A 55422-nucleotide genomic window follows, 5' to 3' on the forward strand; every position below is an offset into this window, starting at 1 on the left:
GATTGCGGTGTGTGAAGACGAAATGAACCGAAAGTTCGACGCTCACAAAACACCGAAAGCTATCACATACCCAATTTGCTGAAGCGAGGCCACATGGTCACGACTCAGTACCCGAATTTCTTGACGACCATAGAGCATTGGAACCACCTGATCCCATCCCGAACTCAGCAGTGAAACGATGCATCGCCGATGGTAGTGTGGGGTTTCCCCATGTGAGAGTAGGTCATCGTCAAGATTAAATTCCAGAACCCCTGTTTGCTAACGCAGACAGGGGTTTTGTTTTGGGCGGTCGAAAATGCGCCGGGAGGTGGCTGAGACCTTTAGCGCTTATGTCCGGCCTTTCTATGCAATGACCCTGCGCATGGCTATCATGCGTGCCTCATTGTGAGGCGATACTTGCATGCTGACGTTGTTAAAACTTCTGAAAGACGGCCGATTTCACTCCGGAGAAGCACTTGGCGCCGCCCTGGGCGTCAGTCGAAGTGCAGTCTGGAAACAACTCCAGCACCTTGAGGCAGAGCTGAACCTGCCGATCCATAAGGTTCGTGGCAAAGGGTATCAATTGGCTTCGCCGCTGGTGTTCTTGAGTGCTGAGGAGATCGCGCTGTTTGCGCCCTCGTTGGCGTGGCCTGTTCATATTTCCGACTCCATTGACTCTACCAATGCCGAAGCACTGCGTCTTGTCGAGACAGGCTCTGCGGCGCCGTTCCTGGTGCTGGCGGAGCAGCAAACAGCAGGAAGAGGCAGGCGTGGCCGAAAGTGGGTCAGCCCCTTCGCGCAAAATGTGTATTACAGCCTTGTACTGCGTATAGAGGGTGGTCTTCGACAGCTTGAAGGTTTGAGTCTTGTTGTCGGCCTGGCTGTCATGCAGGCCCTGCGTGAGTCGGGTATGCGCGGGGCTGCCTTGAAGTGGCCAAACGATGTGCTGGTTGGGCAGAAAAAAATTGCCGGGATATTGCTGGAATTGGTAGGGGACCCTGCTGATATCTGTCACGTTGTCCTAGGAATCGGGATCAATGTGAATATGCAGAGGGCTGACGAGGTTGATCAGCAATGGACCTCGGTGCAGCTTGAGACGGGGGCTCCTGTCAATCGTAATGTCCTGGTGGCCCAACTCGGTTTGCAGTTGCAAAGCTATCTTGATCGTCATAGAGCCGCTGGCTTCGCAGCACTTCAGGCGGAATGGGAGCAGAGTCATGCGTGGCAGGGCAAGGCGGTATCGCTCATTGCAGGTGTCAACCAAGTGGACGGCGTGGTGCTGGGTGTCGATGGGCAAGGTGCTTTGCGTTTAAGCGTCGATGGGGTCGAGAAAATATACAGTGGTGGTGAGTTAAGCCTGAGGTTGCGTGATGATTCTTGAGCTCGACTGTGGGAATAGCTTTATCAAATGGCGTGTGCTCGGCTCAGGTGGGGTAGGTGCTTGCGCAGAGGGCGTTGCGGGTTCGGATGTCGCGTTGATAGAAAGCCTGGTGGCGTTGCCTGGCTTGTCGCTGACGCGCTGCCGGTTGGTGAGCGTTCGTGCCCAGGAAGAAACAAGCAGGCTTGCCGAGGCGCTGGTGGAGGCTTTTGGCGTTGCTGTTTCCTGTGCGGCCTCTGCGCGTGAAATGGCAGGCGTACGTAACGGCTACGAGGATTTCGAGCGTCTTGGGCTTGATCGGTGGCTGGCAATGTTGGGTGGATTCAAATTGGCTTCAGGTGCCTGCCTCGTGCTTGATTTTGGTACGGCGGCGACTGCAGATTTTATTGCAGCAGATGGCGAGCACCTCGGCGGCTTTATTTGTCCTGGTATGCCGCTCATGCGAAACCAGCTGCGTACGCACACGCGCAGGATCCGTTACGACGATGCCGCTGCCGAAAGGGCTCTGGAGCGCCTTTCTCCTGGTCGTACGACCGTAGAGGCGGTCGAGCGCGGCTGCACGCTGATGCTCAGGGGGTTTGTGTTGACTCAGCTTGAGCAGGCCCGTAGCTACTGGGGTGATGACTTCACTGTGTTCCTGACCGGTGGAGATGCCGATCTGGTACGAAATGCCGTGCCCCAGGCCCGACTCGTTCCTGACTTGGTTTTTGTCGGGTTGGCGATGGCGTGTCCTTTATCTTGAGGTGATTATGCGTTGGCTGTTTTTGCTTTTACTCGTCCTCAACGCCTTCTACTACATTTGGCACCAGCAAGAAGCGCCTCTGCGCGCCAAGGATGTCACGCCCTTGAGTCTCTATCGGGGTTCCCAGCAGGATATTCGACTGCTGAGTGAATCGTCGGATGCCGTGGTCCGCAGGGATCGGGCAAAAGCGTCCGATGCGCAAAGCACCTGCTTGTACATCGGCGGCTTTGCGGATCAGCACGAAGCGCAATCTCTCGAGCAGCGTCTCATTAGCCTGGATATAAAGGTCAAGCTTCAGTTGCTGAGTGCGCCCGACGTCTCGGGTTACTGGCTTCGCGTAGCCCCGGAAAGCCGACGCCTGGCAGATGATCTGCCCTTTGAAAACCTTGCTAAGGAATTCAATGAGTTAAAACATAAAATAATGCTGTGCGAAGGCATTGCAACTCTCGAATAGTTTGCATAGAATGGCGCCCGCTTCGCAGTGAAGACCTTTAAGGCCTTCAGTGAGAAGCGAGGTCAACGCAGCTAACCTCATATTTTTAAATGAGAAAATGCTTGACAGAAGGCCGGCGTGATGTAGAATGCCGGCTCGCTTAGGAGGGGTTCCCGAGCGGCCAAAGGGATCAGACTGTAAATCTGACGTCTACGACTTCGAAGGTTCGAATCCTTCCCCCTCCACCATTTTTAGCGTGAGCTGCAAGCTCCGCGGGTATAGTTTAGTGGTAGAACCTCAGCCTTCCAAGCTGATGATGCGGGTTCGATTCCCGCTACCCGCTCCAAGTTTGCAGGTTGTGCACGGTGTTTTGCTCTTGTAGCTCAGTTGGTAGAGCACACCCTTGGTAAGGGTGAGGTCAGCGGTTCAAATCCGCTCAAGAGCTCCATATAACAAGGCAGATATGAAAATATCTGCCTTTGTTTTAACAGCTGCCTCGGCTTGATTGTGTTGTGCTTGGCTTTGTTGCTGGGTGTTTTCAAGTCTCTAGGGGTTGGTTGTTGTAAAGTCTTTTTCAGGCCTGCATAATGGTCGGCCTGATTTTGTTTTAGGTCAGTAGCTCAATTGGCAGAGCGACGGTCTCCAAAACCGTAGGTTGGGGGTTCGATTCCCTCCTGACCTGCCAGATTCACGTGGTGTGTCTGGCTTTCTTTTCACAGGATCTTCATAGATGACTCCTAAGGCTGAAGCTCAAAGCTCTCGTTTCGATCTCGTCAAGTGGCTCGCCGTAGTCGCATTGGTGGTCGTAGGCGTTGTTGGCAATCAGTACTACTCTGCTTCGCCGATCCTGTACCGCGTCCTCGCTTTGCTCGCCCTTGCTGCTGTAGCTGCCTTTGTAGGCCTGCAGACTGCTAAAGGCAAGTCGTTCGCGGTCCTGGTAAAGGAAGCTCGCACCGAAATCCGTAAAGTCGTTTGGCCGACTCGCCAAGAAACCACGCAGACCACGTTGATCGTTGTGGCTGTTGTTCTGGTTATGGCGTTGCTGTTGTGGGGGCTTGATTCCCTGCTCGGCTGGCTTGTTTCCTTGATTGTTGGCTAAGGGTGTCCCGTGGCTAAGCGTTGGTACGTTGTGCATGCTTACTCGGGTTACGAGAAGCATGTTATGCGCTCTTTGCTAGAGCGCGTAAAGCTCGCAGGCATGGAAGATGGCTTCGGCGAAATTCTGGTTCCCACTGAAGAAGTGGTTGAAATGCGGAATGGCCAGAAGCGTAAAAGCGAACGCAAGTTCTTCCCTGGCTACGTGCTGGTTCAGATGGACATGAATGAAGGTACTTGGCACTTGGTCAAGGACACTCCTCGTGTCATGGGTTTTATCGGCGGTACTGCTGATAAGCCTGCTCCGATCACCGACAAAGAGGCAGAAGCAATTCTGCGTCGTGTTGCTGACGGTAGCGACAAGCCCAAGCCGAAGACTTTGTTCGAACCGGGTGAGGTTGTTCGTGTCACAGATGGTCCGTTTGCTGATTTCAACGGCACCGTCGAAGAAGTTAACTACGAAAAGAGCCGGATCCAAGTGGCAGTGCTCATTTTCGGTCGCTCTACTCCGGTAGAGTTGGAGTTCAGCCAGGTCGAGAAGGTCTAGCTGGGCAAGCATCCCAACCCCGCAGCCTTAGGCTGTGGGGTTTTGTCGTCACTGGGATAAACGCGCAAGTAACCGGGGAGCCTTTCGAGGCGTTAGAACCCGTAATTGGAGTGCCTCATGGCCAAGAAGATTACCGCTTACATCAAGCTGCAAGTGAAGGCCGCTCAGGCCAACCCTAGCCCACCCGTCGGTCCAGCTCTGGGTCAGCACGGCGTGAACATCATGGAATTCTGCAAGGCCTTCAACGCCCGTACTCAGGGTCTTGAGCCAGGTCTGCCGACTCCAGTGATCATCACTGTATACAGCGACCGTAGCTTCACTTTCGAAACCAAGTCGACCCCGGCTTCGGTTCTGCTGAAGAAAGCTGCTGGTCTGACTAGCGGTTCCGCTCGTCCTAACACCGTTAAGGTTGGCACCGTGACTCGTGCTCAGCTGGAAGAAATCGCGAAAACCAAAAACGCGGATCTGACTGCAGCTGATATGGATGCAGCCGTGCGTACCATCGCCGGTTCTGCTCGTAGCATGGGCCTTAACGTGGAGGGTGTGTAATGGCTAAGCTGACCAAGCGCCAAAAGGCTATCGCCGGCAAAATCGAAGCAGGCAAGTCCTACAACTTTGTAGACGCTGCTGCCCTGCTGACCGAGCTGTCGACTGTCAAGTTCAGCGAGTCCGTTGACGTTGCTGTAAACCTGGGTGTTGACCCACGTAAATCTGACCAGGTCGTTCGTAGCGCAACTGTGCTGCCACACGGTACCGGTAAGACTGTACGTGTAGCTGTCTTCACCCAAGGCCCGGCAGCTGAAGCTGCTCTGGCCGCCGGCGCTGACCGCGTTGGCATGGACGACCTGGCTGCTGAAATGAAAGGCGGCGACCTGAACTACGACGTAGTTATTGCTTCCCCGGATGCAATGCGCGTTGTAGGTCAGTTGGGTCAGATCCTCGGTCCACGTGGTCTGATGCCTAACCCGAAAGTCGGCACCGTGACTCCAGACGTAGCTACCGCGGTTAAAAACGCCAAGGCTGGTCAGGTTCGTTATCGCACCGACAAAAACGGCATCATTCACACCTCCGTTGGCAAGGTCGGCTTCGACGCCGTCAAGCTGAAGGAAAACGTTGAAGCCCTGATCGCTGATCTGAAGCGTATCAAGCCAGCTTCCTCGAAAGGTATCTACGTCAAGCGCGTTACCCTGAGCACCACTATGGGCCCAGGTCTGGTCATCGACCAAGGCTCGCTGGACGTATAAGACACAGATTGGCGCGAGAGATTGCGCCAATTGAAAAAATTGGGGTCCCTGCCTGGCGGGGGCTATCCAAGACCGTAGGCGGCGCAAGTCTTAAACCACAAGCCTACGCAGATGGTGCTCCCGGTTCCTTACCGAATCAGACACCAAAACGACATCCGGCTTCGGCCAGATGAAACGGTAACAAGCAGGAGTTAAACCCGTGGCAATTAATCTCGAAGACAAGAAGGCCATCGTCGCTGAAGTCAACGAGGCTGCCAAAGCTGCTCTGTCCGCTGTCGTGGCTGATGCCCGTGGTGTGACAGTAGGCGCTATGACCGGACTCCGTAAAGAGGCTCGTGAAGCTGGCGTATACGTACGTGTTGTACGTAACACCCTGCTCAAGCGCGCTGTTGCTGACACTGAATACAGTGTTCTCAACGACGTGTTCACCGGCCCGACTCTGATCGCGTTCTCCAAAGAACATCCAGGCGCTGCTGCCCGTTTGTTCAAAGAATTCGCCAAGAGTCAGGATAAGTTCGAGATCAAGGCAGCTGCGTTCGAGGGCAAGTTCCTCGCAGCTAACCAAATCGACGTACTGGCAACACTGCCGACCCGCGACGAAGCCATTTCGCAGCTGATGAGCGTGATTCAAGGCGCTACCAGCAAGCTGGCTCGTACTCTGGCTGCAGTTCGCGAGCAAAAAGAAGCTGCCGCAGCCTAAGGCTGAGCGACTTCTCTCGCGTATTTTTGTTTATTTCGATGGCCGCGTAGGCCGTCCCCCAATTCAGGAAATACAGCAATGTCTATCTCCCAAGACGATATCCTCAACGCCGTAGCTGAAATGTCGGTTCTGCAGGTTGTTGAGCTGATCAAAGCTTTCGAAGAAAAATTCGGCGTTTCCGCTGCCGCTGCTTCCGCTGGCCCAGCTGCTGCTGCTGCCGTTGTTGAAGAGCAAACCGAATTCAACGTCATGCTGACCGAAGCTGGCGAGAAGAAAGTAAACGTGATCAAGGCAGTACGTGAACTGACCGGTCTGGGCCTGAAAGAAGCCAAGGCTGTAGTTGACGGCGCTCCTGCCCTGGTTCTGGAAGCTGTTGCCAAAGACGCAGCTGACAAAGCCAAAGCAGTACTGGAAGAAGCAGGCGCTAAAGTCGAGCTGAAGTAAGCATCGACCTTGCGTCTCCAGCCCAAGCGTTAAGCTGAAGGCTGATGGCTGGTGGCTCTTGCCACCGGCCTTTTTCCGTTCTTGGCTGTCGACTCGGTCGCCGCCATTAACGCGCTGTAGCCACCCGATGCGGTGGTGCAAACCATGGGGTTTGCAAGATTTTCTGGCTGCTCCCGTCGGAGGGGCCAAACAAGCAGGTGACCAAGCTGGGGAACGCTGATGGCTTACTCATATACTGAGAAAAAACGTATCCGCAAGGACTTTAGCAAGTTGCCGGACGTCATGGATGTCCCGTACCTTCTGGCTATCCAGCTGGATTCGTATCGTGAATTCTTGCAGGCGGGAGCGACCAAAGATCAGTTCCGCGACGTGGGCCTGCATGCGGCCTTCAAATCCGTTTTCCCGATCATCAGCTACTCCGGCAATGCTGCGCTGGAGTACGTCGGTTATCGCCTGGGCGAACCGGCATTTGATGTCAAAGAATGCGTGTTGCGCGGTGTTACGTACGCCGTACCTTTGCGGGTAAAAGTCCGCCTGATCATTTTCGACAAAGAATCGTCGAACAAAGCGATCAAGGACATCAAAGAGCAAGAAGTCTACATGGGCGAAATCCCATTGATGACTGAGAACGGTACCTTCGTTATCAATGGTACCGAGCGTGTTATCGTTTCCCAGCTGCACCGTTCCCCGGGCGTGTTCTTTGACCACGACCGCGGCAAGACGCACAGCTCCGGCAAGCTCCTGTACTCCGCGCGGATCATTCCGTACCGTGGTTCGTGGTTGGATTTCGAGTTCGACCCTAAAGACTGCGTGTTCGTGCGTATCGACCGTCGTCGCAAGCTGCCGGCCTCGGTACTGCTGCGCGCGCTCGGCTATACCACTGAGCAAGTGCTGGACGCCTTCTACACCACCAACGTATTCAGCCTGAAGGATGAAACCCTCAAGCTGGAGCTGATCGCTTCGCGTCTGCGTGGTGAAATTGCCGTCCTGGACATCCAGGATGAAAAAGGCAAGGTCATTGTTGAAGCTGGCCGTCGTATCACTGCGCGCCACATCAACCAGATCGAAAAAGCCGGTATCAAAGAGCTGGAAGTGCCTCTGGACTACGTCCTGGGTCGCACTACCGCCAAGGTCATCGTTCACCCGGCTACAGGCGAAATCCTGGCTGAGTGCAACACCGAGCTGAACACCGAGATCCTGGCCAAAATCGCCAAGGCTCAGGTCGTTCGCATCGAGACCCTGTACACCAACGACATCGACTGCGGTCCGTTCATCTCCGACACTCTGAAGATCGACTCCACCAGCAACCAATTGGAAGCGCTGGTCGAGATCTATCGCATGATGCGTCCTGGCGAGCCACCGACCAAAGACGCTGCCGAGACCCTGTTCAACAACCTGTTCTTCAGCCCTGAGCGCTATGACCTGTCTGCGGTCGGCCGGATGAAGTTCAACCGTCGTATCGGTCGTACCGAGATCGAAGGTTCGGGCGTGTTGTGCAAGGAAGACATCGTCGCGGTACTGAAGACTCTGGTCGACATCCGTAACGGTAAAGGCATCGTCGATGACATCGACCACCTGGGTAACCGTCGTGTTCGCTGCGTAGGCGAAATGGCCGAGAACCAGTTCCGCGTTGGCCTGGTGCGTGTTGAGCGTGCGGTCAAAGAGCGTCTGTCGATGGCTGAAAGCGAAGGCCTGATGCCACAAGACCTGATCAACGCCAAGCCAGTGGCTGCGGCGGTGAAAGAGTTCTTCGGCTCCAGCCAGCTCTCGCAGTTCATGGACCAGAACAACCCGCTCTCCGAGATCACCCACAAGCGCCGTGTTTCGGCACTGGGCCCAGGCGGTCTGACCCGTGAGCGTGCAGGCTTTGAAGTTCGTGACGTACACCCGACGCACTACGGTCGTGTTTGCCCGATCGAAACGCCGGAAGGTCCGAACATCGGTCTGATCAACTCCCTGGCTGCGTATGCGCGCACCAACCAGTACGGCTTCCTCGAGAGCCCGTACCGCGTGGTGAAAGACGCTCTGGTCACCGACGAGATCGTGTTCCTGTCCGCCATCGAAGAAGCTGATCACGTGATCGCCCAGGCCTCGGCCACGATGAACGACAAGAAAGTCCTGGTCGACGAGCTGGTAGCGGTTCGTCACTTGAACGAGTTCACTGTCAAGGCGCCGGAAGACGTCACCTTGATGGACGTTTCGCCGAAGCAGGTAGTTTCGGTTGCAGCGTCGCTGATCCCGTTCCTCGAGCACGACGACGCCAACCGTGCGTTGATGGGTTCCAACATGCAGCGTCAAGCTGTACCGACCCTGCGCGCTGACAAGCCGCTGGTAGGTACCGGCATGGAGCGTAACGTAGCCCGTGACTCCGGCGTTTGCGTCGTGGCTCGTCGTGGCGGCGTGATCGACTCCGTTGATGCCAGCCGTATCGTGGTTCGTGTTGCCGATGACGAAGTTGAAACTGGCGAAGCCGGTGTCGACATCTACAACCTGACCAAATACACCCGCTCGAACCAGAACACGTGCATCAACCAGCGTCCGCTGGTGAGCAAGGGTGATCGCGTTCAGCGTAGCGACATCATGGCCGACGGCCCGTCCACCGACATGGGTGAACTGGCACTGGGCCAGAACATGCGCATCGCGTTCATGGCATGGAACGGCTTCAACTTCGAAGACTCCATCTGCCTGTCCGAGCGTGTTGTTCAAGAAGACCGTTTCACCACGATCCACATTCAGGAACTGACCTGTGTGGCACGTGACACCAAGCTTGGGCCAGAGGAAATCACTGCAGACATCCCGAACGTGGGTGAAGCTGCACTGAACAAGCTGGACGAAGCCGGTATCGTTTACGTAGGTGCTGAAGTCGGCGCAGGCGACATCCTGGTAGGTAAGGTCACTCCGAAAGGCGAGACCCAACTGACTCCGGAAGAAAAACTGCTGCGTGCGATCTTCGGTGAAAAAGCCAGCGACGTTAAAGACACCTCCCTGCGCGTACCTACCGGTACCAAGGGTACTGTCATCGACGTACAGGTCTTCACCCGTGACGGCGTTGAGCGTGATGCTCGTGCACTGTCCATCGAGAAGACCCAGCTCGACGAGATCCGCAAGGATCTGAACGAAGAGTTCCGTATCGTTGAAGGCGCGACCTTCGAACGTCTGCGTTCCGCCCTGGTAGGCCACAAGGCTGAAGGCGGCGCAGGTCTGAAGAAAGGTCAGGACATCACCGACGAAGTTCTCGACGGTCTTGAGCACGGCCAGTGGTTCAAACTGCGCATGGCTGAAGATGCTCTGAACGAGCAGCTCGAGAAGGCCCAGGCCTATATCGTTGATCGTCGCCGTCTGCTGGACGACAAGTTCGAAGACAAGAAGCGCAAACTGCAGCAGGGCGATGACCTGGCTCCAGGCGTGCTGAAAATCGTCAAGGTTTACCTGGCAATCCGTCGTCGCATCCAACCGGGCGACAAGATGGCCGGTCGTCACGGTAACAAAGGTGTGGTCTCCGTGATCATGCCGGTTGAAGACATGCCGCACGATGCCAATGGCACACCGGTCGACGTCGTCCTCAACCCGTTGGGCGTACCTTCGCGTATGAACGTTGGTCAGATCCTTGAAACCCACCTGGGCCTCGCGGCCAAAGGTCTGGGCGAGAAGATCAACCGTATGATCGAAGAGCAGCGCAAGGTCGCAGACCTGCGTAAGTTCCTGCACGAGATCTACAACGAGATCGGCGGTCGCAACGAAGAGCTGGACACCTTCTCCGACCAGGAAATCCTGGATCTGGCGAAGAACCTGCGCGGCGGCGTTCCAATGGCTACCCCGGTGTTCGACGGTGCCAAGGAAAGCGAAATCAAGGCCATGCTGAAACTGGCAGACCTGCCAGAAAGCGGCCAGATGCAGCTGTTCGACGGCCGTACCGGCAACAAGTTCGAGCGCCCGGTTACTGTTGGCTACATGTACATGCTGAAGCTGAACCACTTGGTAGACGACAAGATGCACGCTCGTTCTACCGGTTCGTACAGCCTCGTTACCCAGCAGCCGCTGGGTGGTAAGGCTCAGTTCGGTGGTCAGCGTTTCGGGGAGATGGAGGTCTGGGCACTGGAAGCATACGGTGCTGCTTACACTCTGCAAGAAATGCTCACAGTGAAGTCGGACGATGTGAACGGTCGGACCAAGATGTACAAAAACATCGTGGACGGCGATCACCGTATGGAGCCGGGCATGCCCGAGTCCTTCAACGTGTTGATCAAAGAAATTCGTTCCCTCGGCATCGATATCGATCTGGAAACCGAATAACACGTGACGCGAATCGAGAGCGGGGCCGTTTAGCCCGCTCTCTGCTCCGCCAGGAGGAAAGGCCTTGAAAGACCTACTGAATTTGCTGAAAAACCAGGGTCAAGTCGAAGAGTTCGACGCCATCCGTATTGGATTGGCATCGCCTGAGATGATCCGTTCGTGGTCGTTCGGTGAAGTTAAAAAGCCGGAAACCATCAACTACCGTACGTTCAAACCTGAGCGTGACGGCCTGTTCTGCGCCAAGATCTTTGGCCCGGTAAAGGATTACGAGTGCCTGTGCGGTAAGTACAAGCGCTTGAAGCACCGTGGTGTGATCTGCGAGAAGTGCGGCGTTGAAGTTGCACTGGCCAAGGTTCGTCGTGAGCGCATGGCGCACATCGAGCTGGCTTCGCCGGTTGCCCACATCTGGTTCCTGAAATCGCTGCCGTCCCGTATCGGCTTGCTGATGGACATGACCCTGCGTGATATCGAACGCGTTCTCTACTTCGAGAGCTATGTCGTTATCGATCCAGGCATGACCACCCTTGAAAAAGGTCAGCTGCTGAACGACGAGCAGTACTTCGAAGCGCTGGAAGAATTCGGTGACGATTTCGATGCCCGCATGGGTGCCGAAGCTGTCCGCGAACTGCTGCACGCTATCGACCTGGAGCACGAGATTGGCCGTCTGCGTGAAGAGATTCCGCAAACCAACTCCGAAACCAAGATCAAGAAGCTGTCCAAGCGTCTGAAGTTGATGGAAGCCTTCCAGGGTTCCGGCAACCTGCCAGAGTGGATGGTGCTGACCGTTCTGCCGGTTCTGCCGCCAGATCTGCGTCCGCTGGTACCGTTGGATGGTGGTCGTTTCGCGACTTCCGACCTCAACGACCTGTACCGTCGCGTGATCAACCGTAATAACCGCTTGAAGCGCCTGCTTGACCTGTCCGCTCCGGACATCATCGTGCGCAACGAAAAGCGTATGTTGCAAGAAGCTGTCGATGCCTTGCTCGACAACGGTCGTCGTGGCCGCGCTATCACCGGTTCGAACAAGCGTCCTCTGAAATCCTTGGCTGACATGATCAAGGGTAAGCAAGGTCGTTTCCGTCAGAACTTGCTCGGTAAGCGTGTTGACTACTCCGGTCGTTCGGTAATTACCGTAGGCCCGACCCTGCGTCTGCACCAGTGCGGTCTGCCGAAGAAGATGGCTCTCGAGCTGTTCAAGCCGTTCATTTTCGGCAAGCTGGAAATGCGCGGTCTCGCGACCACCATCAAAGCCGCCAAGAAAATGGTCGAGCGCGAACTGCCAGAGGTTTGGGACGTTCTCGCTGAAGTGATCCGTGAACACCCGGTTCTCCTCAACCGTGCACCGACCCTTCACCGTCTGGGTATCCAGGCGTTTGAACCGGTACTGATCGAAGGTAAGGCTATTCAGCTGCACCCGCTGGTCTGTGCTGCGTACAACGCCGACTTCGACGGCGACCAAATGGCCGTGCACGTACCGCTGACACTGGAAGCCCAGTTGGAAGCGCGCGCGTTGATGATGTCGACCAACAACATTCTGTCGCCAGCCAACGGTGAGCCAATCATCGTTCCGTCGCAGGACGTTGTACTGGGTCTGTACTACATGACCCGTGAAGCGATCAACGCCAAGGGCGAAGGTCGTGTGTTCGCTGACCTGCAGGAAGTTGACCGTGTGTTCCGTGCCGGCGAAGCCGCACTGCACGCCAAGGTCAAGGTGCGGATCAACGAAACCGTCAACGACCGTGACGGCGGCAGCGTGACCAACACCCGTATCGTCGACACCACTGTCGGCCGTGCGCTGTTGTATCAAGTTGTGCCAAAAGGTCTGTCGTACGATGTCGTCAACCTGCCGATGAAGAAAAAGGCGATCTCCAAGCTGATCAACCAGTGCTACCGCGTGGTTGGTTTGAAAGAGACCGTGATCTTCGCTGACCAGTTGATGTACACCGGTTTTGCTTATTCGACCATTTCCGGCGTTTCCATCGGCGTTAACGACTTCGTTATCCCGGATGAAAAAGCCCGCATCATCGGTGCAGCCACCGACGAAGTGAAAGAGATCGAAAGCCAGTACGCCTCCGGCCTGGTAACCCAGGGCGAGAAGTACAACAAGGTGATCGACCTTTGGTCCAAGGCGAACGACGAAGTATCCAAGGCGATGATGGCCAACCTCTCGAAAGAGAAAGTCATCGACCGCCACGGCGTCGAAGTTGACCAGGAATCCTTCAACTCGATGTACATGATGGCCGACTCGGGCGCACGGGGTTCTGCTGCGCAGATCCGTCAGCTCGCCGGTATGCGTGGCCTGATGGCCAAGCCGGACGGTTCCATCATCGAAACGCCGATTACTGCGAACTTCCGTGAAGGTTTGAGCGTACTTCAGTACTTCATCTCCACTCACGGTGCTCGTAAAGGTCTGGCGGATACCGCGTTGAAAACCGCTAACTCCGGTTACCTGACGCGTCGTCTGGTAGACGTTGCACAAGATCTGGTTGTAACCGAGATCGATTGCGGCACCGAGCACGGCCTGCTGATGACTCCGCACATTGAAGGCGGTGACGTTGTAGAGCCGCTGGGTGAGCGCGTATTGGGTCGTGTTATTGCCCGTGACGTATTCAAGCCAGGTACCGAGGAAGTTATTGTTCCTGCCGGCACTCTGGTCGACGAGAAGTGGGTCGAGTTCATCGAACTCAACAGCATCGACGAAGTGATTGTTCGCTCGCCGATCAGCTGCGAAACCCGCTATGGCATTTGCGCCAAGTGCTACGGCCGTGACTTGGCTCGTGGTCACCAGGTGAACATCGGTGAAGCGGTCGGCGTTATCGCTGCCCAGTCCATCGGTGAGCCGGGTACCCAGCTGACCATGCGTACGTTCCACATCGGTGGTGCGGCAAGCCGGACCTCCGCAGCTGACAGCGTTCAGGTGAAGAATGGCGGTACCGTCCGTCTGCACAACCTGAAGCACGTTGAGCGAGTGGATGGCCACCTGGTTGCTGTGTCCCGTTCCGGTGAGCTGGCAATCGCTGATGACTACGGTCGTGAGCGTGAGCGCTACAAGCTGCCGTACGGTGCTGTGATCTCGGTTAAAGAAGGTGACAAGGTCGACGCTGGCGCAATCGTGGCCAAGTGGGATCCGCACACTCACCCAATCGTTACCGAAATGAAAGGTACCGTGACCTACGTGGGCATGGAAGAAGGCATCACGATCAAGCGTCAGACTGACGAATTGACCGGTATGACCAACATTGAAGTACTCGACGCGAAAGATCGTCCAGCTGCCGGTAAAGACATCCGTCCTGCTGTGAAGATGGTCGATGACAACGGCAAGGACTTGTTGCTGCCAGGCACTGACGTAATCGCTCAGTACTTCCTGCCGGCCAACGCCCTGGTCGGTGTAGCGGATGGTGCGAAGATCGCGATCGGTGATGTTATCGCGCGTATCCCGCAAGAAACTTCGAAGACCCGTGACATCACCGGTGGTCTGCCGCGTGTTGCCGACTTGTTCGAAGCTCGTCGTCCGAAAGAAGCGTCGATTCTGGCTGAAGTCAGCGGTACCATCGCGTTCGGTAAAGAGACCAAGGGCAAGCGCCGTCTGGTCATTACCCCGAACGACGGTAGCGATCCGTATGAAGAGCTGATTCCGAAGTGGCGTCACCTGAACGTGTTCGAAGGCGAACAGGTAAACCGCGGCGAAGTTATCTCCGACGGTCCAAGCGATCCACACGACATCCTGCGTCTGCTGGGTGTGAGTGCGCTGGCCAAGTACATCGTTAACGAGATCCAGGACGTTTACCGCCTGCAAGGCGTGAAGATCAACGATAAGCACATCGAGACCATCCTGCGTCAGATGCTGCGTAAAGTTGAAATCGCTGAGTCTGGCGATTCCAGTTTCATCAAGGGCGACCAGATGGAATTGACTCACGTGCTGGTGGAAAACGAGCGCCTGACGAACGAAGAGAAATTCGTTTCCAAGTTCACTCGCGTGCTGCTGGGTATCACCAAGGCGTCGTTGTCCACTGAGTCGTTCATCTCGGCGGCCTCCTTCCAGGAGACCACTCGCGTACTGACCGAAGCAGCGGTAACCGGCAAGCGCGATTACCTGCGCGGTCTGAAAGAAAACGTGGTCGTGGGTCGTCTGATCCCGGCAGGTACCGGTTTGGCTTACCACAGCGAGCGCAAGCGCCGCCGTGATGCTGACAAGCCGCTGCGCGTAAGCGCCAGTGAAGTGGAAGCTGCACTGACCGAAGCGCTGAACTCTAGCGGTAACTGAGTTCTGCGATAAATAAGTCTGGGCCCTGGCAGCCCCCATTCGTCGGATCGAGGCAATTTTGTCGCGGTTCGATGAGAGGGGAGGTCGGGGCCTTGCCTTGACTGGGGACAAGATCCTCTTTAGACTCTTGTACCCCTAAATTTGGCGGGAATTCGTTCCTGCCATTTTGCTTTTCTTGCAAGACAATAGCGTCGCAAGACAACAGTGGAGCTAGTAGATGGCAACTATCAACCAGCTGGTACGTCAGCCGCGTAAGCGTATCGTCGAGAAATCCGACGTACCTGCGCTGCAGAACTGCCCGCAACGTCGTGGCGTATGCACTCGCGTGTATACCACTACGCCGAAAAAACCTAACTCGGCACTGCGTAAAGTATGCCGTGTGCGTCTGACCAACGGTTTCGAGGTTTCCTCGTACATCGGTGGTGAAGGCCACAACCTGCAAGAGCACAGCGTGGTACTGATCCGCGGCGGTCGTGTAAAAGACTTGCCAGGTGTTCGTTACCACACCGTACGCGGCTCCTTGGATACTTCCGGCGTTAAAGGTCGTAACCAGGGTCGTTCGAAGTACGGTACCAAGAAGCCTAAGTAGTAGCGGCTTTTTGTAAAACTGAATCATCTTATTTTCTGAGTCGATAAGAGTAAGGTCGGAGGCGTCCCGAAAGGGCACCGATTCCGAGCGAACCTGAAGACCGTTTGAGGGCTTATCCATGCCAAGAAGACGCGTAGCAGCCAAGCGCGAAGTGCTTGACGATCCAAAATACGGAAGCCAAATTCTGGCCAAGTTCATGAACCACGTGATGGAAAGCGGCAAGAAAGCCGTTGCCGAGCGTATCGTTTATGGCGCGCTGGAAAAGGTTAAAGAACGCAAGAACAGCGACCCCCTGGAAATCTTCGAGAAAGCTCTCGACGCCATCGCTCCGCTGGTCGAAGTGAAGTCGCGCCGTGTAGGCGGTGCTACTTACCAGGTTCCGGTTGAAGTTCGTCCGTCCCGTCGTAACGCTCTGGCAATGCGCTGGTTGGTAGACTTCGCCCGTAAGCGCGGCGAGAAGTCTATGGCTCTGCGTTTGGCTGGCGAACTGTTGGACGCTGCTGAAGGTAAAGGTGCTGCTGTTAAGAAGCGTGAAGACGTGCACCGTATGGCTGAAGCTAACAAAGCTTTCTCGCACTACCGCTTCTAATCTTAGCTTCACTAATTTTGCGAGGGCTTTATGGCTCGTACTACTCCGATTAGCCGCTACCGTAACATCGGTATCGTTGCTCACGTGGATGCTGGTAAAACCACCACCACCGAGCGCGTACTGTTTTACACCGGCAAAAGTCACAAAATGGGCGAGGTGCATGATGGCGCCGCGACCACAGACTGGATGGTTCAGGAGCAGGAGCGTGGTATTACCATTACTTCTGCTGCTATTACCGCCTTCTGGAAAGGTTCCGAGAAGCAGTACAAGGATGAGCACCGCTTCAACGTAATCGATACCCCGGGCCACGTAGACTTCACCATTGAAGTTGAGCGTTCCCTGCGCGTACTCGACGGCGCTGTCGTTGTGTTCTGTGGTACTTCGGGTGTTGAGCCTCAGTCGGAAACCGTATGGCGTCAAGCCAACAAATACGGCGTTCCACGTCTTGTTTACGTAAACAAGATGGACCGTGCTGGTGCCAACTTCCTGCGCGTGATCGGTCAGATCAAGCAGCGTCTGGGTCACACCCCGGTGCCAATCCAATTGGCCATCGGTTCCGAAGACAACTTCCAGGGTCAGATCGATCTGATCAACATGGAAGCTGTTTATTGGAATGACGCTGACAAAGGTATGGTCCCTGTTCGCAAGCCTATCCCTGCAGAACTGCAGGAACTGGCTGACGAATGGCGCAATAACATGGTTGAGGCTGCTGCCGAAGCCAGCGAAGAGCTGATGAACAAGTACCTCGAAGGTGAAGAACTCACCAACGCGGAAATCAAGGCCGCTCTGCGTCAGCGTACTATCGCTGGTGAGATCGTCTTGGCTGTTTGCGGTTCTTCCTTCAAGAACAAGGGTGTTCCCCTGGTTCTCGACGCCGTTATCGACTACCTGCCTGCCCCAACTGACATTCCTGCTATCAAGGGTACCAACCCTGATAACGAGGAAGAAGAGATGGAGCGTCACGCCGATGACAGCGAGCCGTTCTCGGCTCTGGCGTTCAAGATCGCTACTGACCCATTCGTGGGTACTTTGACCTTCGTCCGCGTTTACTCGGGCGTGTTGGCCTCCGGCGACGGCGTGATCAACTCGGTTAAAGGCAAGAAAGAGCGCGTGGGTCGTATGGTGCAAATGCACGCAAACGCCCGTGAAGAGATCAAGGAAGTACGCGCTGGTGACATCGCGGCCCTGATCGGCATGAAGGACGTCACCACTGGTGAGACTTTGTGCGACGCTGCTAAGCCAATCATCCTGGTTCGCATGGACTTCCCGGAGCCGGTTATTTCGGTTGCCGTTGAGCCTAAGACCAAGGATGACCAGGAAAAAATGGGTATCGCTCTGGGCAAACTTGCTCAGGAAGATCCATCTTTCCGCGTCAAGACTGATGAAGAGACTGGTCAAACGATCATCTCCGGCATGGGCGAGTTGCACCTGGACATCCTGGTTGACCGGATGCGCCGTGAGTTCAACGTCGAAGCCAACATCGGTAAGCCTCAGGTTTCCTATCGTGAGCGCATCACGAAGAACTGTGAAATCGAAGGCAAGTTCGTTCGTCAGTCCGGCGGTCGTGGTCAGTTCGGTCACTGCTGGATCCGTTTTGCTCCTGCTGACGAAGGTCAGGAAGGTCTGCAATTCGTGAACGAAGTAGTTGGTGGTGTTGTTCCTAAGGAATACATCCCGGCTATCCAGAAGGGTATCGAAGAGCAGATGAAGAACGGTGTTGTTGCCGGCTATCCGCTGATCGGCCTGAAAGCAACCGTTTTTGACGGTTCTTACCACGACGTCGACTCCAACGAGATGGCGTTTAAGGTGGCTGCTTCCATGGCAACCAAGCAACTGGCCCAGAAGGGCGGTGGTGAGTTGCTTGAGCCAATCATGGCGGTAGAAGTTGTTACACCTGAAGACTATATGGGTGATGTCATGGGCGACCTTAACCGTCGTCGCGGCATGATCTTGGGTATGGAAGACACGGTTTCCGGCAAAGTGATTCGCGCCGAGGTTCCGTTGGGTGAGATGTTCGGTTACGCGACCGACGTTCGCTCCATGTCCCAGGGTCGCGCAAGCTACTCTATGGAATTCAAAAAATACAACACAGCTCCGGCGCACATCGCTGAAACTGTATCCAAAAAACAAGGCTGATTCAGTCCTTTAGGCAAGGAGTTAATTGTCGTGGCTAAAGAAAAATTTGATCGTTCCCTACCGCACGTAAACGTTGGCACCATCGGCCACGTTGACCACGGTAAAACCACTCTGACCGCTGCTCTGACTCGCGTCTGCTCCGAAGTTTTCGGTTCGGCTCGTGTTGACTTCGACAAGATCGACAGCGCACCAGAAGAAAAAGCTCGTGGTATCACCATCAACACCGCGCACGTTGAGTACAACTCGACTATTCGTCACTACGCTCACGTTGACTGCCCAGGTCACGCTGACTACGTGAAGAACATGATCACTGGTGCTGCCCAGATGGACGGCGCGATCCTGGTTTGCTCGGCCGCTGATGGTCCGATGCCACAAACCCGTGAGCACATCCTGCTGTCCCGTCAGGTAGGCGTTCCGTACATCGTGGTTTTCCTGAACAAGGCTGACCTGGTAGACGACGCTGAGCTGCTGGAACTGGTTGAGATGGAAGTGCGCGATCTGCTGAGCACTTACGACTTCCCAGGCGACGACACTCCGATCATCATCGGTTCTGCTCGTATGGCTCTGGAAGGTAACGACGAAAACGAAATGGGCACCACTGCCGTTCGTAAACTGGTTGAAACTCTGGACACCTACATCCCAGAACCAGTTCGTCTGACCGACAAGCCGTTCCTGATGCCAATCGAAGACGTATTCTCGATCTCCGGTCGCGGTACTGTTGTGACTGGTCGTATCGAGCGCGGTATCGTTCGCGTTCAAGATCCACTGGAAATCGTTGGTCTGCGTGACACCACCGTCACCACCTGCACCGGTGTTGAAATGTTCCGCAAACTGCTCGACGAAGGTCGTGCTGGCGAGAACTGCGGCGTTCTGCTGCGTGGTACCAAGCGTGACGACGTTGAGCGTGGCCAGGTTCTGGTTAAGCCGGGTTCGGTTAAGCCGCACACCAAGTTCACCGCAGAAGTTTACGTTCTGAGCAAAGAAGAAGGCGGCCGTCATACTCCGTTCTTCAAAGGCTACCGTCCACAGTTCTACTTCCGTACTACTGACGTGACTGGTAACTGCGAACTGCCAGAAGGCGTTGAAATGGTAATGCCAGGCGATAACATTCAAATGACTGTTACCCTGATCAAAACCATCGCGATGGAAGACGGTCTGCGCTTCGCAATCCGCGAAGGCGGCCGTACCGTTGGTGCTGGCGTTGTAGCTAAAATCATCGAGTAATTATCTCTTCTGAGATAGCTCGATTTTTTGATAAGGCCCCCGCTTAGCGGGGGCCTTTTTTATTGGGTTGACACCTATCTGGGGCGTCTATAGAATTGCGCCTCCTTTTAACGGGCGTATTGCGCTCGCTGGGAATAGCAGCCGGAGTCTGAAATCCAATGCAAAATCAGCAAATCCGTATCAGGTTGAAGGCTTTTGACCATCGCCTGATCGACCAATCCACCCAGGAAATCGTGGAAACCGCGAAGCGTACTGGTGCTCAAGTGCGTGGTCCAATTCCACTGCCTACCCGTAAAGAGCGGTTCACCGTTCTGGTCTCCCCGCACGTCAACAAAGACGCGCGTGACCAGTACGAGATCCGTACTCATAAGCGCGTACTGGACATCGTCCAGCCAACGGATAAAACCGTTGATGCACTTATGAAGCTCGATCTGGCGGCCGGTGTGGAAGTACAGATCAGCCTCGGCTAAGACTTGGGTCTTAGTCGTGTAACGCTCTGAAATGGGCGGCCATAGCGGGTGAAAGCCCCGTACACTCATGAGGTTTACAACATGACTATTGGTGTAGTCGGTCGTAAATGCGGTATGACCCGTATTTTCACCGAAGAAGGTGTCTCCATTCCGGTCACGGTCATTGAGATCGAGCCGAATCGCGTCACCCAGTTCAAAACTGAAGAAACCGATGGCTATCGTGCAGTGCAAGTCACTGTCGGCGAGCGTCGTGCTTCGCGCGTGACTGCTGCTCAAGCAGGTCACTTCGCTAAAGCAAACGTTGCAGCTGGTCGCACTGTTATGGAGTTCCGTCTCGAAGACGGCGACTACCAGGCTGGCGATCTGATCAACGCTGAAATCTTCGCCGCTGGTCAACTGGTTGATGTAACCGGTCAGTCCAAAGGTAAAGGCTTCCAGGGTACGATCAAGCGTTGGAATTTCCGTGGCCAAGACAACACTCACGGTAACTCCGTTTCCCACCGCGTCCCGGGCTCTATTGGCCAGTGCCAGACTCCTGGTCGTGTATTCAAGGGCAAAAAAATGTCCGGTCATATGGGCGCTGAGCGCGTGACCGTGCAGTCCCTCGAAGTAGTGCGCGTCGACGCTGAACGCAATCTGTTGTTGGTCAAGGGTGCTGTTCCTGGCGCTACTGGCGGCAACCTGGTTGTACGTCCAGCGGCCAAGGCTCGCGGTTAAGGGGAAGCTGACATGCAATTAAATGTAAATGACGCTCAAGCGATCGAAGTTTCCGAACTGACATTTGGCGGCGAATTCAACGAGACGCTGGTTCACCAAGCAGTCGTGGCCTACATGGCCGGCGGCCGTCAAGGTAGCAAGCAGCAAAAGACCCGTTCCGACGTACGTGGTGGCGGTAAGCGCCCTTGGCGTCAGAAAGGTACTGGCCGTGCTCGTGCCGGTACTATCCGTAGCCCAATCTGGCGTGGCGGCGGTACCACTTTCGCAGCTCGTCCACAGGATCACTCTCAGAAGCTCAACAAGAAGATGTATCGCGCAGCACTGCGCTCCATCCTTGCTGAGCTCGTGCGTACTGATCGTCTGGTTGTGGTTCAGGACTTCGCTGTTGAAAGCCCGAAAACCAAAGATCTGCTGGGCAAGCTGAACAACATGAGCCTGACCGACGTTTTGATCGTGTCTGAAGCTGTTGATCAGAACCTGTACCTGGCTGCTCGCAACCTGCCACACGTTGATGTACGTGACGTGCAAGGTTCCGATCCAGTTAGTCTGATCGCATACGACAAGGTGTTGATCACCGTGTCGGCCGTGAAGAAATTCGAGGAGCTGCTGGGATGAACCAGGAACGCGTATTTAAAGTTCTGCTTGGCCCGCACGTTTCCGAAAAGGCTACGGTTCTGGCTGACAAGAAAGGCCAGTTCGTTTTCAAGGTTGCAACCGATGCAACCAAGCTGGAAATCAAGAAGGCCGTCGAAAGCCTGTTCAGCGTGAAAGTAGAGCGTGTTACTACCCTGAATGTTCTGGGTAAGAGCAAGCGCACTGCTCGCGGTCTGGGCAAGCGTAATGACTGGAAGAAGGCAGTTATCTCCCTTCAGCCAGGCCAAGATCTCGATTTCAGCAGCAGTGCTGAGTAAGGAAGGGGTGCATCATGGCAATCGTTAAATGCAAACCGACTTCCCCTGGCCGCCGTTTTGTGGTCAAGGTGGTCAACCAGGAGCTGCATAAAGGCGCTCCTCACGCACCGCTGCTCGAGAAGAAATCGAAGTCTGGTGGTCGTAACAACAATGGTCGTATTACCACTCGTCACATCGGTGGTGGCCATAAGCAGCATTATCGTCTGGTCGACTTCCGTCGCAACGACAAAGATGGCATCGCTGCCACTGTCGAGCGTATCGAATACGATCCAAACCGTACTGCTCACATCGCTCTGCTGCTGTACGCAGATGGCGAGCGTCGCTACATCATCGCCCCTAAAGGCGTGAGCGCTGGCGACCAGCTGATCGCAGGTGCCCTGGCACCGATCAAGCCGGGCAACGCTCTGCAACTGCGTAACATTCCAGTTGGTAGCACCGTACACGGCATCGAATTGAAGCCAGGTAAAGGCGCGCAAATCGCTCGTTCCGCTGGTGCTTCGGCTCAGCTGATCGCTCGTGAAGGTGTCTACGTGACCCTGCGTCTGCGTTCTGGTGAGATGCGTAAAGTGCTGGCTGAATGCCGCGCGACCCTGGGTGAAGTCTCGAACTCCGAGCACAGCCTGCGTTCGCTGGGTAAAGCTGGTGCCAAACGCTGGCGTGGCGTTCGCCCAACCGTTCGTGGTGTTGCCATGAACCCGGTTGACCACCCACACGGTGGTGGTGAAGGTCGTACCTCTGGTGGTCGTCATCCGGTATCGCCATGGGGCTTCCCGACTAAGGGCGCGAAGACTCGTGGTAATAAGCGTACCGACAAAATGATCGTCCGTCGTCGCAAGTAAATAGAGGGATACGACAGTGCCACGTTCTCTGAAAAAAGGTCCTTTTATTGATCTTCACCTACTGAAGAAGATCGAAGTGGCGGCGGAAAAGAACGATCGCAAACCAGTTAAGACCTGGTCGCGTCGTTCGATGATCCTGCCACAAATGGTCGGTCTGACCATCGCAGTACACAACGGTCGTCAACACGTCCCAGTTCTCGTTAACGAAGACATGGTCGGCCACAAACTAGGCGAGTTTGCCGGTACCCGCACTTATCGTGGGCACGTGGCAGACAAGAAAGCCAAGCGTTAAGGGGTAAGGAAATGGAAGTAGCCGCTAAGTTGTCGGGCGCTCGAATCTCCGCCCAGAAAGCCCGCTTGGTCGCCGACCAGATCCGCGGGAAGAAGGTGGGCGAAGCGCTCAACCTGTTGGCTTTCAGCAGTAAGAAAGCCGCCGAGATCATGAAGAAAGTGCTGGAGTCGGCCGTAGCCAACGCCGAGCATAACGAAGGCGCAGACGTTGATGACCTGAAGGTCAGCACCGTTTTCGTCAACGAAGGGCGTTCGCTGAAGCGCATCATGCCACGTGCCAAAGGCCGTGCTGATCGCATCGTCAAGCGGTCTTGCCATATCACTGTCAAGGTTGCTGACAAGTAACGGAGTCGAAGAGATGGGTCAGAAAGTACATCCCATTGGCATTCGCCTGGGAATCGTCAAGGAGCACACCTCCGTCTGGTACGCAGACGGTCGGACTTATGCGGACTACTTGTTCGCTGATCTGAAGGTGCGTGAGTATCTCCAAGACAAACTAAAAAGCGCGTCCGTAAGCCGTATCGATATCCATCGTCCGGCCCAAACTGCACGTATCACCATCCACACCGCTCGTCCAGGTATCGTTATCGGGAAGAAAGGTGAAGATGTTGAGAAACTGCGTCAGGACCTGACCAAGCAAATGGGTGTGCCTGTGCACATCAATATCGAAGAGATCCGCAAGCCGGAGCTCGACGGTATGCTGGTTGCGCAGAGCGTAGCTCAGCAGCTGGAGCGTCGCGTAATGTTCCGTCGCGCTATGAAGCGCGCCGTACAGAACGCCATGCGCATTGGTGCCAAAGGCATCAAAATCCAAGTGAGCGGTCGTCTCGGCGGTGCTGAAATCGCACGTACTGAATGGTATCGCGAAGGTCGTGTGCCACTGCACACCCTGCGTGCCGACATCGACTATGCCAACTACGAAGCTCACACCACTTACGGTGTGATCGGTGTAAAGGTTTGGATCTTCAAAGGCGAAGTAATTGGTGGTCGCCAAGAAGAACTGAAACCACAAGCACCAGCGCCTCGTAAAAAAGCTGCTAAGTAAGGGGTACGCCAAATGTTGCAACCTAAGCGTACGAAGTTCCGCAAGCAGATGACAGGCCACAACCGTGGTCTGGCTCAGCGCGGTAGCAAAGTCAGCTTCGGCGAGTTCGCGCTGAAGTCTGTAGCTCGTGGTCGTCTCACCGCTCGTCAGATCGAGTCAGCGCGTCGTGCTCTGACCCGTCACGTAAAACGTGGCGGCAAGATCTGGATCCGTGTATTCCCGGACAAGCCGATCTCCAAAAAACCTCTCGAGGTTCGGATGGGTAAAGGTAAGGGTAACGTGGAATACTGGGTAGCCCAGATTCAGCCAGGCAAAGTCCTGTATGAAATCGAGGGTGTTTCTGAAGAGCTGGCGCGTGAGGCTTTCGCCCTGGCTGCTGCAAAGCTGCCGCTCGCCACCTCCTTTGTTAAACGGACGGTGATGTGATGAAAGCGAATGAACTTCGTGAAAAATCCGCACAGCAGCTGAACGAGCAACTGCTCGGCCTGCTGCGCGACCAGTTCAATCTGCGTATGCAGAAAGCAACTGGCCAGTTGGGGCAGTCTCATCTGCTCTCGCAAGTTAAGCGTGACATCGCTCGCGTGAAGACTGTGCTCAACCAGCAGGCAGGTAAGTGATCATGGCTGAAGCCGAAAAGACTGTCCGTACGCTGACTGGCCGTGTTGTCAGCGACAAGATGGACAAAACCATCACCGTTTTGATCGAGCGTCGCGTTAAGCACCCGATCTACGGTAAATATGTTAAGCGTTCGACTAAGCTGCACGCGCACGACGAAACCAATCAGTGCCACATCGGCGACAAAGTCACTATTCGTGAAACTCGTCCGCTGGCCAAGACCAAGTCTTGGGCACTGGTTGATGTTCTCGAACGCGCTGTGGAAGTCTAAGGACTAGGGGTCGGAGAAATTATATGATTCAGACTCAATCCATGCTCGATGTGGCCGATAACAGCGGCGCTCGCCGTGTTATGTGCATCAAGGTGCTGGGTGGCTCCCATCGTCGTTACGCTGGTATCGGTGACATCATCAAAGTTACCGTGAAGGAAGCAATTCCTCGCGGTAAGGTGAAAAAAGGCCAAGTGATGACTGCTGTTGTAGTCCGCACTCGTCACGGCGTACGCCGTGCAGATGGCTCCATTATCCGCTTTGATGGCAACGCTGCTGTTCTTCTGAACAACAAGCAAGAGCCGATCGGCACCCGTATCTTTGGGCCAGTGACCCGTGAACTTCGTACTGAGAAGTTCATGAAGATCGTCTCGCTCGCCCCAGAAGTGCTGTAAGGAGATCCGACATGCAAAAGATTCGTCGTGACGACGAGATCATCGTGATCGCCGGCAAAGACAAAGGTAAGCGCGGTAAGGTGCTGAAGGTTCTCGCTGACGACCGTCTGGTCGTTGGTGGTCTGAACCTGGTCAAGCGTCATACCAAGCCTAACCCGATGTCGGGCGTACAGGGCGGTATCGTCGAGAAAGAAGCGCCACTGCACGCTTCTAACGTCGCCATCTTCAACGGCGAAACCAACAAGGCTGATCGTGTTGGTTTCAAAGTAGAAGACGGTAAGAAAATTCGTGTCTTCAAGTCGACCCAAAAAGCGGTTGATGCTTGAACACTGCTAGGTAGATAAGACCATGGCACGACTACAAGAGATTTACCGGAAGGAAATCGCCCCCAAGCTTAAGGAAGAACTTAAGCTCGGGAACGTGATGGAAGTTCCGCGCGTTACCAAAATCACCCTGAACATGGGTCTGGGCGAAGCGATCGGCGACAAAAAAGTCATCGAGCACGCTGTTGCTGACCTGGAAAAGATCACCGGTCAAAAGGTCGTTGTGACTTACGCTCGGAAATCCATCGCTGGCTTTAAAGTCCGTGAAGGTTGGCCGATCGGCGTCAAAGTGACCCTGCGCCGTGAGCGTATGTACGAATTCCTGGATCGTCTGCTGTCGATCTCCCTGCCTCGGGTTCGCGACTTCCGCGGCCTGAATGCCAAGTCCTTCGATGGTCGTGGTAACTACAGCATGGGCGTGAAAGAGCAGATCATCTTCCCGGAAATCGACTACGACAAGATCGATGCTCTCCGCGGTCTGGACATCACCCTGACCACCACTGCCAAGAACGATGATGAAGGCCGCGCTCTGCTGCGTGCATTCAAATTCCCGTTCCGCAACTGATTGGAGTAGGACCATGGCCAAGATGAGCATGAAAAACCGCGAGCTGAAGCGTCAGCTCACGGTTGCCAAGTACGCCAAGAAGCGTGCAGCACTGAAAGCGATCATCGTTGATCTGAACGCAAGTCCAGAAGCGCGTTGGGAAGCTACAGTTGCTCTGCAGAAGCAGCCACGTGACGCAAGCGCTTCGCGCATGCGTAACCGCTGCCGCCTGACCGGTCGTCCACACGGCGTTTACCGCAAGTTCGGCCTCGGCCGTAACAAACTGCGTGAAGCGGCAATGCGTGGTGACGTACCAGGTCTGGTTAAAGCCAGCTGGTAAGTACGTTCAGCGTCCAGGTGGGAGGTATCGCAAGATACTGACCACCGGTGACCTTGAATCTGGAACAAGCCCCTTTTGGGGCTTGTTTCATTTCCGGAGTGTGTCTAGAATACCCGGCTCGCCTGAGCCCGTGTTTTCTATGCTCGGAGATTCTCGGCGACATATGTAGCCGCAAGGCTAATTTTTTTGTATTAGGAGCGTCTAGCCCATGAGTATGCAGGACCCGTTAGCGGACATGCTAACTCGTATCCGTAATGCCCAGATGGCTGAAAAGTCCGTCGTAAGCATGCCATCTTCCAAGTTGAAGGTAGCTGTTGCCAAAGTCCTGAAAGACGAAGGCTACATTGCGGGTTATCAGATCAGCAGCGAAACCAAGCCACTGCTGTCCATCGAGCTGAAGTACTTCGAAGGCCGTTCGGTCATCGAGGAAGTGAAGCGCGTTAGCCGTCCAGGCCTGCGTCAGTACAAGTCCGCTGAGGATCTGCCGAAAGTTCGTGGCGGTCTTGGCGTGTCTATCGTCTCCACCAACAAAGGTGTGATGACGGATCGTGCTGCGCGCGCTGCCGGTGTCGGCGGCGAAGTTCTTTGCACTGTGTTCTAAGGGGGGATAAGCATGTCTCGCGTCGCTAAGAACCCCGTTAAGCTGCCAGCCGGTGTCGAAGTCAAATTCGCAGGCCAACAGCTTTCGGTGAAGGGTGCCAAGGGTACTCTTGAACTGAACATCCATTCGTCCGTTGAGATCGTTGAAGAAGCTGGTGAGCTGCGTTTCGCTGCTCGCAATGGCGATCAACAAACTCGCGCAATGGCCGGTACCACGCGTGCGTTGGTAAACAACATGGTCCAAGGCGTAAGCCAAGGCTTCGAGCGTAAGCTCCAGCTGGTCGGTGTTGGTTACAAAGCGCAAGCAAAAGGCACGGTTTTGAACCTGGCCCTTGGCTTCTCGCACCCAGTGGATTACGAACTGCCGGAAGGCATCACCGCTGAGACTCCTAGCCAGACCGATATCCTGATCAAGGGCATCGATAAGCAGCTGGTAGGTCAAGTGGCTGCTGAGATCCGCGACTTCCGTCCACCAGAGCCGTACAAAGGCAAAGGTGTGCGCTACGCGGACGAAGTCGTCCGTCGTAAAGAAGCCAAGAAGAAGTAGGGCATAGCAAATGACCGACAAAAAAGTTACTCGACTGCGTCGCGCTCGCAAAGCACGCCTGAAAATGCACGAACTCGAAGTCGTGCGTCTCTGCGTGTTCCGCTCGTCGCAGCACATCTACGCCCAGGTCATCTCGGCCGACGGCAACAAAGTCCTGGCAAGCGCCTCGACTTTGGATAAAGAACTGCGTGATGGTGCCACTGGCAACATCGACGCGGCCACAAAGGTTGGCCAGCTGGTCGCTACGCGTGCTAAGGCCGCTGGCGTCTCGCAAGTGGCTTTCGACCGCTCTGGCTTCAAGTACCACGGCCGCGTTAAAGCGCTGGCTGATGCTGCTCGTGAAGCTGGGCTGGAGTTCTAAGTTATGTCAAATAACGACCAAAAGCGCGACGAAGGCTACATTGAGAAGCTGGTTCAAGTTAACCGCGTAGCCAAAACCGTTAAAGGCGGCCGTATCTTCACTTTCACCGCGTTGACCGTGGTGGGTGATGGTAAAGGGCGCGTTGGCTTCGGCCGTGGCAAGTCGCGTGAAGTGCCTGCTGCGATCCAGAAGGCAATGGAAGCTGCTCGTCGCAACATGATCCAAGTTGATCTGAACGGCACCACGCTGCAGTACGCAATGAAGTCCGCTCATGGCGCTTCGAAGGTGTACATGCAGCCTGCTTCTGAAGGTACCGGTATCATCGCTGGCGGCGCTATGCGTGCTGTCCTCGAAGTTGCTGGCGTTCAGAACGTTCTGGCCAAGTGCTACGGCTCGACTAACCCGGTAAACGTGGTTCACGCCACTTTCAAAGGTTTGAAAGCTATGCAATCCCCTGAATCCATTGCCGCCAAGCGTGGCAAAAGCGTCCAGGAGATCTTCTGATCATGGCTACCGTTAAAGTAACGCTGATCAAAAGCATGACCGGCCGCATCCCTAACCACAAACTGTGCGTTAAAGGTCTGGGTCTGCGTCGCATCGGTCACACTGTAGAAGTCCAGGATACTCCCGAGAATCGCGGGATGATCAACAAGGCTTACTACATGCTGCGTGTAGAGGGTTAATCGATGAAACTCAATGATCTGAGTCCAGCGCCGGGTTCCCGTCGCGAAAAGCATCGTCCGGGCCGTGGTATCGGTAGCGGTTTGGGTAAGACTGGTGGCCGTGGCCACAAAGGTCAAACCTCCCGCTCCGGTGGCACCATTGCTCCAGGCTTTGAAGGCGGTCAACAGCCGCTGCATCGTCGCCTGCCTAAGTTCGGTTTCGTTTCCCTGAAAGCCATGGACCGCGCAGAAGTGCGTCTGTCCGAGCTGGCCAAAGTGGAAGGCGACATCGTTACTGTGCAGACCCTGAAAGATGCCAACGTGATCAACGTCAACGTACAGCGTGTGAAAATCATGCTGTCCGGTGAAGTGACTCGCGCTGTCACTATCGGCAAGGGAATCGGCGCCACCAAAGGTGCGCGTTCGGCTATCGAAGCAGCTGGCGGCAAGTTCGAGGAATAAATGGCTAAGCAAGGTGCTCTCTCAGCGCTCGGCAAAGGCGGTATGTCTGAACTTTGGGCTCGTCTGCGTTTTCTGTTCCTGGCGATTATCGTCTACCGAATAGGCGCACACATCCCGGTTCCAGGTATCAACCCGGACCGACTCGCAGACCTGTTTCGACAGAATGAGGGGACCATTCTTAGCTTGTTCAACATGTTTTCCGGCGGCGCGCTGGAACGGATGAGCATCTTTGCACTGGGGATCATGCCGTACATTTCGGCATCGATCATCATGCAGCTGATGACCGCCGTCAGCCCGCAGCTGGAGCAGTTGAAGAAGGAAGGTGAAGCTGGCCGTCGCAAGATTAGCCAGTACACCCGCTACGGCACTGTCATCCTCGCCCTGGTTCAAGCTATCGGCATGTCCGTTGGCCTGGCAGGGCAGGGTGTTGCGTTCACTGGTGACTTTGGCTTCCATTTCGTCGCGGTATCCACTTTTGTGGCTGGTGCGATGTTCATGATGTGGCTGGGTGAGCAGATTACTGAGCGTGGTGTTGGCAACGGTATCTCGATGTTGATTTTCGCAGGTATCGTCGCCGGTCTTCCGAGAGCAATCGGGCAGTCTTTCGAGTCTGCGCGTCAGGGTGATATCAATATTTTCGCCCTGGTTGCCATCGGTTTGCTGGCAGTAGCGATTATCGGTTTTGTGGTGTTCATTGAGCGTGGCCAGCGTCGTATTGCTGTTCACTACGCCAAGCGTCAGCAGGGCCGTAAGGTCTTTGCTGCGCAGACCAGCCACTTGCCGCTGAAAGTGAATATGGCCGGTGTTATTCCGGCAATTTTCGCGAGCAGCATTTTGCTGTTTCCGGCTTCGTTGGGTACCTGGTTTGGTCAGTCTGAAAATATGGGCTGGCTGCAGGACCTCTCTCAGTCGATCGCTCCTGGTCAGCCGTTGAATATTCTGCTGTTTAGTGCAGGGATTATTTTCTTCTGCTTCTTCTATACGGCGTTGATGTTCAATCCGAAAGACGTAGCGGAAAACCTGAAGAAGTCCGGTGCCTTTATTCCGGGTATTCGTCCAGGTGAGCAGTCTGCACGCTACATTGATGGCGTTCTGACTCGTTTGACCCTGTTCGGTGCTCTATATATGACGGCCGTGTGCTTGTTGCCCCAGTTCCTGGTGGTTGCAGCAAACGTTCCGTTCTACCTTGGCGGGACCTCGTTGCTGATCGTGGTCGTGGTTGTGATGGACTTCATGTCCCAAGTACAATCGCACCTCGTTTCGCACCAGTACGAATCCCTGATGAAGAAAGCCAACCTGAAGGGCTACGGCAGCGGCATGTTGCGCTGAGTACCCCATAAGGTTCGAGGAGTTGGTGATGAAAGTTCGTGCATCGGTGAAAAAGCTGTGCCGTAACTGCAAGATTATTCGCCGCGAAGGTGTTGTTCGAGTAATTTGCAGCGCGGAACCGCGTCACAAACAGCGCCAAGGCTGAGTGTGATCCGCTTGAAGCCCGGCAGCTAGTGCGCTGCCGGGTTGATTATTTGTTATTACAGCGATATTATCTCGCGCCCTATTTCTTGGCTTCCGGGGCGTAGGTAGCTGTCAATTGGAGTCCCACTGAATGGCCCGTATTGCAGGCGTTAACATTCCAGATAACAAGCACACTGTTATCTCGCTGACCTACATCTATGGTGTTGGTCGCACTACTGCGCAGAAAATTTGCGCAGTTGCTGGGGTAAACCCAGCCGCTAAGATCAAGGATCTGAGCGACGAGCAGATTGAACAGCTGCGTGGCGAAGTGGCGAAGTTCACCACTGAAGGTGACCTGCGTCGCGAAATCAACATGAAAATCAAGCGTTTGATGGACCTCGGTTGCTATCGCGGTCTGCGTCATCGTCGTGGTCTTCCAGTACGCGGTCAGCGTACCAAGACTAACGCGCGTACCCGTAAAGGTCCGCGTAAGCCGATCCGCAAGTAATCGCCCCAGCGAATCGACAGGAAAATTATCATGGCAAAACCTGCTGCTCGTCCTCGTAAAAAAGTTAAAAAGACAGTGGTTGATGGCATCGCCCACATCCATGCTTCTTTTAACAACACCATCGTGACCATCACCGACCGTCAAGGTAACGCGCTTTCTTGGGCTACCTCCGGTGGTTCGGGTTTCCGCGGTTCCCGCAAGTCCACCCCGTTTGCTGCTCAAGTAGCTGCTGAACGTGCTGGTCAAGCTGCGCTGGAATACGGCCTGAAAAACCTCGACGTTAACGTCAAAGGTCCAGGTCCAGGTCGTGAGTCTGCTGTCCGTGCTTTGAACGGCTGTGGCTATAAGATCGCCAGCATCACCGACGTGACGCCAATCCCGCACAACGGGTGCCGTCCGCCGAAGAAGCGCCGCGTGTAATCCAGGAGATTGTAAAGAATGGCTCGTTACATTGGTCCAAAATGCAAACTCGCTCGTCGCGAAGGCACCGATCTCTTCCTGAAGAGCGGCGTGCGCGCGATCGAATCGAAGTGCAACATTGAAGCAGCACCTGGTATCCACGGCCAACGCCGCGGTCGCCAGTCCGATTACGGCACCCAACTGCGTGAAAAGCAGAAGGTCCGTCGTATCTACGGCGTTCTCGAGCGTCAGTTCAGCGGCTACTACAAAGAAGCTGCTGGCAAGAAAGGTGCAACCGGTGAAAACCTGCTGCAACTGCTCGAATGCCGTCTGGACAACGTTGTATACCGTATGGGCTTTGGTTCGACTCGTGCCGAATCCCGTCAGCTGGTATCGCACAAGTCGATCAGCGTTAACGGTCAGACCGTAAACGTTCCGTCCTACCAGGTTCGTGCTGGTGACGTGGTCGCAGTTCGCGAGAAAGCAAAAAACCAACTTCGCATTGTCCAAGCTCTCGATCTGTGTGCCCAACGTGGCCGCGTAGAATGGGTAGAAGTAGACACTGAGAAGAAGTCGGGCGTTTTCAAGAACGTTCCTGCTCGCAGTGATCTGTCCGCCGACATCAACGAAAGCCTGATTGTCGAGCTCTACTCCAAGTAAGGGCTAGAAAATAGGTGCATCCATGCAGATTTCGGTAAATGAGTTCCTGACACCCCGCCACATTGATGTGCAGGTTGTCAGTCCAACCCGCGCCAAGATCACTCTCGAGCCTCTCGAGCGTGGTTTTGGCCACACCCTGGGCAACGCGCTGCGCCGCATCCTGTTGTCCTCAATGCCCGGCTGTGCAGTAGTCGAGGCCGAGATTGACGGTGTGCTCCACGAGTACAGCGCCATCGAAGGTGTACAGGAAGACGTAATTGAAATCCTGTTGAACCTTAAAGGTCTGGCTATCAAGCTGCACGGCCGTGACGAAGTTACGCTGACCTTGTCGAAGAAGGGTTCGGGGGTGGTTACCGCTGCCGATATTCAGCTGGATCATGATGTCGAGATCGTTAACCCCGATCACGTAATCGCTAACCTGGCGTCTAACGGCGCCCTGAACATGAAGCTCACCGTAGCTCGTGGTCGTGGTTATGAACCGGCCGACTCGCGTCAGAGCGATGAAGACGAAAGCCGCAGCATTGGTCGCTTGCAGCTTGACTCTTCGTTCAGCCCGGTTCGCCGTATCGCATACGTGGTGGAAAACGCCCGTGTCGAGCAGCGTACTAACCTGGACAAGCTGGTTATTGATCTGGAAACCAACGGTACTCTGGATCCTGAAGAGGCTATCCGCCGCGCTGCAACCATTCTGCAACAGCAGTTGGCTGCGTTCGTCGACCTCAAAGGTGACAGCGAACCAGTGGTAATCGAGCAGGAAGACGAGATCGATCCGATCCTGCTTCGCCCGGTTGACGATCTGGAACTGACTGTACGTTCGGCTAACTGCCTTAAGGCGGAAAACATTTACTACATCGGCGACCTGATTCAGCGTACCGAAGTAGAACTGTTGAAGACTCCGAACCTGGGCAAGAAATCCTTGACTGAAATCAAGGACGTTCTGGCCTCCCGCGGTCTGTCCCTCGGCATGCGCCTCGACAACTGGCCGCCTGCAAGTCTTAAGAAGGACGACAAGGCGACTGCCTGATCGTCGTAATCACCGAACGTGAGTTTGGTAAGGAATGAACCATGCGTCATCGTAAAAGTGGTCGTCACCTGAGCCGTACCAGCTCGCACCGCAAGGCCATGTTCCAAAACATGGCGGTGTCGCTGTTCGAGCACGAGCTGATCAAAACTACACTGCCGAAAGCTAAAGAACTGCGTCGCGTTGCTGAGCCGCTGATTACTTTGGCCAAGACAGACAGCCTGGCTAACCGCCGTCTGGCTTTCGACCGTACTCGTTCGAAAGCTATCGTTGGTAAGCTCTTCAACGACCTGGGCAAGCGTTACGCTACCCGTGAGGGTGGCTACCTGCGCATCCTCAAGTGCGGTTTCCGCGCTGGCGACAACGCGCCTATGGCGTACGTCGAGTTGGTTGATCGTGCTACTGCTGGCGAAGCTGTAAGCGCCGAGTAAGTCGACAAGCTGTAACGAAGAACCGGGCCTAGTGCCCGGTTTTTTGTGCCCGTAATAAAAGCGCCACGTGTACAAGCTTTCGTCAGGTCAAGATTGGCACTATGAATGAAGGGATTGTCGGTAGTTTTTCTCTATTGATGTCTGCAATTTAATGAATTTGTAGACGTCATGTTGATGATCGATACTTCCTCCAAGCCGATAGCCGGCAGTTCCAAGTCCGACCTGAGGAAAATTGAGCATGAGCCAGAACAAAATCCTTACTACTGCCAGTGGCGCGCCCGTTGCGGATAACCAGAATTCCCGTTCCGCCGGCCCTCGTGGCCCGCTGCTTCTTGACGACTTTCACCTGATCGAGAAGCTTGCCCATTTCAACCGTGAGAACATCCCTGAGCGTCGCGTACACGCCAAAGGCTCGGGTGCTTACGGTACATTCACCGTGACAAAAGACATTACTCAATACACCAGCGCCAAACTGTTCGAGTCTATTGGCAAGCAAACCCCAACCTTCCTGCGGTTTTCCACGGTAGGCGGCGAGCGTGGTTCGGCTGACACCGAGCGCGATCCGCGTGGTTTCGCCCTGAAGTTCTACACCGAAGAAGGCAACTGGGACATCGTGGGTAACAACACGCCGGTATTCTTCATTCGCGATCCATTGAAGTTCCCTGACTTCATCCACACGCAGAAGCGTCTGCCGCAAAGCAACTTGAAAAGCGCGCAGATGATGTGGGACTTCTGGTCGCACTCCCCTGAGGCGCTGCACCAGGTCACCATCCTGTTTTCGGACCGTGGCATCCCCGATGGCTACCGTCACATGCACGGCTTCGGCAGCCATACCTACAGCCTGATCAACGCCAAGGGCGAGCGTCACTGGGTGAAGTGGCACTACAAGACCAAGCAAGGCATCAAGAACCTGGCGCCTGCCGAGGCTGCACGCCTGGCCGGGACCGATCCTGATTACGCCCAGCGCGACTTGTTCGGTGCAATCGAGCGCGGTGATTTCCCGAAATGGCGCGTCTGCATCCAGATCATGACTGAAGCCCAGGCAAACGCTCACTATGAGAACCCTTTCGACGTGACCAAGACCTGGTCGCAGAAGGAGTTTCCGCTGATCGAAGTGGGTGAGCTGGAGCTCAATCGCAATCCGCAGAACTATTTCGCCGAAGTGGAACAAGCTGCGTTCGGTCCGAGCAACATGGTGCCAGGTGTTGGCTTGTCGCCAGACCGCATGCTGCAGGGGCGTGTGTTCGCGTACGCAGATGCCCACCGCTACCGCGTCGGCACGAATCACCAGCAACTGCCGGTGAATGCCCCGCGTAGCCCGGTAAATAGCTACCAGCGTGACGGCTCGATGGCATTCGGCAGCAACGGTGGTGCGGCGCCCAACTATGAGCCCAACAGCTACAGTGACGCACCGAAGCAAGCGCCGCAGTACGCTGAGCCTGCCCTGGCGCTGAGCGGTGCCGCGGATCGCTACGATCACCGCGAAGACACCGATTACTACAGCCATGCAGGTGCGCTGTTCCGCCTGATGAATGATGAGCAGAAAGCATTGCTCACCAGTAACATCGCCGGTGCAATGTCCGGGGTTTCCAGCGATGTGGTTCAGCGTCAATTGCAGCACTTCTACAAGGCAGACCCTGCTTATGGAGAAGCAATCGCAAAGGCACTGGGTGTATCGCTTAACTAACTCTAAACGATAAGCAGAACCGCCCTCATTTGGGCGGTTTTTGCGTTATTTCAGCTACTTTTCTCCGGAAATCTTCACTTTTCTGCCGTTGATCCCGTGACCTATAGGTCAGCATGGTTCAAACTACAGGCTTTCAAGCAGGGAGATGTAGGGCGATGCAAGGTCACCCCGACGTAATCGATTACCTCAACACGTTGCTGACGGGCGAACTGGCAGCTCGTGACCAATATTTCATCCACTCGCGTATGTACGAAGACTGGGGCTTTACCGAGCTCTACGAGCGTATCAACCACGAAATGGAAGAAGAGGCACAGCACGCCGACGCTCTGATGCGACGTATCCTGATGCTCGAAGGCACGCCACGTATGCGGCCCGACGATCTGGATGTGGGCACCACGGTGCCTGACATGCTCGCTGCCGATCTTCGCCTCGAGTACAAGGTCCGTGCCGCCCTCTGCAAAGGCATCGAGCTTTGCGAGCAGCACAACGACTACGTCACCCGGGAAATCCTGCGGGTGCAGTTGAACGATACCGAAGAAGATCACACCTACTGGCTGGAAAAACAGCTGGGCCTGATCAAGCTGATCGGCCTGGAGAACTACCTGCAATCGCAGTTCTGATTTCCGGCTACAAAAAAGCCCCTGTCATCTTGAAGTGACAGGGGCTTTTTATTGGGCCCGGGAAGGTCAGGCCTGATCGCGCGCCAGCAGCGGTTTCAAGTAGTAACCGGTGTGGGACTGTGGCATCTCGGAGACCTGCTCCGGCGTCCCCACTGCAATGATCTGGCCGCCCTTGGAGCCGCCTTCCGGTCCCAGGTCTACCAGCCAGTCGGCGGTCTTGATCACATCCAGGTTGTGCTCGATCACTACCACGGTGTTGCCGTGGTCCCGCAGGCGGTGCAGCACGTCCAGCAGTTGCTGGATATCCGCGAAGTGCAGGCCGGTGGTTGGCTCATCGAGGATATACAAGGTCTTGCCTGTATCGCGTTTGGACAGCTCGCGCGACAACTTCACCCGCTGCGCTTCACCGCCGGACAGGGTGGTCGCCGATTGCCCCAGCTTGATATACGACAGGCCCACATCCATCAGTGTCTGCAGCTTGCGCGCCAACGCCGGGACGGCGTCGAAGAACACCCGGGCTTCCTCGATGGTCATCTCGAGGGTTTCGTGGATGCTCTTGCCCTTGTATTTGATCTCCAGGGTTTCGCGGTTATAGCGCTTGCTCTTGCACACATCGCATGGCACGTAGATGTCCGGCAGGAAGTGCATCTCGACCTTGATCAAGCCATCGCCCTGGCAGGCCTCGCAGCGGCCACCCTTGACGTTGAACGAGAACCGGCCCGGCCCGTAGCCCCGCGAGCGGGACTCCGGTACACCGGCGAACAGCTCGCGAATCGGCGTGAACAGCCCTGTATAGGTTGCCGGATTGGAGCGCGGTGTACGGCCAATCGGGCTCTGGTCGATATCGACCACCTTGTCCAGGTGTTCCAGGCCCTTGATGCTGTCGTGCGCCGCAGCTTCCAGCGTAGTTGCGCCATTCAGGGCGGTGGCACTCAGCGGGAACAGCGTGTTGTTGATCAGCGTCGACTTGCCCGAGCCGGACACGCCGGTCACGCAGGTCAGCAGGCCCAAGGGGATTTCCAGGTCCACGTTGCGCAGGTTGTTGCCACGCGCTCCCTTGAGGTGCAGCGCGAGCTTCTTGTTGCGCGGAGTGCGCTTGGCCGGCACTTCAATCTTCACGCGGCCAGACAAGTATTTGCCGGTCAGCGAGTCCGGGTGGGCCATGACTTCGGCAGGTGTGCCTTCAGCGACGATATGTCCGCCATGCACACCCGCACCCGGGCCAATGTCGACGACATAATCCGCCAGGCGGATCGCGTCTTCATCGTGCTCGACCACGATCACCGTGTTGCCGATATCCCGCAGGTGCTTCAGCGTACCCAGGAGGCGATCGTTGTCGCGCTGATGCAGGCCAATCGACGGTTCATCAAGGATATACAGCACGCCCACGAGGCCTGCACCGATCTGGCTGGCCAGTCGAATCCGCTGGGCCTCACCGCCGGACAAGGTATCGGCGCTGCGATCCAGCGACAGGTAGTCCAGGCCCACGTTAACCAGGAACTGCAGGCGCTCGCGGATTTCCTTGAGGATCTTGTCGGCAATTTCCCCGCGGCGTCCGGTCAGCTTCAGTACGCCAAAGTATTCACAGGCATCGCCGATTGGCAGGTTGGTCACCGCCGGCAGGGTCTTCTCGCCGACCCAAACATGCCGGGCCTCACGGCGCAGGCGCGTGCCACGGCAATCCGGGCACGGCTGGGTGCTGAGGAATTTCGCCAGCTCCTCGCGCACGCTTGCCGACTCGGTCTCGCGGTAACGGCGTTCCAGGTTCGGCACGATGCCTTCGAACGGGTGCGAGCGCTTGACGATGTCGCCACGGTCGTTCAGGTACTTGAAGTCGACGTTCTGCGAACCACTGCCGTTGAGAATGACCTTCTGCTGGTCGACCGGCAGTTGGTTGAAGGGCACTTCAAGACTGAACTTATAGTGGGAGGCCAACGACCCGAGCATCTGGAAGTAATAGACGTTGCGCCTGTCCCAGCCGCGTATCGCCCCTTCCGCCAGTGTCAGTTCGCCATTCACCAGGCGCTTGATGTCGAAGAATTGCTTCACGCCCAGGCCATCACAGGTCGGGCAGGCGCCGGCCGGGTTGTTGAAGGAAAACAGCTTGGGTTCCAGCTCGCTGATGGCGTGGCCACAGATCGGGCAGGCGAAGCGCGCGGAGAAGATGATCTCTTCGCCTGGCTCGTCGTCCATCGGCGCGACCAGGGCGATGCCATCGGCCAGCTTCAGCGCGGTCTCGAACGACTCCGCCAAACGCTGCTGCAGGTCGGCGCGCACTTTGAAGCGGTCGACCACCACATCGATCGAGTGCTTCTTCTGCTTGTCGAGCTTGGGCGCTTCGTCCAGCTCATAGAGCTTGCCATTGATGCGCGCGCGTACAAAACCTTGCGCACGCAGCTCTTCGAAGACCGAAAGGTGTTCACCCTTGCGCTCGCGGATCACCGGTGCCAGCAGCATCAGCTTCGCGCCTTCCGGCTGCGCCAGCACCAGGTCGACCATCTGGCTGACGGTCTGGGCCTCCAGCGGAATGTCGTGGTCCGGGCAGCGTGGAATACCTACTCGCGCGTAGAGCAGGCGCAGGTAGTCGTAGATTTCGGTAATGGTGCCCACAGTGGAGCGTGGGTTATGGGAGGTCGACTTCTGTTCTATGGAGATCGCCGGCGACAGGCCTTCAATGGTGTCGACGTCTGGTTTTTCCATCATCGACAGGAACTGGCGGGCGTAGGCCGACAGCGACTCCACATAGCGGCGCTGGCCTTCGGCATACAGCGTGTCGAACGCCAGGGACGATTTGCCGGAGCCGGACAGGCCGGTGATGACGATCAGTTTGTCCCGGGGCAGGGTCAGGTCGATGTTCTTCAGGTTGTGGGTTCTAGCCCCACGAATCAGGATCTTGTCCAAGATGGCCTCGCACGGCGGTGCGTAAATAATGCCGGAGTATACGGCTAAAGACTGGATGAATATACACTGTCAAAAGTCCGCTTGCAGCCTTGCATGAAAGCTGCGCGGCAAACCGCCGCATATACCCTCTCAATCGATGGGACTGGTAGAATCGCCGCCGGTTCACACGAGGTTTTTCCATGCACGATCCCCACAGCGAACGCATGAGTAGCGGCGAGACCCGAGCAGCAAGCGGTCTGGCCCTGGTGTTCGCCTTCCGTATGCTTGGCATGTTCATGGTGTTGCCGGTGCTGGCGACCTATGGGATGGACCTCGCAGGCGCGACCCCCGCATTGATCGGCCTGGCGATTGGCGCCTATGGCCTGACCCAGGCAATTTTCCAGATTCCTTTCGGGATCATTTCCGACCGCATCGGCCGTCGCCCGGTGATTTACCTGGGGCTGATCGTGTTCGCCCTCGGCAGTGTGCTCGCGGCCCAGTCCGATTCGATCTGGGGCGTGATCGCCGGACGAATCCTGCAAGGCGCCGGGGCAATTTCCGCCGCTGTCATGGCGCTGTTGTCGGACCTGACCCGCGAGCAACACCGCACCAAGGCCATGGCCATGATCGGCATGACCATCGGTCTGTCCTTCGCCGTGGCGATGGTGGTCGGCCCCTTGCTGACGCGTGCCTTCGGTTTGCACGGGCTGTTCCTGGCCACTGGCGGCATGGCGTTGTTCGGTATCGTGATCGTGGCCTTTATGGTGCCGCGCTCGACCGGCACCCTGCAGCACCGTGAATCGGGTGTCGCACGCAAGGCGTTATTACCGACGCTCAAGCACCCGGACCTGTTGCGCCTGGATTTAGGTATCTTCGTATTGCACGCGATGCTGATGTGCAGCTTCGTCGCCTTGCCTCTCGCACTGGTGGAAAAAGCCGGTCTGCCCAAGGAGCAGCACTGGTGGGTCTACCTGACAGCGCTGCTGGTTTCGTTCTTCGCCATGATCCCGTTCATCATCTACGGCGAGAAGAAACGCAAAATGAAACGAGTTTTGCTCGGCGCCGTCACGACGCTGATGCTCACTGAGCTATTCTTCTGGCAGTTCGGCGACAGCCTGCGGGCCCTGGTAATCGGCACGGTGGTGTTCTTCACCGCGTTCAACCTGCTGGAGGCCTCGCTGCCGTCGCTGATCAGTAAAGTTTCACCGGCCGGGGGCAAGGGCACTGCGATGGGGGTGTATTCCACCAGCCAGTTCCTGGGTTCCGCACTGGGCGGCATCATGGGCGGCTGGATGTTCCAGCATGGCGGTTTGTCGGTTGTGTTCCTCGGATGCGCCGGGCTGGCTGCACTTTGGCTGGCCTTTGCTGTTACCATGCGCGAACCTCCCTACGTCACAAGTCTGCGTTTGCCGCTGTCGCCAGAGGCGATCCGTGAAAGCGGTCTGGTAGAGCGCCTGAAGGCCGTCGTAGGGGTAACAGATGCAGTCGTGGTCGCTGAAGAGGCGGCCATTTACATCAAACTGGACACCGAATTATTGGATCGCGCGACGCTCGAGCAACTGGTCAACCCAGTGCCGACAGCGCGCCCAGCCTAGGAGAACGTTATGGCCCGTGGGGTTAACAAAGTCATATTGGTCGGTACATGCGGCCAGGATCCCGAAGTTCGCTACTTGCCTAACGGTAACGCCGTGACCAACCTGAGTCTGGCGACCAGCGAACAGTGGACCGACAAGCAGACCGGCCAGAAGGTCGAGAAAACCGAATGGCACCGTGTATCGATGTTCGGCAAGGTCGCCGAGATCGCCGGTGAGTACCTGCGCAAAGGTTCGCAGGTCTACATCGAAGGCAAGCTGCAGACCCGCGAGTGGGAAAAAGACGGCATCAAGCGTTACACCACCGAAATCGTGGTCGACATGCAAGGCACCATGCAACTGCTGGGCGGCCGTCCACAGGGCGACCAACAGGGCCAGGGCGGCATGTCCAACTCGGCACCGCGTCCACAACAGTCGCGTCCGCAGCCAAGCCAGCAGCCACAGCGTGAGTCGCGTCCAGCGCCACAACAGGCCGCGCCGCAGCCTGCGCCGGATTTCGACAGCTTTGACGATGATATCCCGTTCTAAGGTTTAAGCACCGCAACGAGCAAAACCCCCGACGGCGCAAGCCTCGGGGGTTTTTTATTGCCGTTTGTCAGGCGTCTGTCGAGGCCGCTCGCACCACCATTTCCTTGAAGCGTTGCAGCACTGCCGAGCCATCACCCACCCGCGTCGCCAGATGCAAGGGCGCCACCAGGCTGCGGCACTCGCTCAACTCCCGGTAGACGATGCCATCCCCGCGCAGGCGCTGCATCGACGCCGGCACAATCGACACCCCAAGGCCCGCAGCCACCAGGCTCAACGTGGCGGTCATGCGCGGGGCTTCCTGGACCACCTGCGGACTGAACCCCGCTTCACGGCAGGCCACCAGGATTGCGTCATACAACCCCAGTCCGACACGCCGTCGATAGAGCACGAAAGACTCGGTGGCCAGCGCAGACAAGGGCAGGGGGATGTCAAAGTCGATCGCCAACGGATGATCGGTCGGCAGCGCCAGCAACATCGGCTCCACCAGGATGGGCTCGTCCTGCAATGATTGCGTGCCACTGAGCGGTGAGCGGATAAACGCCGCGTCGAGTTTTTCATGCGCCAGCGCGTCCAGCAGTTCGCCGGTTCCGGCTTCCTCCAGTACGACCGAGACTCCCACGAAGGTTTCCCGAAACAGCCGCAGCACACTCGGCACAAACGGGTGCAGGGCCGCTGAGCTGGTAAAGCCGATGGCCAGGCGCCCGCGTTCTCCCCGAGCGGCGCGACGCACGACATCGGCGACACCGTCGACGCGCGCCAGCACCTCGCGTGCTTCATCCAGCAGGGCCAACCCGGCCGGGGTCGGCCGCACGCCGCGTGGCAGGCGTTCCATCAGCATCACGTCCAATTCGGCTTCAAGGCTTTGCAGCAAGCGCGTCAACGGTGGCTGCTGCATGCCCAGGCGTTGCGCAGCGCGGGTGATGTAGCCTTCTTCGGCAATGGCAACGAAGGCTTTGAGTTGGCGAAGCTCCAGCATAGGAATACTTTTGAGGTATGGGAGGTAGCCAATCCTGGCATTTGTTCTCATGGCTCACAAGAATTAGGCTGTAGCCAACCTCAAAAAGAAGGAAAGCCGTGATGACCTGGTCAGCCAAGCAGTACACGATGTTCGAACAGCAGCGCACTCGTCCTGTCCGTGACCTGGTCGCGGCCATTCCGAATACTGAGGTGCGCAACGCCGTTGACCTGGGCTGCGGCCCCGGCAATTCCACTGAAGTACTCGCCGAGCGCTTCCCGCAGGCGCATGTCACGGGCATGGACAGCTCCGATGACATGCTGGTCGACGCCCGCAAACGGCTGCCGGCGTTAAGCTTCGAACTGGCGGATATCGGTGCCTGGCGCCCTGCACAGGCTTTCGATGTGATCTTGGCCAATGCCTCCCTGCAATGGCTGCCGGACCACGCCACACTCTACCCGCATCTGGTCAACCAACTGACGCCCGGCGGCACGCTGGCCGTGCAGACGCCGGACAACCTCGACGAACCCGCCCACCGGCTGGCCCGCGAGGTGGCTGCCGACGGCCCATGGGCGGCCAGGATCGGTGCGGTCAAACACAATGAGCGGCACAGCGCGAACTACTATTACGAGTTGCTGAGCAAACACAGCACCGTGGACGTGTGGCGCACCACGTACCTGCATCCACTGGCCGACCATGCGGCTGTGGTGGAGTGGTTCAAGGCCTCGGCGTTGCGGCCGTTTCTGGCGCCGTTGACCGACGAAGAAAAGGCCGCCTTCCTACGTGAATATCAGGCGCGAATTACCCAGGCTTACCCAGCCCTGGACGATGGCACCGTGTTGCTGCCATTTCCGCGCCTGTTCATCATCGCCACGCGCTGAGGCACTCCACGCGAGTGGCGGTTACGCGGCCGCCGCTTGTGCCTGCAAATACTCCTGTGCCGACACCACGCCGGCATAACCAAACGCCAACGATGCCATGTAGGTGTCATGCACGTGCGCCGCCGGGATCACCTTGCCATTGAATTCCAGGTCCCGCGTGGCGCAGGCGTCATGGATCAGTGTGACCTTGTAGCCCAGGTCCGCCGCCGCTCGCACCACCGCATCAATGCACATATGGCTCATGCTGCCGACCACCACCAACTCCGTGATGCTGCGTTGTTCCAGCAGTGCGCGCAGGTTGGTCTCGCGAAACGCATTGACGAAATGCTTGAGCACCACCGGCTCGCTGCCCTCATTCAGCACCTTGGGGTTCAAATAAGCGCCCTCGGAGCCCGGGGTGAAGAAGGGCGCGTCATCCGAGGTAAATTCATGGCGCACATGAATCACCGCATCGCCCGCCCGGCGAAAGGCCTGGAGCACCTGCGCGGCCTTGTCTGCCGCGGCTTCCACGCCGTCGAGCGGCCACTTGCCCTGGGGGAAGTAGTCGTTCTGGATATCGATTAGGATGAGCGCTTGCTTGGCCATAGGTGTTGCCTCGTGATGGGTTGATGGGGCCAGTATGTTAGCTGGCGCCGGCGCGCGGGATTGGCTGCACCGACAATAACAGGGGGAAAACTGACAATGGCGGTTGTGGAGCTGGGCGTGTTGATCTACCACGGTGCACAGTTGGCGGCTGTCCACGGCCTGACCGATTTGTTCGGGGTGGCCAACCGGATTGCTGCCGAGCATCAATCCGCGCAACTGCCGTTGCTGCGGGTCAGCCACTGGCAGGTGGATGCCCATGGCACGCCTGCGCGGGTATTCGACACTCACCCCGGCCCTGAGCAACCGATGATGGCCCTGCTGGTGCCGCCTTCAATCGGTGAGTTCAGCGAAGAACAGGCACCGCCCGCGCTGCTCGAGTGGATTCGCCAGCAACATGCGGTGGGCACAGTGCTCGGTGGTGTGTGCATCGGCTCAATCATGCTGGCGCGCAGCGGCCTGTTGGACGGGCGCAGCGCCACCACCCATTGGTCCTCCGCCAGTGCCTTCGCCACACGGTATCCGGCGGTGCGCCTGGAGGCCGATAAACCTATCGTCGATGACGGCGACCTGATCACCACTGCCGGGCTGATGGCCTGGTCCGAACTGGGCCTGCGCCTGGTCGATCGCCTGATGGGCCCGAGCATCGCCGCCGGTACCGCGCGCTTCCTGGTGATCGAACACAGTGACAGCGCCAGCCAATGCGGCAGCAACTTTGCGCCGATCCTGGGGCACGGCGACAGCGCGATCCTCAAGGTGCAGCATTGGCTGCAAGCCAGTGGCGCAGTGGACGTGTCGGTGGCGGCGATGGCGCAGGAGGCGGGCCTGGAAGAACGCACCTTCCTGCGGCGGTTTCGCGCCGCCACCGGCTTGAAACCCACCGAATACTGCCAGCACCTGCGTGTCGGCAAAGCGCGGCAGATGCTCGAGTTCACCAACGGCACCATCGACCATATCGCCTGGACCGTGGGCTACCAGGACCCCAGTGCATTTCGAGCCATCTTCAAGAAGATCACTGGTCTGGCCCCCAGCGATTATCGCAACCGTTTCGGCGTGTGAATCGTGCAGAACGCCGCAGCATCAAGGCGGCGTCGTGCAGAATCAAACAGGCCAACTGCCATCGCTTTTTCGACAACCGGTTGATTTCACTCGCATCCTCTTTGAAAGCACCTTGGCCTGATCCCTGCAACCTTCCCACTACACACATGGCGGGAAGGCCAAGGGGGACGCATGACCCCGAAGAATCGCAAGAAACTCGTAGTTGCCCACTCCACGCGGGAGGGTGCGCCACAGCATGAGGTGGAAACCAATCGTGCGCTGGCGCGCTGGCTGGCGCAGATCCTCGGGCTGAAGTTCGGCGGCAGCTATGACCCCGACCAGCACGCCGACCGAGCCCTCTACCTGTTGCCCACGCAGACCCTGGTCGGCGCGGCCCAGGCCCGCGCGCTGAACGTCAACGGCCCCGAAGACCTTTGGGGCGGCTATGTGGATCACGACTTCATCTGCACCAAAGCCATCAGCCATGGCGTTTTGGGCCCGGATGCGGTGACCCCACCCGGCTGGTCGCCATTGTTCTGCGAGCGGGTACGCGACGTCGTGCTCGACGGCCTCAGCGTATTTGCCCTGCAGGATGCACGCGAAGCCGCGACACGCTTGCTCTACAGCGGCCCGATTCGCTTGAAACCGGTGCATGCCTGCGCCGGGCGTGGCCAGGAAGTGATCCGCAGTCTCGACGCGTTCGATGTGGTGCTGGCGCGACCGAACGCCGCGCAACTGTTTGAGAGCGGCGTGGTGCTGGAGCAGGACTTGCACGACGTCATCACCCACAGCGTGGGCCAGAGCTTTATTGGCGAGCACGTGCTCAGTTATTGCGGCGAGCAGTTCCTGACACAAGACGCACACGGCGAAGAGGTGTACGGCGGTTCCGATTTAATCGTGGTCCCGGGCGACTACGAAAAGCTGCTCGCCCTCGCGCTGCCGGACGACGTGCGCCAAGCCATCGAACAAGCACAAGTTTTCGACGCGGCCGCCGATGAGGCCTACCCTGGCTTCTATGCCTCGCGGCGCAACTACGACATCGCCCAGGGCCTGGACAGTGACGGCCAGCGCCGCAGTGGCGTGCTCGAACAATCCTGGCGCATGGGCGGGGCCAGCAGCGCGGAAGTCGCGGCGTTGCAAAGCTTCATCAACCACCCCGGCCTGCGCGCGATCCGGGTGTCCTCGGTGGAAACCTACGTGGAGCAGGCGCTGCCCGCCGATGCCATCGAGGTGTACCGCGGCCCGGCGGAAAACAGCGAGTTTCTTCTCAAGTACGTGACGGTTAAATCTTATGACGGCTAGAAGCGAAAGCATTGCGATCGATATCGACGACGAACAGATGAGCGCCACCTTCCTGAGCCCCAAATCCAAAGTCCCGGGCGTGTTGTTTGTGCACGGCTGGGGCGGTAGCCAGGAGCGCGACCTGGAGCGTGCCAAAGGCATCGCCGGCCTCGGCTGCGTGTGCCTGACCTTCGACCTGCGGGGGCATGCCGGCACCGGTATCCCGTTGTCGCGCGTTACCCGCGAAGACAACCTGCGCGACCTGCTGGCAGCCTACGACCGGCTGCTCTCGCACCCGGCCATCGACACCTCGGCAGTGGCGGTGGTGGGCACCAGCTACGGCGGTTACCTGGCGGCAATTCTGACCTCGTTGCGCCCGGTGCGCTGGCTGGCGCTGCGTGTGCCAGCGCTGTATCGCGATCAGGAATGGCTCAAGCCCAAGCGCGATTTGGACAAGGCCGACCTGATGGATTACCGCAGCACGCTGGTTCACGCTGAGACCAATCGCGCGCTGCATGCCTGCGCGCAATTCACCGGGGATGTGCTGATCGTCGAATCGGAAACCGACGACCATGTGCCCCATGCGACCATCATGAGCTACCGCGCGGCCTGCCAGCAGACGCACTCGCTGACTCACCGCATCATCGATGGCGCGGATCACTCCCTTAGCGATCCAGTGTCCCAGCAGGCCTACACCTCGATCCTGGTGGACTGGATTACCGAGATGGTGGTGGGCGAGCGGTTGAGCATTATCCAGTCTCAATAGGGGGGCTTTGGATCGCTATCGGCGGCAAGCCGATACCTACAGGGGGACGCATCGCAAATGTAGGCGCTGGCTTGCCAGCGATAGCGATCCTCTCGGCAACATCTCTCTCAAGCCGGTGTTTTCTTCACCCGCAACGCCTTGGCCTTCGCCTCGACACCGACGTACATCACCAGAGCGATCAGCAGCGGCAGAATAAAGTAGATCGCGCGGTAGGCAATCAGCCCGGCAAGCAAACTGCCGCGCGAGGCTTCATGTTGCAGCAGGGCAATAAACACCGCCTCCAGCACGCCCAGCCCGGCGGGGATATGCGTGATCACGCCGGCAATCGCGCTGATCAGTAACACGCCGAGCACGAGCGGGTAATCCAGTTTCGCCGGCAGCAAGGTGAAAATCACCGCTGCCATCAACGACCAGTTCAACGCCCCCAGCGCCAATTGCAGGCATGCCATGCGTAGCGACGGCAGGTTGATCTCGATCCCGCGAATCGACCAGGCGCGCTTTTTCGAAAACTGGCAGGCCGCCAGATACCCCAGGCTGGCCAGGACCAGCAACACACCAATGCCCTGCAATGCACCGCTGCTGACTTTCCACCCTGGCGGCATCGTCACCAGGCCGCTGCTGAACACCACCCCGGCCAGGGCCATATAGCCAAACCAATTGGTGGCCAGGCTCAGGCCGAGGATCTTGGCGATGTTGCCAGTGCTCACCCCCAGCCGCGAATACAGCCGATAACGCATCGCGATGCCGCCGACCCAGGCGCTCAGGTTGAGGTTGAACGCATAGCTGATGATGCCCACTGGCAGGATCTGTTTCCAGCGCAGGGGCTGACGGATGTAGGTGCGGCCGATCAGGTCGAAGCAGGCGTAGACGACAAAGCTGCACGCTGTCAGCCCACCCGCGATGATCAGCGTGCGCACCTTGAAATTGCCGAGGGTCTCGAACACCTCGCTCCAGTCGATGCGCCGAGCGAGCAGGGTGAACAGCACGATCAACAACAGGAAGAACGCGACAGTCAGCGGTTTCTTCCAGCGCGCGAATCGAGAACCGCTGGCTTCAGACGTCATGGGGCGAACGCTCGAAAGGTTTCAGGCGGGGCTTGTGCGCCGGCAACCAGCCCGTCAGCGCGGGGAAGTGGCGCATCACATGGAACACCAGGAAACCCACGGTCAGCCGCCACAGCCACAGGCGCGGCTTGCGGTTTTCCGGCATGGTCCGGCAATGCGTGTCAGCGAGTACTTCCAGGCGCTCGTAGAGCTGCTGGTTGAAGGCGCGGTCACGAATCAGCACATTGGCTTCCAGGTTCAACGACAGGCTCAGCGGGTCGAGGTTGCTCGAACCGACGGTGCTCCATTCGTCATCCACCAGCGCGACCTTGCCGTGCAGCGGCCGCTGGCAATACTCGTGAATCACCACACCGTCCTTGAGCAGGTAGTCGTAGAGCATGCGCGCAGCCAGTTTGGCCAGCAGCACGTCAGGCTGGCCCTGCATGATCAGTTGCACGTGCACGCCACGGCGCGCGGCGTTACGAATCTCGCGCAGCAGGCGGTAGCCGGGGAAGAAATACGCGTTGGCGATCACCACACGTTTCTGCGCCTTGCTCAGGGCGTGGATATACGCCTCTTCGATGTCGTCGCGATGCTGGACGTTGTCGCGATAGATCAGGCGCACCAGGCCTTTGCCTTTCTCGGTGGCCCACAGCGAAGGGCGTTGCTGGCGCCGGCGCCAACCGCGGCGTGTACGGACCTGTCGACCGCTTTGCGCGAGGGCGAAATGATGCAGGTCGGCCACCGCCGGGCCCGTCACCTGCACCGCGTAATCCTGCTTGGCCTCGGGGCCGAAATCGCCCAGATGGTCGGCGGAAAAATTGATCCCGCCGATAAACGCCACGGTCGCATCCACCACCACAATCTTGCGGTGCAGGCGGCGAAACCAGTTGGTGCGGATGCCCAGTGTCTTGGACGCCGGGTCAAACATCTGCACCGTCACTCCTGCCTCCGCCAGCTCACCGAGAAACCCCGGGCTCAGCTCGCCGCAGCCAAAACCATCCAGGCTTACGACCACCTTGACCCCGCGTTGCGCCGCCTCGATGAGGATGCCCTGCAGCTCGTGGCCGACCTTGTCTTCGAAGAGGATAAAGGTCTCCAGCAGGATCTCCCGATGCGCTTCACGCATCGCTTCGAAGACCCGAGGGAAATACGCCTCGCCGTTCTCCAGCAACTCGACCCGGTTGTCGCTCTGCCAGCCGTAATCCAGGTCGCGGGCCTTGGCTTCATCCGGCGGCTGATCGGTAGCGATGTGTTCCACGGCAACGTTCATAGCTCAATCTCCACCGACAGGGGCGCGTGGTCTGACAAATGTGACCAGGGGCGGGCAGTGAGCACTCGCGGGTTATGCACCTTCACGTTGCGCACATAAATGCGGTCCAGCGGCAGCAATGGCAGGCGCGCCGGGAAGGTGCGTGCGGGTTTGCCGTGGGTTTCGATGAACACTTCCTTCAGGCCGCTCTGGCTGAGGTCGGCACGCTGGCGCCAGTCGTTGAAATCGCCGGCAACCACCAACGGTGCATCGTCCGGAATCTCGCGGATGCGCTGCTCCAGCAAGCGCAATTGCTGCTGGCGATGCACCTCGCGCAGGCCCAGGTGAATACAGATGGCGTGCACCTCTTGGCCGGTGCCCGGCAGGCGCAGCACGCAATGCAACAGGCCACGGTTTTCATGCCCGCTTTGCGAAATGTCGAGGTTGTCGTAGCGCACGATCTGGAATTTCGACAGCAGCGCGTTGCCGTGGTCGCCATGCGGGTAGACCGCGTTGCGCCCGTAGGCGAACTGCGGCCAGATGCTGTCGGCGAGGAACTCGTACTGCGGCATGTTCGGCCAGTCGCTATAGCGCTGGGGATGGCGCTCGTGGGTGCCATGGATTTCCTGCAGGAACACCATGTCGGCACCGATACTGCGCACCGCTTCACGCAACTCGGGCAGGATGAAACGCCGATTCAGCGCAGTGAAGCCCTTGTGAATATTCACCGTCAACACGGTAAAACGCGTTATCGCGGTGGTGGGGGCGATGGGTACCCATTCCGGCTGTGTCATGGCAACACCCCGGGTTCAGGCAACTTGCCGGGTTCGGTGAGGAGGTGCTTATCCAGCCCGAAACGCCCGAGCAACTGACGGGCATCGAAGGGCGCCCGCACCTTGATGTCGTTGTCGAAAAAACAGAAGACCTCGCGCTGCTTGCGCGCGGCGGGCTTGCGCTGCGGGTCGACCAGGTGCGCATCCGCCGGCTGCTTGCCGTGTGCCCAGCGCTCGATGCGATTACCCCAGCGCTCGAGGGCTTCATCGGTGTAGCCGCTGGCGTACAGCTGCTTGTCGCCATGCAAACGCAGGTAGAGGAAATTGGCGGTGACGTCTTCGAGGTACGGCCACTTGCCGGCGGTGTCCGCCACCACCAGGGCCACGCCGTACCGAGCCAGCATCTGCACAAACTCAGGCACCGCAAAACTCTTGTGCCGGATCTCCACCGCATGACGCAGGGCGCGCTTGCCATGAGCCTGCAGGCTCGCCTTGCCGTTCAGGCGTGCCTCATGCTGGCGGGCGAGGGTCGCGGCTTGCACCGTGTCAGTGGGCAAGTCGGCGAGGAAGGCTTCGAACAGCGCTGGGTCGAAGGTGAAGCTGGGCGGAAATTGCCAAAGGATGGGGCCGAGTTTTTCCTGCAGCTCCAGTACCCCGGAGGCGAAGAAATTCGCCATTGGCTTGTGCACCTCACGCAGGCGCAGGATATGCGTGATATAGCGCGGTGCCTTGACGCTGAACATGAAGTCTTCAGGGGTGTCGGCGTACCACTCGGCGTAGCGCTTGGGGGTTTGCAGCGCGTAGAACGAGCCATTGATTTCAATGCTGTTGACGGCACGTGACGCAAACTGCAACTCGCGTTTCTGGGTCAGCCCCTCGGGGTAGAAATCCCCGCGCCAGGGCGTGTAGCGCCAGCCGGAAATGCCGATATGAATCGCCGCCATGGTGACTCCCGTGAATGGTGGGTCGAGTGACCTCCGTTCTGGAATGACTGCGCTATTTGCGCGAAAGTTTCCACGGTCCTACAGACGGCACCCGCTAAAACTGTGGGAGCGGGCTTGCTCGCGAAGGCAATCTGTCAGCAATGAATTCATCGACTGACCCACCGCCATCGCCGGCAAGCCAGCTCCCACATGGGGTTGAGGCGTGGCCGAATCAGTGCCCGGAAAAAACTGTGGGATTGAAGGTGTTGCCGGATCAGCGCCCGGTAAAAAACTGTGGGAGCGGGCTTGCTCGCGAAGGCAATCTGTCAGCAATCAATTCATCGACTGACCCACCGCCATCGCCGGCAAGCCAGCTCCCACATGGGGTTGAGGCGTGGCCGGATCAGTGCCCGGAAAAAACTGTGGGAGCGGGCTTGCTCGCGAAGGCAATCTGTCAGCAATCAATTCATCGACTGACCCACCGCCATCGCTGGAAAGCCAGCTCCCACATAGGATTGAAGGTGCTACCGGATCAGTGCCCGACCACACTGCGTGTCGAACTCTCGGGATACACCGGACCAAGGCGGTCCAGCCGGCCACTCCACGCGGTCAGCGCCAGGGCCACCAGCACCACCAGCCCGCCAATCCACGCCGTGTGGATCAGGCCCATATGGGCCACGATCAATCCACCCGCCCAGGCACCACCGGCGATTCCCAGGTTGAACGCGGCGATATTCAGCCCCGACGCCACGTCCACCGCATTCGGCGTGTGATGTTCGGCCTGGCGCACCACATACACCTGCAGGCCGGGCACGTTGCCGAAGGCGACCGCGCCCCACACCAGCACGGTGGCCAGGGCCAGCCAAGGATTGCTGGCGGTCATCGTCAGGACAAACAGCACGGCCGCGAGCAGGGCAAAGATGATTTTCAACGCGCTGATCGGGCCGCGTTTATCCGCCAGCTTGCCGCCCCAGATGTTCCCGGCCGCGACCGAGATGCCATACACCAGCAGCACCAGGCTGACCGTGCCGGCGCTGAAGCCGGAGATGTCCTGAAGGATCGGCGCCAGGAAGGTAAACGCGATGAACGAGCCGCCGTAGCCGACGGCTGTCATTGCGTACACCAGCAGCAAACGCGGTTGCTTGAGCACTTGCAGTTGTTGCAGCAGCGACGCGGGTTTGCTGTGGGCGATGTGCTTGGGCACGTAGATCAGGCTGCCGATAAACGCGATCACACCCAGGGCGGACACGGCGAGGAAGGTTTCGCGCCAGCCGAAGTGCTGGCCGATAAAGGTGCCCAGCGGCACACCCGTGACCAGGGCGACGGTGAGGCCGGTAAACATGATGGCAATTGCGCTGGCGGCCTTTTCCTTGGGCACCAGGCTGGTGGCGATGGTCGAGCCGATCGAGAAAAACACCCCGTGGGCCAGGCCGGTAACGATCCGCGCCAGCACCAGCGATTCATAACTCGGCGCCTGCCATGCCAGCAAGTTGCCAAGGGTGAACAGCACCATCAGCGACAGCAGCAGGAGTTTGCGCGGCACCTTGCCGGTGAGCGCGGTCAGCACCGGCGCGCCGATGGCCACGCCGAGGGCGTAGAGGCTGACCAACAGGCCGGCGGACGGCAGGTCGACACCCAGGTCGGCGCCGATGGTGGGTAACAGGCCAACGATGACGAACTCGGTCGTCCCGATGGCGAAGGCGCTGAGGGTCAGCGCGAGCAAGGCAATGGGCATGGCTGCAACTCCGGTGGGTTTCATTCAGGAGCGCAGTGTCTGGTTTTGGCCTGTGCGGAAAAAGCCAGGGATCGGCATTTGATATTTGCCTGCAGGTCAAAGATCTCGGAACAGGGGAACGATCAGGGTTCAAACCCGTCAGTTCCTTACACACCCTGTTGAAGGAGGCCCGGCGTTTTGCTGAATCTCAAGACTGCATTACTGCTCGGCGCGTTGCTGTTTTGTGCCAGCGGCGCACTGCAAGCCGCGGCCACCGCGCCTGAACCCGAAGCGCCGGCCAAGCCGGAATTGCTCGTCGAAGGCGGCCTGCTCGGTGCCATCAGCTCCAGCATCGATGACGTGCAGGAGAAGCTCGACCTCAATCAGAACCTGATCGATGAATGGCGTTTGCGTGCCGACCGCGCCGCGGATGAAGTCGGCCGGCTGGTCGATCAGACGGCCGAGCGCTCGCCGTGGAGCGTCGCCGGGGATTTCCTGTTGCTGTCGGGGGTGTGGATAGGCGCCTTCGCGGTGTTGACGTTGCTTGCGCGCTTCAGCGTACGGCGCCTGAGCCAGCGCACGTTCATTCAGCAGCGCAAGCGATTGCAGGCGGTGCTCGGGTATGTGCTGCCCTACACGATCCCCGCGCTGATCTGCCTGCCGCTGACCCTCTACGTCAGCCATTTTTTACCCACCTCTATCGGCCGCGCGCTGGCGCTGTGTTTTGCCTACGCCACCAGCAGCGGCATCTTCTCGACCTCGATGCTGCTGTGCGTCATCGTGATGTTCAACGTAGGGCACAAGCGCCCGGCGGTGCAGATCATTCGCGATTACTGCCCCAAGCCGCTGTTCCTGATCGGCTTCCTCGCCGCCCTCAGTGATGCGCTAACCAGTCCGCAGATCGCCCGTCAGCTCGGTGGCAATATCACCAGCAGCATCGCGGTGTTTACCGGCCTGTTTGCCGCGGTGATCTTCGGCGTGCTGGTGGTGCGCCTGCGCCGTCCGGTGGCGCACCTGATCCGCAACCGCCCCTTGGCCCAGCGCCTGAAACACCCGGCGCTGCAACAGTCGCTGCGGGTGTTTTCGGGGCTGTGGTACTGGCCGATCCTGTTGATGGTGCTGGTCTCGGCAATCAACCTGATCGGCGCCGGCGACGACAACCAGAAGGCCCTGCGTTGCGCGCTGTTCACCACCATCCTGTTGATCGGCACGGTGTTCCTCAGCACCGTGCTGCAACACCTGTTCAAGTCGCGCAGCCAGGTGGCGATCCAGCGCAGCAGTGCCTACAAGGAGCGCTTCCTCAGCCTGCTGCACGCGATCCTGCGCATCGCCATGGCGATCGCCTTTATCGAAATCCTCGGGCGTATCTGGGGCGTCTCGCTGTTCGAATTCGCCCAGCGCAATTCGGTGGGCCGCGCCATCAGCGACTCGCTCAGCAGCATCGGCCTGATCCTGCTGGTGACGTGGCTGTTCTGGGTGGTGCTCGACACCGCGATCCAGGAAGCGCTGAAGCCACCGGTGAACAAACGCTCCAGCCGTCAGCCCAGCACGCGGGTCAAGACCATCCTGCCGCTGCTGCGCAATGCGGTGAAAATCATCCTGGTGGTGATCTGCGCGATCACCACCATGGCCAACCTGGGCATCAACGTCGCGCCGCTGCTGGCGGGTGCCGGTGTGGTCGGCCTGGCGATTGGTTTCGGCTCCCAGCAATTGGTGCAGGACGTGATCACCGGCCTGTTCATCATCATCGAAGACACACTGTCCATCGGCGACTGGGTGGTGCTCGACTCCGGCCATGCGGGCACCGTCGAAGGCCTGACCATCCGCACCCTGCGCCTGCGCGACGGCAAGGGCTTCGTGCACTCGGTGCCGTTCGGGCAGATCAAGGCGGTCACCAACCAGTCACGCCAGTTTGCTTATGCGTTCTTCTCGGTGCAGTTCACTTACGACACCGATGTGGATAAGGCCGTGGAGCTGATCCGCGAAGCCGGGCAGTCGATCCGCGACGACGTGTTCCTCAAGTACAACCTGCAAGGGCCGCTGGAGGTGTTTGGCGTCGACAAGATGGACCTCAATGGCGTGGTACTCACCGCGCAATTCCGCACCGTGTCGGGTGGGCAATATGCAGTCAGTCGCGCGTTCAACCAGCGCCTGAAAAAGCTTGTGGATAACTGTGATGAGGTGCACTTCGCGCAGACTTATCCACAGCAGGTGCTGCTGCCCAAGCGCACAGCCCCAGTGGATGAGCCGGATGACGAAGTGCCGGCGTCGGTGGTGCTGACGGAGCAGCCGCGTACCCAGTGATTGATGTCGCCCGGGCTGGCCTCATCGCGGGCAGGCCCGGCGCCCACATTGTCGACCGTGTGAACTCGTTCAAATGTGGGCGCTGGCTTGCCTGCGATGGCGTCAGACCAGGCATCCCTAATGCCTGATCAACTTCTCCTGCACCGCCTGCGGGTCCACCTCCAGCAACACCTGCTGCTTGCCCGCGACCATCACCGCCGCCGGCAACCCATCGCGGTACACAATCCGATTGCCGCTGACCGCCGGCACTTTGCTGCCGGGCAACAACGTGCCTACCAGGTTCAGCGGATCGGCCCCGCACACGGCAATCAGACTCCCATCATGCGGGCGCCGTCGCACCTCACGCAGCAGCGGGATTGCTTCCGGCAACGCAAACTGTTCCCCCGCCAAGCCACTGACAAAGCGCCCGCCGCGAATCTCCCCGCGCGCTTCCAGCCGATGGAACGTGCGCAGCAATTCGCGCCAGCTCGGTAACCAATCCGCCTCGCGCTCCAGCAGCCGCCAGAACACCACGCCGTAGCGGCGCAGCAAGGTCATCGCCACATGCTCCAAGGTCTCTGCCGAGTGCGCGCCGGCGGCGGTCGCCGGGCGCCGGATCAGCGCCCAGCGCCCGGCATCGTCCATGCCGCCGACAAACGCCCCACGCCCGCGCCGGCTGCTGCGCGCCTGGCGTTTGCTCGCCGGCGTGGTCAACGCCCGCAGCCCGGCAAAACTGTCGGCATTCACCAGGCCGGCACCGACCAGTTCCTGCAAGGCGCCTTCCAGTTCGCTGCGCAGCAGGTGGGCTTCGTGCACCAACTCATCAAAAAACAGCGCGCCATGTTCGCGCAGGGCCAGGTGGACTTTCTGCGCCTTGGGCGACAGCGTCGTGCTGTCGGTGGGTTCGGTCAGCCCGCTCCACAGCGGCACCTGGCTGCGCGGCAACAGCACCACCGGCGTGCTGCGCAGGGCGATGGCGCTGGCCTTGTTGCTCAAGCGCGTCCACACCAGCTTGCCGCTGCGGCACAACTCATCGAGCCAGGTCGAGGAATAATCCTTGAGCCGCGCGCTGAGCAAATCAGTGTCCCAGGCGGACGTGGCAGCGG

General features: G+C 57.8%; 61 protein-coding genes, 4 tRNA genes and 1 rRNA gene (1 of these 66 only partly in view). 57 read left to right on the forward strand and 9 right to left on the reverse strand.

Features of this window, described 5'->3' with window-relative positions; translation table 11 throughout:
• Positions 1–119: 119 nt before the first annotated feature.
• The 50 genes from rrf to bfr all read left to right on the forward strand — a co-directional run bounded on the left by rrf (position 120) and on the right by bfr (position 35825).
• A 5S ribosomal RNA gene (gene rrf / locus BBG20_RS29800) occupies positions 120–235 on the forward strand.
• A gap of 165 nt (positions 236–400) precedes the next feature.
• Positions 401–1360, forward strand: a complete 960-nt coding sequence (birA, locus tag BBG20_RS29805) for a bifunctional biotin--[acetyl-CoA-carboxylase] ligase/biotin operon repressor BirA (RefSeq protein ID WP_065909919.1) — start codon at positions 401–403, stop codon at positions 1358–1360.
• A complete protein-coding gene (locus BBG20_RS29810; RefSeq protein WP_065909920.1) occupies positions 1350–2099 on the forward strand; it encodes a pantothenate kinase in 750 nt (249 codons plus the stop codon). Before birA ends, BBG20_RS29810 begins: the two co-directional genes overlap by 11 nt.
• 7 nt (positions 2100–2106) lie before the next feature.
• Positions 2107–2553 carry a hypothetical protein gene (locus BBG20_RS29815; protein ID WP_065909921.1) on the forward strand — a complete coding sequence of 149 codons (447 nt, stop codon included), beginning with the start codon at positions 2107–2109 and terminating at the stop codon, positions 2551–2553.
• A 142-nt stretch (positions 2554–2695) separates the two neighbouring features.
• Positions 2696–2780: transfer RNA gene (locus BBG20_RS29820), tRNA-Tyr, on the forward strand.
• 24 nt (positions 2781–2804) lie between these two features.
• Positions 2805–2878 (forward strand) — tRNA-Gly (locus BBG20_RS29825).
• A gap of 26 nt (positions 2879–2904) precedes the next feature.
• Positions 2905–2980 (forward strand) — tRNA-Thr (locus BBG20_RS29830).
• 161 nt (positions 2981–3141) lie between these two features.
• Positions 3142–3217: transfer RNA gene (locus tag BBG20_RS29835), tRNA-Trp, on the forward strand.
• 45 nt (positions 3218–3262) lie between these two features.
• Positions 3263–3631, forward strand: a complete 369-nt coding sequence (gene secE, locus BBG20_RS29840; RefSeq protein WP_003194658.1) for a preprotein translocase subunit SecE — start codon at positions 3263–3265, stop codon at positions 3629–3631.
• A gap of 9 nt (positions 3632–3640) precedes the next feature.
• Complete coding sequence (gene nusG / locus BBG20_RS29845) at positions 3641–4174, forward strand: transcription termination/antitermination protein NusG (RefSeq protein ID WP_003176436.1); 534 nt, start codon at positions 3641–3643, stop codon at positions 4172–4174.
• A 117-nt stretch (positions 4175–4291) separates the two neighbouring features.
• Positions 4292–4723 (forward strand): 50S ribosomal protein L11, encoded by a 432-nt coding sequence (rplK, locus tag BBG20_RS29850; protein WP_003176435.1) that lies wholly within the window; start codon positions 4292–4294, stop codon positions 4721–4723.
• Complete coding sequence (gene rplA, locus BBG20_RS29855; RefSeq protein ID WP_003176434.1) at positions 4723–5418, forward strand: 50S ribosomal protein L1; 696 nt, start codon at positions 4723–4725, stop codon at positions 5416–5418. Before rplK ends, rplA begins: the two co-directional genes overlap by 1 nt.
• Before the next feature lie 199 nt (positions 5419–5617).
• Positions 5618–6118 carry a 50S ribosomal protein L10 gene (rplJ, locus tag BBG20_RS29860; RefSeq protein WP_016969477.1) on the forward strand — a complete coding sequence of 167 codons (501 nt, stop codon included), beginning with the start codon at positions 5618–5620 and terminating at the stop codon, positions 6116–6118.
• Positions 6119–6196: 78 nt separating this feature from the next.
• A complete protein-coding gene (gene rplL, locus BBG20_RS29865; RefSeq protein WP_016969476.1) occupies positions 6197–6562 on the forward strand; it encodes a 50S ribosomal protein L7/L12 in 366 nt (121 codons plus the stop codon).
• 219 nt (positions 6563–6781) lie between these two features.
• The gene (gene rpoB, locus BBG20_RS29870) at positions 6782–10855 is read left to right on the forward strand and encodes a DNA-directed RNA polymerase subunit beta (RefSeq protein ID WP_025857208.1); all 4074 of its coding nucleotides are present in this window, start codon (positions 6782–6784) and stop codon (positions 10853–10855) included.
• A gap of 64 nt (positions 10856–10919) precedes the next feature.
• Positions 10920–15119 (forward strand): DNA-directed RNA polymerase subunit beta', encoded by a 4200-nt coding sequence (gene rpoC / locus BBG20_RS29875; protein WP_065909923.1) that lies wholly within the window; start codon positions 10920–10922, stop codon positions 15117–15119.
• A 217-nt stretch (positions 15120–15336) separates the two neighbouring features.
• Complete coding sequence (rpsL, locus tag BBG20_RS29880) at positions 15337–15708, forward strand: 30S ribosomal protein S12 (RefSeq protein ID WP_002555494.1); 372 nt, start codon at positions 15337–15339, stop codon at positions 15706–15708.
• A 118-nt stretch (positions 15709–15826) separates the two neighbouring features.
• Positions 15827–16297, forward strand: a complete 471-nt coding sequence (gene rpsG, locus BBG20_RS29885) for a 30S ribosomal protein S7 (RefSeq protein WP_002555493.1) — start codon at positions 15827–15829, stop codon at positions 16295–16297.
• A 30-nt stretch (positions 16298–16327) separates the two neighbouring features.
• Positions 16328–18433, forward strand: coding sequence for an elongation factor G (gene fusA, locus BBG20_RS29890; protein ID WP_065909927.1), 2106 nt, complete (start codon positions 16328–16330; stop codon positions 18431–18433).
• Positions 18434–18463: 30 nt separating this feature from the next.
• Positions 18464–19657 (forward strand): elongation factor Tu, encoded by a 1194-nt coding sequence (gene tuf, locus BBG20_RS29895; RefSeq protein ID WP_025857206.1) that lies wholly within the window; start codon positions 18464–18466, stop codon positions 19655–19657.
• A 158-nt stretch (positions 19658–19815) separates the two neighbouring features.
• Complete coding sequence (gene rpsJ, locus BBG20_RS32180) at positions 19816–20127, forward strand: 30S ribosomal protein S10 (protein ID WP_003186070.1); 312 nt, start codon at positions 19816–19818, stop codon at positions 20125–20127.
• Between the two features lie 81 nt (positions 20128–20208).
• Entirely contained in the window at positions 20209–20844 is a 636-nt protein-coding gene (rplC, locus tag BBG20_RS29900) for a 50S ribosomal protein L3 (protein WP_003194649.1), read from the forward strand.
• A gap of 12 nt (positions 20845–20856) precedes the next feature.
• Complete coding sequence (rplD, locus tag BBG20_RS29905) at positions 20857–21459, forward strand: 50S ribosomal protein L4 (protein ID WP_003176424.1); 603 nt, start codon at positions 20857–20859, stop codon at positions 21457–21459.
• Entirely contained in the window at positions 21456–21755 is a 300-nt protein-coding gene (gene rplW, locus BBG20_RS29910; RefSeq protein ID WP_002555488.1) for a 50S ribosomal protein L23, read from the forward strand. The genes rplD and rplW overlap by 4 nt, the downstream gene beginning before the upstream one ends.
• A 14-nt stretch (positions 21756–21769) precedes the next feature.
• Positions 21770–22594, forward strand: coding sequence for a 50S ribosomal protein L2 (rplB, locus tag BBG20_RS29915; protein WP_003186055.1), 825 nt, complete (start codon positions 21770–21772; stop codon positions 22592–22594).
• Between the two features lie 16 nt (positions 22595–22610).
• Complete coding sequence (rpsS, locus tag BBG20_RS32185) at positions 22611–22886, forward strand: 30S ribosomal protein S19 (protein ID WP_002555486.1); 276 nt, start codon at positions 22611–22613, stop codon at positions 22884–22886.
• An 11-nt stretch (positions 22887–22897) separates the two neighbouring features.
• Complete coding sequence (rplV, locus tag BBG20_RS29920; RefSeq protein WP_003103908.1) at positions 22898–23230, forward strand: 50S ribosomal protein L22; 333 nt, start codon at positions 22898–22900, stop codon at positions 23228–23230.
• Positions 23231–23243: 13 nt separating this feature from the next.
• Positions 23244–23930 (forward strand): 30S ribosomal protein S3, encoded by a 687-nt coding sequence (gene rpsC / locus BBG20_RS29925; RefSeq protein ID WP_003176422.1) that lies wholly within the window; start codon positions 23244–23246, stop codon positions 23928–23930.
• Positions 23931–23942: 12 nt separating this feature from the next.
• Positions 23943–24356 (forward strand): 50S ribosomal protein L16, encoded by a 414-nt coding sequence (gene rplP / locus BBG20_RS29930; protein ID WP_003176421.1) that lies wholly within the window; start codon positions 23943–23945, stop codon positions 24354–24356.
• Entirely contained in the window at positions 24356–24547 is a 192-nt protein-coding gene (rpmC, locus tag BBG20_RS29935) for a 50S ribosomal protein L29 (protein ID WP_002555481.1), read from the forward strand. The genes rplP and rpmC overlap by 1 nt, the downstream gene beginning before the upstream one ends.
• A gap of 2 nt (positions 24548–24549) precedes the next feature.
• Positions 24550–24816: a 30S ribosomal protein S17 gene (rpsQ, locus tag BBG20_RS29940; RefSeq protein WP_003176419.1), complete on the forward strand. Its 267-nt coding sequence runs from the start codon at positions 24550–24552 to the stop codon at positions 24814–24816.
• A 23-nt stretch (positions 24817–24839) separates the two neighbouring features.
• Complete coding sequence (rplN, locus tag BBG20_RS29945; RefSeq protein WP_002555479.1) at positions 24840–25208, forward strand: 50S ribosomal protein L14; 369 nt, start codon at positions 24840–24842, stop codon at positions 25206–25208.
• Positions 25209–25219: 11 nt separating this feature from the next.
• Positions 25220–25534 (forward strand): 50S ribosomal protein L24, encoded by a 315-nt coding sequence (gene rplX / locus BBG20_RS29950; RefSeq protein WP_007896770.1) that lies wholly within the window; start codon positions 25220–25222, stop codon positions 25532–25534.
• A 22-nt stretch (positions 25535–25556) separates the two neighbouring features.
• Positions 25557–26096: a 50S ribosomal protein L5 gene (rplE, locus tag BBG20_RS29955; protein WP_003194642.1), complete on the forward strand. Its 540-nt coding sequence runs from the start codon at positions 25557–25559 to the stop codon at positions 26094–26096.
• Positions 26097–26109: 13 nt separating this feature from the next.
• Complete coding sequence (gene rpsN, locus BBG20_RS29960; protein ID WP_003176414.1) at positions 26110–26415, forward strand: 30S ribosomal protein S14; 306 nt, start codon at positions 26110–26112, stop codon at positions 26413–26415.
• 208 nt (positions 26416–26623) lie between these two features.
• On the forward strand, positions 26624–27016 hold the full coding sequence (gene rpsH / locus BBG20_RS29965; RefSeq protein WP_010566853.1) for a 30S ribosomal protein S8: 393 nt from the start codon (positions 26624–26626) through the stop codon (positions 27014–27016).
• A 12-nt stretch (positions 27017–27028) separates the two neighbouring features.
• Positions 27029–27562, forward strand: a complete 534-nt coding sequence (gene rplF / locus BBG20_RS29970) for a 50S ribosomal protein L6 (RefSeq protein WP_003176412.1) — start codon at positions 27029–27031, stop codon at positions 27560–27562.
• A 10-nt stretch (positions 27563–27572) separates the two neighbouring features.
• The gene (rplR, locus tag BBG20_RS29975) at positions 27573–27923 is read left to right on the forward strand and encodes a 50S ribosomal protein L18 (RefSeq protein WP_003186037.1); all 351 of its coding nucleotides are present in this window, start codon (positions 27573–27575) and stop codon (positions 27921–27923) included.
• Positions 27924–27926: 3 nt separating this feature from the next.
• On the forward strand, positions 27927–28427 hold the full coding sequence (gene rpsE, locus BBG20_RS29980; RefSeq protein ID WP_010566852.1) for a 30S ribosomal protein S5: 501 nt from the start codon (positions 27927–27929) through the stop codon (positions 28425–28427).
• Between the two features lie 2 nt (positions 28428–28429).
• Positions 28430–28606 carry a 50S ribosomal protein L30 gene (gene rpmD / locus BBG20_RS29985; RefSeq protein ID WP_003176408.1) on the forward strand — a complete coding sequence of 59 codons (177 nt, stop codon included), beginning with the start codon at positions 28430–28432 and terminating at the stop codon, positions 28604–28606.
• Between the two features lie 3 nt (positions 28607–28609).
• A complete protein-coding gene (gene rplO, locus BBG20_RS29990; protein WP_003176407.1) occupies positions 28610–29047 on the forward strand; it encodes a 50S ribosomal protein L15 in 438 nt (145 codons plus the stop codon).
• Positions 29048–30376, forward strand: coding sequence for a preprotein translocase subunit SecY (gene secY, locus BBG20_RS29995; protein ID WP_003176406.1), 1329 nt, complete (start codon positions 29048–29050; stop codon positions 30374–30376).
• 28 nt (positions 30377–30404) lie between these two features.
• Positions 30405–30521, forward strand: a complete 117-nt coding sequence (gene rpmJ, locus BBG20_RS32190) for a 50S ribosomal protein L36 (protein ID WP_002555468.1) — start codon at positions 30405–30407, stop codon at positions 30519–30521.
• A 129-nt stretch (positions 30522–30650) separates the two neighbouring features.
• The gene (gene rpsM / locus BBG20_RS30000) at positions 30651–31007 is read left to right on the forward strand and encodes a 30S ribosomal protein S13 (RefSeq protein WP_003194635.1); all 357 of its coding nucleotides are present in this window, start codon (positions 30651–30653) and stop codon (positions 31005–31007) included.
• Positions 31008–31037: 30 nt separating this feature from the next.
• Positions 31038–31427: a 30S ribosomal protein S11 gene (gene rpsK / locus BBG20_RS30005; RefSeq protein WP_002555466.1), complete on the forward strand. Its 390-nt coding sequence runs from the start codon at positions 31038–31040 to the stop codon at positions 31425–31427.
• Positions 31428–31445: 18 nt separating this feature from the next.
• Positions 31446–32066, forward strand: coding sequence for a 30S ribosomal protein S4 (gene rpsD / locus BBG20_RS30010; RefSeq protein ID WP_003176404.1), 621 nt, complete (start codon positions 31446–31448; stop codon positions 32064–32066).
• 22 nt (positions 32067–32088) lie between these two features.
• On the forward strand, positions 32089–33090 hold the full coding sequence (locus BBG20_RS30015) for a DNA-directed RNA polymerase subunit alpha (RefSeq protein WP_003176403.1): 1002 nt from the start codon (positions 32089–32091) through the stop codon (positions 33088–33090).
• A gap of 41 nt (positions 33091–33131) precedes the next feature.
• Complete coding sequence (gene rplQ / locus BBG20_RS30020; protein WP_003176402.1) at positions 33132–33518, forward strand: 50S ribosomal protein L17; 387 nt, start codon at positions 33132–33134, stop codon at positions 33516–33518.
• A 238-nt stretch (positions 33519–33756) separates the two neighbouring features.
• Positions 33757–35205 carry a catalase gene (locus BBG20_RS30025; protein ID WP_065909929.1) on the forward strand — a complete coding sequence of 483 codons (1449 nt, stop codon included), beginning with the start codon at positions 33757–33759 and terminating at the stop codon, positions 35203–35205.
• 155 nt (positions 35206–35360) lie between these two features.
• Complete coding sequence (gene bfr, locus BBG20_RS30030; protein WP_003176400.1) at positions 35361–35825, forward strand: bacterioferritin; 465 nt, start codon at positions 35361–35363, stop codon at positions 35823–35825.
• Positions 35826–35891: 66 nt separating this feature from the next.
• On the opposite strand, the gene uvrA is transcribed toward bfr, so the two are convergent.
• Positions 35892–38726 (reverse strand): excinuclease ABC subunit UvrA, encoded by a 2835-nt coding sequence (gene uvrA / locus BBG20_RS30035; protein ID WP_065909932.1) that lies wholly within the window; start codon positions 38724–38726, stop codon positions 35892–35894.
• A gap of 179 nt (positions 38727–38905) precedes the next feature.
• On the opposite strand from uvrA, the gene BBG20_RS30040 reads away from it, so the two are divergent.
• Positions 38906–40300 carry an MFS transporter gene (locus tag BBG20_RS30040; RefSeq protein WP_065909934.1) on the forward strand — a complete coding sequence of 465 codons (1395 nt, stop codon included), beginning with the start codon at positions 38906–38908 and terminating at the stop codon, positions 40298–40300.
• Positions 40301–40309: 9 nt separating this feature from the next.
• A complete protein-coding gene (locus BBG20_RS30045) occupies positions 40310–40825 on the forward strand; it encodes a single-stranded DNA-binding protein (RefSeq protein WP_003232445.1) in 516 nt (171 codons plus the stop codon).
• A 67-nt stretch (positions 40826–40892) separates the two neighbouring features.
• Here the strand turns inward: BBG20_RS30045 and BBG20_RS30050 are convergent, their stop codons facing one another.
• Positions 40893–41801 carry a LysR family transcriptional regulator gene (locus BBG20_RS30050; RefSeq protein ID WP_065909936.1) on the reverse strand — a complete coding sequence of 303 codons (909 nt, stop codon included), beginning with the start codon at positions 41799–41801 and terminating at the stop codon, positions 40893–40895.
• 101 nt (positions 41802–41902) lie between these two features.
• Between BBG20_RS30050 and tam the strand changes: the two genes are divergently transcribed.
• The gene (tam, locus tag BBG20_RS30055; RefSeq protein WP_065909938.1) at positions 41903–42661 is read left to right on the forward strand and encodes a trans-aconitate 2-methyltransferase; all 759 of its coding nucleotides are present in this window, start codon (positions 41903–41905) and stop codon (positions 42659–42661) included.
• A gap of 21 nt (positions 42662–42682) precedes the next feature.
• Here tam and BBG20_RS30060 read toward each other — a convergent pair whose 3' ends face one another.
• Positions 42683–43246 (reverse strand): cysteine hydrolase family protein, encoded by a 564-nt coding sequence (locus tag BBG20_RS30060; RefSeq protein WP_065909940.1) that lies wholly within the window; start codon positions 43244–43246, stop codon positions 42683–42685.
• A 96-nt stretch (positions 43247–43342) separates the two neighbouring features.
• On the opposite strand from BBG20_RS30060, the gene BBG20_RS30065 reads away from it, so the two are divergent.
• The 3 genes from BBG20_RS30065 (at position 43343) to BBG20_RS30075 (ending at position 46328) form a co-directional block, all read left to right on the forward strand.
• Positions 43343–44302: a GlxA family transcriptional regulator gene (locus BBG20_RS30065; RefSeq protein WP_065909942.1), complete on the forward strand. Its 960-nt coding sequence runs from the start codon at positions 43343–43345 to the stop codon at positions 44300–44302.
• A gap of 171 nt (positions 44303–44473) precedes the next feature.
• Complete coding sequence (locus BBG20_RS30070) at positions 44474–45583, forward strand: DUF3182 family protein (protein ID WP_065909943.1); 1110 nt, start codon at positions 44474–44476, stop codon at positions 45581–45583.
• A complete protein-coding gene (locus tag BBG20_RS30075; RefSeq protein ID WP_016969461.1) occupies positions 45573–46328 on the forward strand; it encodes an alpha/beta hydrolase family protein in 756 nt (251 codons plus the stop codon). Before BBG20_RS30070 ends, BBG20_RS30075 begins: the two co-directional genes overlap by 11 nt.
• Positions 46329–46435: 107 nt before the next feature.
• Here the strand turns inward: BBG20_RS30075 and BBG20_RS30080 are convergent, their stop codons facing one another.
• The 5 genes from BBG20_RS30080 to BBG20_RS30100 form a co-directional block, all read right to left on the reverse strand.
• Positions 46436–47392, reverse strand: a complete 957-nt coding sequence (locus BBG20_RS30080; protein WP_065909945.1) for a lysylphosphatidylglycerol synthase domain-containing protein — start codon at positions 47390–47392, stop codon at positions 46436–46438.
• Positions 47382–48644 carry a cardiolipin synthase ClsB gene (gene clsB, locus BBG20_RS30085; protein ID WP_065909947.1) on the reverse strand — a complete coding sequence of 421 codons (1263 nt, stop codon included), beginning with the start codon at positions 48642–48644 and terminating at the stop codon, positions 47382–47384. Before clsB ends, BBG20_RS30080 begins: the two co-directional genes overlap by 11 nt.
• Positions 48641–49417 carry an endonuclease/exonuclease/phosphatase family protein gene (locus BBG20_RS30090; protein WP_065909948.1) on the reverse strand — a complete coding sequence of 259 codons (777 nt, stop codon included), beginning with the start codon at positions 49415–49417 and terminating at the stop codon, positions 48641–48643. Before BBG20_RS30090 ends, clsB begins: the two co-directional genes overlap by 4 nt.
• Positions 49414–50340, reverse strand: a complete 927-nt coding sequence (locus BBG20_RS30095; protein ID WP_065909949.1) for a DUF72 domain-containing protein — start codon at positions 50338–50340, stop codon at positions 49414–49416. The genes BBG20_RS30090 and BBG20_RS30095 overlap by 4 nt, the downstream gene beginning before the upstream one ends.
• A 511-nt stretch (positions 50341–50851) precedes the next feature.
• Complete coding sequence (locus BBG20_RS30100; RefSeq protein ID WP_065909950.1) at positions 50852–52054, reverse strand: MFS transporter; 1203 nt, start codon at positions 52052–52054, stop codon at positions 50852–50854.
• 177 nt (positions 52055–52231) lie between these two features.
• Between BBG20_RS30100 and BBG20_RS30105 the strand changes: the two genes are divergently transcribed.
• Positions 52232–54337, forward strand: a complete 2106-nt coding sequence (locus tag BBG20_RS30105) for a mechanosensitive ion channel family protein (protein ID WP_065909951.1) — start codon at positions 52232–52234, stop codon at positions 54335–54337.
• A 117-nt stretch (positions 54338–54454) separates the two neighbouring features.
• Here BBG20_RS30105 and BBG20_RS30110 read toward each other — a convergent pair whose 3' ends face one another.
• Positions 54455–55422, reverse strand: partial view of a DEAD/DEAH box helicase gene (locus BBG20_RS30110; RefSeq protein ID WP_065909953.1) — the end only. It continues 3280 nt past the right edge of the window; the window shows 968 of its 4248 coding nt (coding positions 3281–4248); its start codon lies beyond the right edge, outside the window; the stop codon is at positions 54455–54457.

The sequence above is a fragment of the Pseudomonas aylmerensis genome (genome assembly GCF_001702265.1).
GTDB lineage: Bacteria > Pseudomonadota > Gammaproteobacteria > Pseudomonadales > Pseudomonadaceae > Aquipseudomonas > Aquipseudomonas aylmerensis.

Excerpts from the sequence above, each read along its gene's own strand:
- rpoB (WP_025857208.1), top strand. The coding sequence starts at position 6,782 with ATGGCTTACTCATATACTGAGAAAAAACGTATCCGCAAGGACTTTAGC.
- secY (WP_003176406.1), top strand. The coding sequence starts at position 29,048 with ATGGCTAAGCAAGGTGCTCTCTCAGCGCTCGGCAAAGGCGGTATGTCT.
- BBG20_RS30060 (WP_065909940.1), bottom strand. The coding sequence starts at position 43,246 with ATGGCCAAGCAAGCGCTCATCCTAATCGATATCCAGAACGACTACTTC.
- rpmD (WP_003176408.1), top strand. The coding sequence starts at position 28,430 with ATGGCTACCGTTAAAGTAACGCTGATCAAAAGCATGACCGGCCGCATC.
- BBG20_RS30015 (WP_003176403.1), top strand. The coding sequence starts at position 32,089 with ATGCAGATTTCGGTAAATGAGTTCCTGACACCCCGCCACATTGATGTG.
- rplD (WP_003176424.1), top strand. The coding sequence starts at position 20,857 with ATGCAATTAAATGTAAATGACGCTCAAGCGATCGAAGTTTCCGAACTG.
- rplV (WP_003103908.1), top strand. The coding sequence starts at position 22,898 with ATGGAAGTAGCCGCTAAGTTGTCGGGCGCTCGAATCTCCGCCCAGAAA.
- BBG20_RS30025 (WP_065909929.1), top strand. The coding sequence starts at position 33,757 with ATGAGCCAGAACAAAATCCTTACTACTGCCAGTGGCGCGCCCGTTGCG.
- rplK (WP_003176435.1), top strand. The coding sequence starts at position 4,292 with ATGGCCAAGAAGATTACCGCTTACATCAAGCTGCAAGTGAAGGCCGCT.
- BBG20_RS30090 (WP_065909948.1), bottom strand. The coding sequence starts at position 49,417 with ATGACACAGCCGGAATGGGTACCCATCGCCCCCACCACCGCGATAACG.
- tam (WP_065909938.1), top strand. The coding sequence starts at position 41,903 with ATGACCTGGTCAGCCAAGCAGTACACGATGTTCGAACAGCAGCGCACT.
- rplC (WP_003194649.1), top strand. The coding sequence starts at position 20,209 with ATGACTATTGGTGTAGTCGGTCGTAAATGCGGTATGACCCGTATTTTC.
- BBG20_RS30050 (WP_065909936.1), bottom strand. The coding sequence starts at position 41,801 with ATGCTGGAGCTTCGCCAACTCAAAGCCTTCGTTGCCATTGCCGAAGAA.
- rpsD (WP_003176404.1), top strand. The coding sequence starts at position 31,446 with ATGGCTCGTTACATTGGTCCAAAATGCAAACTCGCTCGTCGCGAAGGC.
- rpsE (WP_010566852.1), top strand. The coding sequence starts at position 27,927 with ATGTCAAATAACGACCAAAAGCGCGACGAAGGCTACATTGAGAAGCTG.
- rpsQ (WP_003176419.1), top strand. The coding sequence starts at position 24,550 with ATGGCTGAAGCCGAAAAGACTGTCCGTACGCTGACTGGCCGTGTTGTC.
- BBG20_RS30065 (WP_065909942.1), top strand. The coding sequence starts at position 43,343 with ATGGCGGTTGTGGAGCTGGGCGTGTTGATCTACCACGGTGCACAGTTG.
- BBG20_RS29810 (WP_065909920.1), top strand. The coding sequence starts at position 1,350 with ATGATTCTTGAGCTCGACTGTGGGAATAGCTTTATCAAATGGCGTGTG.
- rpsN (WP_003176414.1), top strand. The coding sequence starts at position 26,110 with ATGGCCAAGATGAGCATGAAAAACCGCGAGCTGAAGCGTCAGCTCACG.
- BBG20_RS30080 (WP_065909945.1), bottom strand. The coding sequence starts at position 47,392 with ATGACGTCTGAAGCCAGCGGTTCTCGATTCGCGCGCTGGAAGAAACCG.
- rpmJ (WP_002555468.1), top strand. The coding sequence starts at position 30,405 with ATGAAAGTTCGTGCATCGGTGAAAAAGCTGTGCCGTAACTGCAAGATT.
- secE (WP_003194658.1), top strand. The coding sequence starts at position 3,263 with ATGACTCCTAAGGCTGAAGCTCAAAGCTCTCGTTTCGATCTCGTCAAG.
- rplX (WP_007896770.1), top strand. The coding sequence starts at position 25,220 with ATGCAAAAGATTCGTCGTGACGACGAGATCATCGTGATCGCCGGCAAA.
- rplF (WP_003176412.1), top strand. The coding sequence starts at position 27,029 with ATGTCTCGCGTCGCTAAGAACCCCGTTAAGCTGCCAGCCGGTGTCGAA.
- birA (WP_065909919.1), top strand. The coding sequence starts at position 401 with ATGCTGACGTTGTTAAAACTTCTGAAAGACGGCCGATTTCACTCCGGA.
- rplA (WP_003176434.1), top strand. The coding sequence starts at position 4,723 with ATGGCTAAGCTGACCAAGCGCCAAAAGGCTATCGCCGGCAAAATCGAA.
- rplN (WP_002555479.1), top strand. The coding sequence starts at position 24,840 with ATGATTCAGACTCAATCCATGCTCGATGTGGCCGATAACAGCGGCGCT.
- rpsK (WP_002555466.1), top strand. The coding sequence starts at position 31,038 with ATGGCAAAACCTGCTGCTCGTCCTCGTAAAAAAGTTAAAAAGACAGTG.
- rpsJ (WP_003186070.1), top strand. The coding sequence starts at position 19,816 with ATGCAAAATCAGCAAATCCGTATCAGGTTGAAGGCTTTTGACCATCGC.
- rplW (WP_002555488.1), top strand. The coding sequence starts at position 21,456 with ATGAACCAGGAACGCGTATTTAAAGTTCTGCTTGGCCCGCACGTTTCC.
- BBG20_RS30100 (WP_065909950.1), bottom strand. The coding sequence starts at position 52,054 with ATGCCCATTGCCTTGCTCGCGCTGACCCTCAGCGCCTTCGCCATCGGG.
- BBG20_RS30070 (WP_065909943.1), top strand. The coding sequence starts at position 44,474 with ATGACCCCGAAGAATCGCAAGAAACTCGTAGTTGCCCACTCCACGCGG.
- rplR (WP_003186037.1), top strand. The coding sequence starts at position 27,573 with ATGACCGACAAAAAAGTTACTCGACTGCGTCGCGCTCGCAAAGCACGC.
- BBG20_RS30040 (WP_065909934.1), top strand. The coding sequence starts at position 38,906 with ATGCACGATCCCCACAGCGAACGCATGAGTAGCGGCGAGACCCGAGCA.
- rpsM (WP_003194635.1), top strand. The coding sequence starts at position 30,651 with ATGGCCCGTATTGCAGGCGTTAACATTCCAGATAACAAGCACACTGTT.
- rpsG (WP_002555493.1), top strand. The coding sequence starts at position 15,827 with ATGCCAAGAAGACGCGTAGCAGCCAAGCGCGAAGTGCTTGACGATCCA.
- rplP (WP_003176421.1), top strand. The coding sequence starts at position 23,943 with ATGTTGCAACCTAAGCGTACGAAGTTCCGCAAGCAGATGACAGGCCAC.
- rplL (WP_016969476.1), top strand. The coding sequence starts at position 6,197 with ATGTCTATCTCCCAAGACGATATCCTCAACGCCGTAGCTGAAATGTCG.
- BBG20_RS30075 (WP_016969461.1), top strand. The coding sequence starts at position 45,573 with ATGACGGCTAGAAGCGAAAGCATTGCGATCGATATCGACGACGAACAG.
- fusA (WP_065909927.1), top strand. The coding sequence starts at position 16,328 with ATGGCTCGTACTACTCCGATTAGCCGCTACCGTAACATCGGTATCGTT.
- rpsC (WP_003176422.1), top strand. The coding sequence starts at position 23,244 with ATGGGTCAGAAAGTACATCCCATTGGCATTCGCCTGGGAATCGTCAAG.
- rplQ (WP_003176402.1), top strand. The coding sequence starts at position 33,132 with ATGCGTCATCGTAAAAGTGGTCGTCACCTGAGCCGTACCAGCTCGCAC.
- rpsH (WP_010566853.1), top strand. The coding sequence starts at position 26,624 with ATGAGTATGCAGGACCCGTTAGCGGACATGCTAACTCGTATCCGTAAT.
- bfr (WP_003176400.1), top strand. The coding sequence starts at position 35,361 with ATGCAAGGTCACCCCGACGTAATCGATTACCTCAACACGTTGCTGACG.
- rplE (WP_003194642.1), top strand. The coding sequence starts at position 25,557 with ATGGCACGACTACAAGAGATTTACCGGAAGGAAATCGCCCCCAAGCTT.
- rplB (WP_003186055.1), top strand. The coding sequence starts at position 21,770 with ATGGCAATCGTTAAATGCAAACCGACTTCCCCTGGCCGCCGTTTTGTG.
- rpmC (WP_002555481.1), top strand. The coding sequence starts at position 24,356 with ATGAAAGCGAATGAACTTCGTGAAAAATCCGCACAGCAGCTGAACGAG.
- rpsL (WP_002555494.1), top strand. The coding sequence starts at position 15,337 with ATGGCAACTATCAACCAGCTGGTACGTCAGCCGCGTAAGCGTATCGTC.
- BBG20_RS29815 (WP_065909921.1), top strand. The coding sequence starts at position 2,107 with ATGCGTTGGCTGTTTTTGCTTTTACTCGTCCTCAACGCCTTCTACTAC.
- BBG20_RS30095 (WP_065909949.1), bottom strand. The coding sequence starts at position 50,340 with ATGGCGGCGATTCATATCGGCATTTCCGGCTGGCGCTACACGCCCTGG.
- BBG20_RS30045 (WP_003232445.1), top strand. The coding sequence starts at position 40,310 with ATGGCCCGTGGGGTTAACAAAGTCATATTGGTCGGTACATGCGGCCAG.
- clsB (WP_065909947.1), bottom strand. The coding sequence starts at position 48,644 with ATGAACGTTGCCGTGGAACACATCGCTACCGATCAGCCGCCGGATGAA.
- rplO (WP_003176407.1), top strand. The coding sequence starts at position 28,610 with ATGAAACTCAATGATCTGAGTCCAGCGCCGGGTTCCCGTCGCGAAAAG.